Source organism: Acidimicrobiales bacterium (assembly GCA_035533095.1).
Taxonomy (GTDB): domain Bacteria; phylum Actinomycetota; class Acidimicrobiia; order Acidimicrobiales; family Palsa-688; genus DATLUM01.
Genome location: DATLUM010000141.1, coordinates 1 through 46,200, shown reverse-complemented (window position 1 = coordinate 46,200; position 46,200 = coordinate 1). Strand labels below are relative to the sequence as shown.

Here is a 46,200-nt window from a genome sequence, read left to right as displayed (position 1 = left end):
AGCCGACGTCGATATGAACCCCCCGCGCCGTGACATCCACCTTGTCGAGCGTGAGCAGCCCGACGGGTACCCGCGTGAGGTGCACCGATATCCGATTCGCCTTGCCCTCCACCAGGAGGTGGTACAGGAACGGGAACGAATGGATGCCGGCGCTCGCGCTCTGGGCGCCGGTGGAGGACTTGGCCCGATCGGCTATCTGATGTTCCGAGTAGACGCGGACACCAATGTCGCCGCCTATCACGATGGCCGCGACGATGAGAACAAACGTAAGCACTACCACCGTGAAAAGGCGCCTGATCACGCCGGGCGACTGTAGGCGCGACCGTTGCCGCGTTCCGGCCACCGGTACCGCCGGCAGTCGGCACGTGTCCCGCCGTCGTAGAGTCCGCCGGCGTGAGCACCAAGCAGTTCGACGGTCAGGTCGCCATGATCACAGGTGGGGCGCGGGGGATGGGCCGCAGCCACGCGCTCGCCTTCGCCCGGCAGGGAGCGGACGTGGCGATCGTCGACATGTGCGAGAACCTGACGAGCATCGACTACCCGCTAGCGACCGCATCCGATCTGGAGGAGACGGTGGCTCTGGTGGAAAAAGAGGGAGGTCGTTGTGTGCCGATCACCGCGGATGTACGGGACGCGGCGCAGATGGAGAGCGCAGCGCATTCGGTCAACAGCGAGCTAGGCCGGATCGACATCCTCGTGGCCAACGCCGGCATCAGCGGAGGCGATCCAATCCAGGCCTCCGACCCCGGGCGCTGGCAGGACGTCCTCGCCGTGAATCTGACCGGCGTCTTCAACTCGATGCGCGCCGTGGCCCCGATCATGATCGGCCGGAAGTACGGGAGGATCGTGACCGTCTCGTCGATGATGGGGCGCGGCGCGACCGGCGGAGTCGGTGCCTACGTGGCTTCGAAGTGGGGGGTCATCGGTCTCACGAAGTCAGCGGCGCAGGACCTCGCTCCGTTCGGTATAACCGTCAACGCGATCGCTCCCGGCAACGTCGACACCCCCATGGTCAACAACGACGCCCTCATCCGCAAGGTGCGCCCCGACCTCGCCGAGCCCACCATCGAGGACGCGAAGGTCTTCCTCGGAATGCTCCACGTTCAGCCCCAGGCATTGCTCGATCCCGCCGAGCTGTCGGCGGTCGTGGTGTTCCTCTCCGGACCCTCCGCAGCGCACATAACGGGTGCGGTGATAGACGTGAGCGCGGGTGCTTCGGCCCGGGTGACGGCATGAGAGCCAAGCCTGAAGTTATTTGACCTGAGTCAAACAATCTCGCTACTCTGGACCTAAGGAGGGTTACCGCATGGGCGCGACCTGGGACACGATCGACCGCTACGTCGTCATCTCCGCCGACACTCACGCCGGCGCCGAGTTGCACGAGTACAAGCAGTACCTGCCCTCCCGGCTGCACGACGAGTTCGAGCGCTGGGCCGCCACATACGTCAGCCCGTTCGACGACCTGATGATCGCGACCGCGAAGCGGAACTGGGACAGCGAGTTCCGTATGTCCGAGGTGGATGCGGACGGCGTATCGGCGGAGATCCTGTTCCCCAACACGGTGCCACCTTTCTTCCCGACCGTGCCGAACATCACCATCAGCCTCCCCCGGACCAAAGAAGATCTCGCGCTGCGCTGGGAGGGGATCAAGGCCCACAACCGGTGGCAGGTCCAGTTCTGCTCACTCGCGCCGAAGCGCCGGCGCGGGCTCATCCAGATCTTCCCTCACGACATCGACCTCGCCCTCGAGGAGATCCAGTGGGGAGTTGAGCAGGGCTGCTTCGGCGGGGTCCTGATCCCCGCGGTGTCCCCGGGCGACCCCGTTGTCGAACCGCTCTTCCACACCCGCTACGAACCCATCTGGGCGCTCTGCCACGACCTGGACATCAGCGTCGTCCAGCACAGTGGAGCGGGTAGCCCCGAGATGCCGATGGACCAGCCAGCGTCGAACGCTGTCCTGATCACGGAGATGGCTTCATGGGCGCAGAGGACGGTACCGCATCTCATTCTCGCCGGCGTGTTCGAGCGCTACCCGCGTTTCCGTTTCGTCCCGACGGAGCAGGGGACGCTGTTCATACGGATGCCGCTGGCGACGCTCGACGCGATGGTCCCGACCCTGAAGTCCTCGGCGGGTAACCGCACCTACGGCATGTTCGGGGGTTCCTCCGTCGACGAGTTGACGCTCGCACCGAGCGATTACGTGAAGCGCAACTGCTACTTCGGCGCCAGCGCGTTCTCGCCATACGAGTCATCGATGATCGACTTCCTCGGCGAAGACCACCTCATGTGGGGGAGCGACTATCCGCACGAAGAAGGGACCACCCCACACTCGCGCGAAGCCATCCGCTGGGCTCTCCATGATCAGCCCGAATCCCGCTGCCGCAAGATCCTCGCCGGCAACGCGGCGAAGGTCTACGGGTTCGACCTCGAGGCACTGACCCCGATCGCGCAGAAGATCGGGCCGTCGGTCGCCGAGACGCACACGCCTCTGGGTGACACCGGTTACAGGGCACCGCTGGCGTTTGCCGGACGCCCGTTCGAGGGGGGCCTCGCCCTCGAGAGGCTGGCGCCCGCACGCAGTTAAAGAGGTTCTGGGAACCTCTTTGGAGGCGGGCAGCACCGTCTCGACATCTTCCCGCCCCTAGCATGACCGGCCGTGAACGGTTCAGAGCGATCACAGCCCGACGCGACCACCGGGTCCTTTGTCGCCGACAAGGCATGGCCCGCCGGCGGCAGCCCCTTCCCGCCGATCGCGGACTACGCGTTTCTGTCTGACTGTGAGAGCACCTGCCTGATCGCTCCCAGCGGCGCGGTGGAGTGGATGTGCGTTCCGCGCCCGGACTCGCCGGCGGTGTTCTCGGCGATGCTCGACCGCAGTGCCGGCTCGTTTCGTATCGGCCCCTACGACGAGATGGTCCCCGCCGCCCGTCGCTACCTGCCGGGAAGCCTGATGCTCGAAACGACCTGGCAGACGCGGACGGGCTGGATCATCGTCCGCGACGCGATGTGCATCGGACCGTGGCACAACCTGAGCGAGCGCTCGCACACCCACCGTCGCTCGCCCACCGACTACGACGCCGAGCACTGCCTCGTACGTACGGTGAAATGCGTCACCGGCACCGTGGACGTGTCGATGTCGTGCGACCCAGTGTTCAACTACGGCGAGTCGTTTCCACATTGGACCTACGAGGGCGAGGGTTACGGGCACCTCGTTGCGACAGGGGACGGCGCCGACCTCGTCCTACGCCTCACGACTGACCTGCGTCCGGGGATCGAGCAGCGAGGAGTCACGGCGAGGACGCGCATGGTCGAGGGCGACACCCATTTCGTGGCCCTTTCATGGTCGGCGCTGCCCGCGCCGATGACCTTCGATGAGGCTGCAGAGAGGATGTGGCGCACGTCCGAGCACTGGCGCGAATGGATCACCCAGGGCGACTTCCCCGACCACCGCTGGCGGAGCTACCTGCAGCGCAGCGCGCTGACCTTGAAAGGGCTGACCTACGCACCGAGCGGGGCGCTTCTCGCCGCTGCCACGACGAGCTTGCCCGAGACGCCGCATGGCGAGCGCAACTGGGACTACCGGTATGCATGGGTACGCGACTCGACGTTTGCACTGTGGGGTCTGTACACACTCGGTTTCGACCGCGAAGCCAACGACTTCTTCTACTTCATCGCCGACGCGTGCAAGGACGGCGACCAGCTCCAGGTCATGTACGGAGTGGGCGGCGAGCGGACACTGACCGAGTCGACCCTCGATCACCTCTCCGGTTACGAGGGCGCCAGGCCGGTGCGCGTCGGTAATGCGGCGTACAACCAGAAGCAGCACGACGTCTGGGGGGCGGTCCTCGACTCGGTCCTGCTGCACGCGCGGTCGAGGGCGCAGCTTCAGGAGTCGTTTTGGCCGATCCTCAAGCAGCAGGTCGAGTGCGCGGCCGCCCACTGGGAGGAACCGGATCGCGGTATCTGGGAGGTGCGAGGTGAACCCCAGCACTTCACCACCAGCAAGTTCATGTGCTGGGTCGCCATGGACCGCGGCGCAAGGCTGGCCCGCATGTTCGACGAGCCCGAGTATGCCGACAAGTGGCAGGTCCTCGCCGACCAGATACACACCGAGATCTGCGAGAAGGGTGTTGACCAGCGCGGGGTGTTCGTCCAGGCCTACGGGTCGAAGGCACTCGACGCGTCGTTGCTTCTCATGCCGCTGCTCCGCTTCCTTCCCCCCGACGACGCGCGGATCCGCAAGACCGTTCTGGCCATCGCGGACGAACTCACCTATGAGGGTCTCGTCCTGCGGTACAAGGTCCAGGAGACCGACGACGGCCTCCACGGCCAGGAAGGCACCTTCGCCATCTGCTCGTTCTGGTTGGTCTCGGCGCTAATCGAGATCGGCGAGGTCGAGCGTGGCGTACGACTGTGCGAGCGTCTCCTGGCCTATGCCAGCCCGCTGGAGCTCTACGCCGAGGAGCTCGACCCGCACACCGGGCGCCACCTCGGCAACTTCCCGCAGGCCTTCACCCACCTGGCTCTCATCAACGCGGTGATGCACGTGATCCGAGCCGAGGACGCCGCCAACTACCCGGTCACCGTGCACGGGTCCACGACGGCGAGCGGTCCGACCGGTCAGATCGCGGACACCCACGACGGACACTCGCCGGCGGACGAACCCATACGCGGCTCCTGAGCGCTCCGGCGGGTGCAGCCTGCCCGCCTATGCACCCACTCAGGCGCTGCCCGCCGGCGCCCACTCAGGCGCTGCTCGCCGGCGCCCACTCAGGCGCTGCTCGCCGGCGCCCACTCAGGCGCTGCCCGCCGGCGCCCACTCAGGCGCTGCCCGCCGGCGCCCACTCAGGCGCTGCCCGGCTTCTGGGTAGGTTAACTATCCCCTCGGCATACTTAACCTACCCAGTTGGGTGCCAACCAAAGCCCTGCCGGGCCAGTGCGGGCGGGGGCGCGGGGCGCTAGCCGGGGTGAGCGGACACCGCAGGACGAGCCGGCGCCGCGCGGGCCCGCGCGGGGCCTACAGCCAGCTGACCCTCGCGGCCGCCAGCGGCTCCGAACCCGACTCGGGCTCCTTGGCGAGTTCTCCGGCGCGCACACGGGCCAGGAGGTCCTCGACGGTCTTGGCGATCTCAGGGGCGACCCCGGCGAGCTCCGCGGCGTCGTTGGGACCGGCCTCCGACGGGTCGATTGCGGCGCCCTCCATCAGCCCCGGCAGGTCTTGGAGGCGTGCCGTCAACCAACCGATCGGGTCCTCGGTCATTGCCGGGTCGAACTGGCGCCTTCCCGGCTCCCACCCCCGGAACTTGGGGTGGTGGTGGGTGCGGTCGTGGCTTCCGGGAGGGCCGGCGACGGTCTCGAGCAGGTCTGCTCGCCAAACCGGCCGGTCGATGACGATCGGCTGCGCCGCGTATATCGACCCGGTGAGCGCCGGCCGCTCGAGAAGCCGCACCTCCAGGCGCACGCCGCGTTCTGCGCCTTCCTGGCCTGGAGCGGGATCTGGGTCGATGAAGTACAGGTCGCCGGCTACGACGCCGACGCGTTCGAATCCCCACGCGTAGAGCACCGCTCCAGCCTACGGGACACCCCGCACCCCGGCACGTGGTAACACAAACCTGTGCGAATCCTGGTCACCAACGACGACGGCATCGACTCCGACGGTCTCCGCCAACTCGCTTGGGCGATGCGAGGGCTCGGGGACGTCACCGTGGTGGCGCCTGACACCGAATACTCGGGATCGAGCGCCGCCCTCGGGTCTCTCAATCGCATGCAGCCCGAGGTGCATCGGGTGTCGATGGACGGTCTGGACGATGTCTGGTCGGTGAGCGGGCCGCCGGCGCTGTGCGTCATGTTCGCCCGCCTCGGAGCGTTCGGTCCTCCCTTCGACTTCGTCGTGTCGGGCATCAACCCCGGTGTGAACGTCGGCCGGTCCGTCTACCACTCGGGCACGGTGGGCGCGGCCTTAACCGCACGCGTGGGGGGCATGACGGGCGTCGCGGTGAGCCAGGCGGTGCACGGTTTCGGGGTCGAGGGGCAAGGGTGGGATGAGATGCTGAGCGACCAGTGCTGGGAGGGCGCAGCAGACGTCGCTGCTGCTGTCGTCGGTGCGCTTGTCACCGAACCTCCTTCAGGCTCGGTGGCCGTAAACGTGAACGTGCCCGACATGACCGTCGAAGCCATGGCGGGCTGGCAGCGCACGACGGTCGGTCGGGTACCTCCGAGAGTGATCTCCGAGGTCGAGCTCGAACCCAAGCTGGGTCACCCGAACAGCTACAGCGTGGTGATGAAGTGGGGTGATGCCGTGTCCCTGCCGGAGGGGACCGACGGGGGAGCGATCGAGCGGGACCTCGTATCGGTCACGCTGCTCGGCAGCCTCACTGAGCGGCTGCGTCGCAAAGCGTCGGATCCCGATCCCGACGAGCACGCGGCTGCGGTCATCGGCCGCGGGCTCGACCAGTTGTTCGAAGGGGTCAGGGCGAGTTGATTCCCATCGCCTTGTTGAACGCCGCGGCCGCGCGGTCGCCGGCTACCAGATCGCGTTGCGCCTGCAGCAGGAGCGACTGATCGTGGGTCTGGACCGCCTGGATGATCTCAGAGGAGCCGTTGAAGTAGTCGTTGATCATTTCCCGCCACGGCGCTGTCGCCGAGCCGCCCGGGTTGGGAAGCCCGGCCGCCGCTGCAGCGTCTTGGTGGAGCGCCTGCCAGTCGGCGATCCACTGCGCGGCGTTGCCGCCTTGGGCGGGGTTGTCGGCTGCCAGGTTCTGCTGGTCCCTGTTCAGGGTGTTGATCGTCCCCTCGTGGTCGGCTAGCCACGCCGCATGCGAGATCGAGGTCGAGCTGCTGAAGATGACGATGACCACGACGTAGACCACGACGAGGACGAGTCCGCCGATGATCGGCCAGCGGATCATCCGCGGTGGCGTGTACGGTCCGACCGCGATCAGCTCCGGCCACGGTGGGCCGGCCACGGCGGCAGGGTCCGGCGGTGCGAACCCCGGGCCGGCCGATCCGCCTCCCCAAGGGCCCGACGGCGCCGAGCTCCAGCCGCCCGCCGGCGCCCCGGAACCCGGACCGGCTTCGGACGCGCCGGCGCCCCAGCTACCCCACGACTCGCCCGAACCACCCCACGACTCGGCCGAACCCCGGCCGCCCGCCGGCGCCCCAGGCTCGGGACCCCCCTCGGCTTCTTCGGGATTTCCTGCCGGCGGAAGGGGCGTCTCGCTCATCGGTACCCCCTCATTGCTCGAGGCTGAACGGCGGGTACTCGTCGCAGACCAGCAACACGTACGCGGTCAGGCGTATCTGCCATCGCACGAAGCCGATCGCGAAGTCCCGCATCCCTTGCGGCCACCGTCCGGTTATCAGTACCGCGAACCATGCGATCAACAGCACCACGCTGGCGGCTATGCCTACGAAGTACACGGCGATGAACTGCGGTATCGCCATGATCGCCCTAAAGAAGACTGTCACCCTGTTCCGCTCGACCGGTCTCGCGCAATAGAGCACTGCCGGGTAGTCGCCGGGATCGACATGTCCTGCTACCGGGTTGAAGCTCGGGTACACGTTGGTCCACGCGTAGAGGTAGCAGGTGACCCGCCACTGGTATCTCAGCACGCCTACCAGGTAGTCGCTCCACGTTTCCGGCATCCTCCCCGTGAACACGATGACGAACCAGCTGATGATCGAAACGAACCAGGCACCGAGCGTCAGCAGCCCGAGCCAGATGTGATGGGGGATGATCAGCACCCAGTTGACCAGCGGCCGCCACCTCTCCACGTTAGGCAGGTCTGCGACGTCTGCCCCGAGCGGGTATCTCGGTCCCATCAACTTCCACCACCTCCGGAAGCGGCTACGTGTTCGGCTGGAGATACGTACGCGGCTGTGCTAGTCGGCTTCGGCGCCACCGAGAAGCGGCGTACGCGGCAGGCTAGCGGGCGTCCTGGCGCGGGCCGCGTCATTCGGGTCTCCCCCCAGACCCGACGAGGGGATCATCGCGCCCGCAGCGCCGGTGATCACCGCCAGGAGCCCGACGACCGCCCCAGTGTGGCTCACCCCGATCGCTCCCACGACGAGCCCGGCTACCGGGATCGCGACCAGGTTCCCTGCGCCGTTCGCAGTAGCGGCCAGCGACATCACACGACCGTGCGCGTCGATAGGTGTTGCTCGCTGCAAGACCGTCTGCATCGGAGGCATGAAGAAGGCCACATCGACACCCCAGACGAACACACCCGCCATCGCGACCGGAAGCGATCGTGTGCCTACATAGACGGCCGCCGCGACCCCCGAGAAGCCCACGGCGATTGCAAGCGCCTTGACCGACACGACCCTCTCCCCGATGCGCGGAAGCAGCATCGTGGTCCCAATGAGGCCGATCCCGAACACGGTCTGCAACCAACCCAGCGTCGCCGGCGACCTGTGCAGCACGTCGCGCACATACAGCGGCTCGATCACCATGAAGGCTCCCCAAGAGCAGAAGACGGCGAACGCCAAACCCAAGGTGCGACGGACGTCCGGTATGCGGCGGGCGAGCTTCCACCCGGCCGCAAGCTCTCGGCCACTGAAACCGCTCCCGCTCGACCGAGCACCTGTACGGGGACGCAACGGCAGCACGCTCAGCGCGCCAACTGCGAATGTTGCCGCGTCGAAGATGAAGGCGGCTCGGATGCCCCACGCGTTGATAGCGAGCGAGCCCGCGAGTGGGCCGAACACGATCGCCGACTGCTCCGCCACACCCATCAACGAGTTGCCCGCGAGAAGCTCTCTCTCGTCGACGAGGCGGGGGATCAGGCTCATCGACGCGGGCCTCCCAAACGACTGGACTGCCCCGGCAGCCACTGCCATCCCCACGAGGGCGCCGTAGCTGCTTGAAGCCGCCATGCCGAGCGCGGTGACCAACCCCAGCACGTCCGAAGCGATCATCACGGCGCGCGGGCCGAACCTGTCGATAGGTGCGCCGGCGAGGGGGCCGAGCGCGGCTCCGGGGACGTTCCAGGCGAGTCCGATCATCGCGATGCCGGCGGCCCCGGTATGGAACCGGTACGCGGCGAAGCCCCACAGGGCAATCAGGGTTGCCCAGCTTCCGATGGCGTTCAGCGCGCCACCCGCGAAGAGAAGGGCCAGCCGAGGCCGGCGCAACAAATGCACCCGTCGACGGTACCGGCGTCGCGCCGCGGCCGCCCCGGATTTTCCTCGGGCGGCTACGAGAAGTGTGCTACCGCCACCACCTTGCCGTCGGTGCCGACGAGTTGGGCCTGCGTGACGTTCGCCATGCCCTCGGGGTCGGGGGTGCTCCAGGTGCCGCTGCCGCCCACCAGGTCAAAAGACCCCATCGTCGTGATGCTCCCGTCCTCGTGGACCACCTCGCACGTCACCGGTCCTGAGATCCCCGTGCCGCGCACCGTCACGGTCAACCACAAGGGCGTGCCGTGTGCCTCGATCCTGCCCACGTCGCGCCCCTGCTGGACGAAGTCGGCCGCAACCTGCGACTGGTTCTGATGATGGCTGGAAGAGCCTGCACCCACCAGCCAACCGGAGATGCCGAAGACGATTGCAGCAGCCGCGGCGACTGCCATGATCACCCCGCGCCGGCGTGTCAACGGCCCGGTGCCGCGCTCGACATGCTCCACCCTGGATAGGACCCGCCGGTCGAACCCGAGAGGCGGTTCCGTGCCGGGGATCAACTCGAGTAGCTGGGAGGCCACGGGAACCATGGCGGTCACCTCGTGCCTGCACTCCTTGCAGTGCTCGACGTGAGCGCTGACCCGGCGGAGTTCTTCGCCCCTCAATGTTCCAAGGGCAAGCTCGGCCAGGGACTCACGCGCAACGTCGCAGTCGGTGTCAGCCATGGTCCACCTCCGACGGGTCGAGCGCAGCGCGAAGCTTGGTCATCGCCGAGCGGATCCTCGTCTTGGCCGTCCCCAACGGGATCCCCTCCGACTCGGCCACCTCGTGAGCGGTGAGCCCATAGACGCCGGCCATCACGATCGCCCGTCCCTGTTCAGCGGGCAGGTCGCGGATGGCTCTTCGCAGTCCGCCCGCGGATTCCTCTCTGAGAGCCCACGCCTCCGGCTCGTCCGCCCCGGCTCCTATCAGGCGCACGAGATCGGACGGATCGAGCGGGGTCGCCTTGCGGCCTCTCGTCGCGTCGATCGCGAGGTTGTGCGCGATGGTGGTCAACCAGGTGCGCACCGAGCCCCGCCGGGGATCGAACGCGGGAGCTGCCTTCCAAGCCCGGATGAATGCCTGCTGCGCCACGTCCTCGGCGAGCGTCGGGTCGCCCACGACTGCAAGAGCCACTCCGTACACCTGTCTCTGGAACCGCCGGACGAAAGCCAACCCGACATCCGGTCCACCAGCGGACAAACCGGCCAGGAGGGCCTCGTCGGCCATCCGATCAGCGGGAAGTCCGACGCGGGCCACGACCAATGATACGAATGGGCCTTGTTGCTGGATCTTCATGCAGGCCTCTTTTCCGGCGAATTGAACGTCCCCGGTAGCCCTGGGAACGTATAAGTGGTGGCATGACAGTCATAGAGCCGGATGGCAGTCCCACGAGCGACGCCAGGTCGCGGAGCGTGTCCACGTCGCCCGCGCTGTGGGCAGGACGGGTTGTGGGTGCCGGCCTCTTGGTGTGGATGGGCTGGATCCACCTCCACCTGTGGAGCGAGGGTTACAAGCACATCGCGACGGTGGGACCTCTCTTCATGGCCAACTTCGTCGCCGCCATCACCGCAACCCTCGTGCTGCTTGCAGTCCCGACGCGCCGGCTCGTCGCGGCAGCCGCGCTCGCCGGCGCGTGTTTGGCGGTGGGGACGGCGCTCGGGCTTGTACTCAGTATCAACGTCGGCCTGTTCGGATTCACCGACTCGTGGAACGCCCCCTTCGCGCACTTGAGCCTCGCGGTCGAGATCACTGCCGGTGCTGTTCTTCTCGTCACCGCCGCCGGCGCTCTGCTCCGCCAAAGGCGTGAACCTCTTTAGGCCGCTACCCCAGGGGCGCTAGGGCTACGCCGAAGCGCAAGGGCTGGTGCCGGCGACCTTTCGAAACAACTCGCCGACGACGGGACTGTACGGCCTCGGTGACGTCGCCTCCGCGTACGAACCGATGGCCACCAACGCGGGGTCGGTGGCAAGAAGGTGGTCGACGGCTTGCACTTGGCCGGTGACCGCCTTGGACCAAGCCGACCCCCTCGCCCCAAGCTTGTGGACAGGGTTGACCTCGAGCACGTGTGCACCGACGGGCAGGTTCCTGATCACAGGGTCGACGGCCGTGCACGGGTTGGCGTGCTGCAACCGATGCACGATGTTGCGCCAGTCGACCAACGACGGGTCCCGGACCGGCCCGGTCGGAGTGACGTAGACCATGCCTTTGGGCAGGTAGTGGTAGAGCACGGCGAGCTGCTCCGTCTGGGTGACGACCACGACGTCACCAGCGGCGAGCTGCGGGTATGCGGCGCGCGCCACGGCTGCCACATTGCTCTTCGCGTACGGCGCGCTGGGGTTGGGCAGGAGAGAACCGATGAAGCTCCAGCCGGCCAGTAGAGCGCACGCTGCGGTCAGAACCCTGCGACCCGACACCGACGGTGCCATCGCTCCCGCGGAAGCGACCAGCAGCGGCGCGACGATCACGGCGAGGTAGCGCACCGTCCAGGACGGTTCGAGTTCGGCACCGAGGAAACCGATCACGCCGGTGAGCAGCCCGACCGCGGACAACGTCCCCGCCATGCGGCCTTCTGCCTTCGACCTCGCCGACCGCGTGTACCAGGCCCCGAACGCCAGCAACGGGGCGATGGCGAAGTTCAAGGTTCCGCCGAGAGCCGCCGCCTGGTCGGCGAAGAAATTCCCGATGTTCGGTCTGACAGCCCACGGCGCCGCCGTGAGCCGAGCCTGGTCGACGAAGTAGGGGAACCAGGGGAGCCACAACGCTCCCACCGCGCACCCGCAGAGCACGACCTGGCCGGCGAGCTTCCTGTCGCCTTGCTTCACCGCCCTGCCAGCGATCACAGCGGCTGTCGCCACCGTGGCATAGATACCCCAGTTGTGCGTGTAGAGGAGCGCCGCGTAGGTGAGCACTGCAGCTATCGCGTCGCGCTTGCTGCGATCGCGCGCAGCCCGGACGGCGAACGTCAGGCCCAGAGTCACGAGGACGATCAGGAGCGTGTACATCCGCGTCTCTGTCGAGTACCAGCCGAGGAAGGGATTGGTGGCCATCAGCGCCGCGGCCCACCGCCCGGCGCGCCGTGAGAAGAGCGTGGACCCGGACCAGTACGCGAGCGGGATCGTGGCGAGCGATACGAGAAGTGGCAGGAAGTGTGTTGCGATCTCGGAGCTGCCGAAGAGCGCCATCCAGTAATGGAGGAGGAAGTAGAAGAGCGGCGGGGACCCGTCCCTGGTCAGAAGCGACGGGATCTGCCCGACGTGATGTGACGCGATGCCGACGCTGATTCCCTCGTCGATCCAGTACGCACGGCCGATGTTCGGCGCGCGCAGGGCGAACGCGAGCGCGACCAACCCCGCGACGAGGACCCTGTCCGGCGAGACGATCCGCCACCTGAGTGGCTGGCGCGCGGCGTCGGGCCGGGTTGTGCCGTCGGCGTGGGTTCCTTCGAAGTCCAGGCCCCTCGGGGCCCCTGGCTCGGTGGCCGTCACCCCGCCGGCCGTCACCCCGCCGGCCGTGACCTCAGGGGCCGTCACGCTGCCGTCCCGCCGGCGCAGTTCGGAGGCACCGTCAAAGGCTAGTGGCTACGTGCAGGCGTGACGACGCAGATCGTCCAGGTCGACCCATTCCAGGGCCCTGATGTGCGTCGCTTCGAGCACCACCTCGGGCGCAGCATCGGCGTCCAGCGCATCCTTCCAGCGGGGAGCGCAGAGGCACCAGTGGTCGCCGGGTTGGAGGCCCGAGAAACCGGGTTGTGGGGTGGACAGGTCGTTGCCGGCGTTCTTGCTGAACTCCAGGAACTCGGCGGTCACTCGCGCGCACACCACGTGTACCCCCAGGTCGTCCGCTCCCGTGTTGCAGCACCCGTCGCGGTAGAAGCCGGTCAGGGGATCGAAGCTGCACGGCGCCAGCTCCCCGCCGAGGACGTTCTTGGCCACGCCCCATTTGAGCACAGGATCCCCGCCGAGCTGCGGGCGGGCACCCCAGGACGGCCGGCGAGGGCAGACTATGGGTGTGAGGATCCTCATCGTCGAGGACGAGCTTTCGATGGCCAACTCCCTCGCGCGCGGCCTGGAGGCGGAGGGCTATTCGGTCGACGTGGCCCTCGACGGGGAGGAGGGCCTCGCACGAGCCCGTCAGCGACACTACGACGCGATCGTCTTGGACTTGATGCTGCCGAAACTCAACGGCTTCGCCGTGACGACCGCCCTGCGCGCCGCCGGCGACCGGGTCCCGGTGCTCATGCTCACGGCGAAGCAGGGCGAGTTCGACCAGACGGAGGCACTCGACACGGGTGCCGACGACTTCCTCTCAAAACCGTTCTCGTACCCGGTTCTGCTCGCGCGTCTGAGGGCTCTCATCCGCCGCGGCGGGGCGCCGCAGGGCGCAGTCCTCGTGCACGGAGACCTTCGACTCGACACCCGGGACCACCGGTGCTGGCGCGACGCCGAAGAGATAACCCTGACCCCGCGCGAGTTCGCCGTGCTCAGCTACCTGATGCACCGCCCCGAGGAGACGGTTTCCAAGACGGATCTGCTTGAACATGTCTGGGACAACGCCACCGAGCGGGACGCGAACGTCGTGGAGGTGTATGTCGGATATCTCCGGCGCAAGCTCGATCGTCCGGGCCGTGGATCGCACATCGATACGGTGCGCAGCTACGGCTACCGCCTGTCTGCAACTTCGGGCACCTCGGGCGGGTCCCCGGGTCCTGCAGCCGAAGTTGCTGCCCCCAACAGGACCGCGCGATGAATGCCAGATTGGTCAAGCGTTTGGTCTCTAGGGCGCGCGGCCTGTTCGGGACCGTACGTGTGCGCGTGACGTTCACCGCGGTGCTCGCGGTGGGCTGTGCCCTTGCGGTGTCCGCCGGCATCATCGAGGTCAGCCTCACGCGGGAACGCCAGCACGTCCTTCTCGCGACCGCAGAGGAGCAGGCGCGGGTCGTCGTCGCCATGAACCCCGAGCTGGCTCCGCCCTTCCAACTTCCAGCGTCGCAGACCCTCGAGTCAGGCTTGGTGCAGGTGCTCCATTTCGGGAGGGTGGTTGCCGCCAGCCGCCCCCTGCGGAGCAAGCCGCCGCTGTGGCTCCCCGGCGACCCCCAGGTCCAGACCAACGACTACATTCTCGCCGGCCAGGCCCGCGACGTGCACGTCGTGTCGATTCCGGTGAGCTCCGGAAAAGTCCGGGGTTACGTGGTCGTCGTCACGTCGCTCGACCAGTACGACAAGAGCCTGGTCTACATCCAGCGGCTCATGGAGATCGGCATGCCGGCGCTGCTAGTCGTGGTCGGCCTCATCTGCTGGCTCATCGTCGGCCGCGCGCTGCGCCCGATCGAGGCGCTTCGTGCGGAGGTGGCGGAGGTGGCCGCTGTGTCGGGTGCCCACCGCGTTCCCGAGCCCGCCACCGACGACGAGGTCGGTCGGCTGGCGCGGACCCTCAACTCGATGCTCGAACGCCTCGAATCCTCGGCGAAACGAGAGCGCCGCTTCGTCTCCGACGCTTCCCACGAGTTGCGTTCGCCGATAGCGAACATCCGCACCGAGATCGAGGTCGCTCTGCACCATCCCGACCGCGCCGAATGGAGCAAGGTCGCCTCGGAAGTCCTGGCCCAGGACGAGAGGATGGCCCACCTGGTCGAATCACTGCTCATCCTCGCCCGTTCCGACGAGGGAGGAATCGCCGCAGAGGCAGCCTCCACCGCAACCGATCTTTCGGCGGTGGCAGAGGCCGTCGTGTCGGCCGCGTCGGCCGAATCAGCGCGCGCCGGTGGGCCGCGCATCACTTTGCATTCCGTGCCGGTGAACGTACGAATGCCCGCCGTCTACCTCGAGCGCCTGGTCGGGAATCTCGTCTATAACGCCTGCCGTTACGCGCAAACCAGCGTCGACGTGAAGGTGGCCGTCGACGGCTCTTTCGCGGTTCTCGAAGTGCGCGACGACGGCCCCGGGGTGCCCGCGAACGAGCGGGGACGGATCTTCGAACGCTTTGTCCGCCTCGACGAGGCCCGCGACCGCGTGCAAGGCGGTTTCGGCTTGGGGCTGGCCATCGTCGCCGACTTGTGCAAGGCGTTCGAGGGAAGCGTGAACGTGGGCGACGCCGGCCCCGGTCGCTCGGGCGCTGTCTTCACCGTGCGGATCCCGGTGTCTCGCGTTCCCGCCCCGGAAGCGCAGCTGGGTTTCGTCAGCGCGCTGTGACCCCGGAGGCGACCTCCAAACAACCGTGCGCTAAGGCGTGGCGCACGTGGTCGCCGGGTTGCCGCGCAGCGAAGCGGACAGCGCCAGCGGGCCGGCCAGGGAGGCTTGAACACTCGTCCAACCGCCGGGCGCGGGCCCCACGCACCCGGCTCCGGTGGTGATCGACCAGAACGCGGTGTAACGCACGCGGACCGTCAACGGTCCGGGCTTCTGGACCTCGAGCACGAGGTGGTCGGGTTCGAGAGTCGTGAGAACCGCTGATCCTGTGACGAGACCCGGGCTGCCGTTGACGCGCCAGAGCTGCCAGTGTGCGGTCCCCCAGACCGGCACCAACGATCCGATCTGTCCCGACTCCAGCAACCTCCCCTCGGCTTGCGCTGCGTAGTCGAGCTGTGCGTTCGGGAGGGCGACGTAGCTGACACCCTCGTTGTCGAGCCACGCTTCGTAGGACGCTGGGGTAAGGGCGCCCTGCGTGTAGAAGAGCGGGTTGTCAGCGATGTCCAGCTGGCGTTCCCAGCCGCGCGCGAGGGAGATGTACGGCGCAACGTATGCGGATTCCCAGTGCTCCAGCGTCGGCGGGATCTCGACGCGCACGGGTCCCGGGGTGAGCGTGTGGATCTCGCTGATGAGCGGTTGGTAGAAGGATTCGCTCACGGAGGGCGACGCTGCTGGGGAAGTGACGATCTTCTGGCCGGGTGCCCACTGCCACACGGCGAAAGGCAGGACGATCGCGACCGCGAGGAGGCGTAGGCGGGGGCCGAACTCCACTCGCCGGCCGCGGAGGATCCTCTCCGTGAGCTTGGACGGGCTGAAGCGCGCTACAGCGGGCCCGTTGGCCGTCAAGAAGCAGGCGAGCAGGGGGACGCCGATGGCTCCGGCTAGCCGGGGGGCGTTGCCGCCCAGAGGGTTCGGGACGACGAAGGAGAAAAAGGAGGCCGCCGCGTAGATGAGCGCGCCGAGACGCACGGCGGGTGTGGTGCGGACGAAGGGGGTCAGCGCGGTGAAGCAGAGCAGCTCGGTCACGACAAGTCCCTGCCACGGGAACGGGAACGGCCCGTCTCCGGGGAACAGAGCACCCAACGCGAAGATCACGCCGAGGCTCACAGCGGCGGTCGCGATGATCCATCCGCGCCGCGAGCTGCCGCGCGCCGCCCATGCCAGGCAGGCCATCGCGAGGAACGCGGCGGCCAGCGGGGAGAAGAGCGCAGCGACCACGCCGAGAGCGACAGCGGTCCGCCGTTGCCCTTTTTGGAGAGCGATCAGAGCGACCAGGCCGGCGGCCTCGCCGGCGAGGAACGGGAGCTGGCCGATCATCACCGGCAGGACCGTCGACACCGCGAAGTACCAGGTACCGAGGGGTCTCGAACCGAAATGCGCCCGGATGACCCGGTCGAATGCGAGGGTGGCGATGGCGGCCGACGCCACGGCCACGACCTGGATTCCGAGCAACGACGCCAGCGGCGGGAACAGCACGCTGTAGCCGAGCGGGAAGTTGCCCCCGTACCACCCCGCGTCCCAGATCATCAGCCCGTGCGTACGGAACATGGTCACCCGGTAAAGCTGTGCGGCCTGGTCGACGCCACGCCAGCCGAGCAGCCATACGGAGGTGGCCAGCAGGAGTGTCAGCACCGCCGGCGCGAGCGCCAGGGCTTGCTCCTGCCACCAGATCCGGCTTCTCGGTCCGGGACTCGCCGGCGCGTGAGTTGGGTAGGTGAGGGCCATGATTGATCGGGGTGCCGGGAATTCTACCCGCCGGGGCGGGCCGCGGCCCGGGCGCGTACGTCCGTTGATACCGTCGGTTGCCCCCCGTTGCGCCACGCATGCTCACTGACCCTCGCGCTCCCGCTCGTCCAGCTTCCGACGCGCCCGGGGCCGGATCGCCGTCGCGGCGCCCTTGGTACCGGCGAAAGAGGTGGATCGCGCTCACCGTGGTCGTCGCGCTGCTCAGCCCGGTGGCCTATTCCTACACCCGGGCCCTGACCGGGCCGGGTACGGACGCCCTCAGCATCAGGTCGGTCGAGTGGCTGCGAGGCCACCATTTCCGCTGGCTCGTCAACGACGTCGAGAACTACTGGTACAGCCACCACCAACCCAAGAAGGGGGGAACCCCGAGCCGGGTGCTGCGAGCCCAGGTGAGCGCAGGTCGCCAATCTCGTGGCGATTTCGCCGCCCCACCCAGGGTGGTGTTCCTACCACCGCCTTCGCCGGTGAGGCCCTACGTGGCGGACGCCTTGCCTGGCGAGGGCCTATGGCGGCCGCTCGGCACTCCGGTCAAGGGGATCCCGGCGATGTACGCCACCTACCTCAGGCCGGACGGCGTGCACACCAGTCTCGTGGCCGCGCTGGCGTGGATCGACCCGAAGCTGGTCAACGCGGTCGGCTACGCCGGAGCTGCTGAGCCAGGCGGATCCGGCTGGACGAACCAGCTTCCGATCCCCGACGCGGTACGGCCGGACCTGCTCGCAGCATTCAACTCAGGCTTCAAGATGCAGGACTCTCGAGGCGGCTACTACGACCACGGTCGGTACGTGCGCCCGCTGCGCGCCGGCGCCGCGACGATGTGGATCGACAGCAACGGGAATCTCGATGTCGGCGAGTGGGGCCGCGACGTCACCATGAGCCCGGACATCGTGTTCGCCCGCCAGAACCTCGACCTGATCGTCGACGGAGGGCAGCCGGTGCCAGGCGTACAGGACAACAACCCCGTCCAGTGGGGCTTCACGGTCTCGAACAAGGTGATGGTCTGGAGATCAGGGATAGGCGTTACACCCGGCGGAGCGCTGGTGTACGCGGCCGGTCCCGGTCTCAGCGTCGCCACCCTTGCGGATCTCTTGTCACGAGCGGGCGCGGTGCGCGCCATGGAGCTGGACATCAACACTGCGTGGGTCGACTTTTTCACGTACTCGTCCGCCCCGCCGGGGATGCCTGCGGCGGATCTCACCGTGACGAAGCTCCTCGTCAACATGGAGCCGTCGCCCTATCACTACCTCACCGCGAGCAGCCGCGACTGCATCGCCCTGTTCGGTCGCTGAGCCTGGCAGCATCACCGGGCATGTGCGGCCGCTACACGTCGACCTCGACGATGAAGGATCTCGCCGCGATCTTCGATGCTGAAGAGGTGAGAGCCGAACCGCTACCAGCCCGCTACAACGTCGCGCCCACGCTCGATGTGTACGCGGTTGCCGTACGCGAGGGCCACCGGGCGCTGGGTACGTTCCGTTGGGGCCTCGTGCCGTCTTGGGCAAAGGACCCCGCCATCGGAAACCGGATGATCAATGCGCGAGCCGAGGGGATCGACACCAAGCCGGCTTACAGGGCCGCACTGGCGAGGCGACGCTGCATCATCCCCGCCGACTATTTCTACGAATGGCAGCGGCGGGCGAACGCGGACGGCAAGCCTGCAGGGAAGCTCCCTTATGCGGTCCACCGCCTGGACGGTGAGCCGATGGCGCTCGCAGGTCTCTGGGAGGTGTGGCGCGACCGTTCGGATCCGGACTCGCCACCGCTGAAGACCTGCGTCATCATCACTACCGAGGCCAACGACCTCATGTCGCCGGTCCACGATCGCATGCCGGTGGTGCTCGGGCGCGAGTCCTGGCAGCGCTGGCTCGACCCGTCGACAGAAGCGGATGAGGCCAAGGCGTTGCTGGTCCCGGCGCCGTCCGATTGGTTTGAGCTGTTCCCCGTGAGCAGCAGGGTCAACAACGTGCGCAACGACGGCCCGGACCTCCTAGAACCGCTCGATCCGCCCCCCGGTGTCAGATCCTGACTTTCCCCCAGGCCGCCAGGATTTCCTCGGATCCGAACACCTCGAACGAGTCCTCGGAGATCTTCTGGCGGTTCCATAGCCAGAGGAAGAGACCGGACGCAGGTCCGCGCAGCGCAGTCTCGGCCTTCTTGTGCTCGCGGATTGCCGCCACCGGCTCCGCGTCGAAGTCGACCCACCATTCGCCGTCTTCGTCTGTGGCGTGCAGGTGCAGGGTCCCATGCAGCGCGTCGGCTGCGCCGCGTTGACGGAGCGCCGGGAGCATGTCGCACAGCATCTCGTCGACGCCTTCCACGGCCAGAGCGGGATCGACGGGCCGGGCCGGGATACCGGCGGCTGCTTCGATGTCGTGGCGGTGGACCGCGGCTTCCAGCGCCTGGCGGCGGTACCACCAGCCGGCGGTCTGAGGTGAACCGGGCCGGAAGTTCCAGCAGGGCGCGTCAGGGCCCTTGTCCCTGAACGCCTTCAGCATCGCCTCGAAACCCTCCCGCCCCCACACCCTCACGTCAGTGCCGGCTGGAGCCTGCGGCGGCGACATCCCGCTGTCCGGCTCGCCGGCCTCAACCACCGCCGCGACCCAACGTTGGATACCGCCGAGGTGGCGTACGAGGTCCTCTACCGTCCACTCGGGACAGGCGGGCACCTTGCGGTCCGTATCCACCGTGTCCGCCACGTCGAAGAACCGCGAACCCTCGGACTCGACTGCCCTTAGGAGCGCCTCGTGATCCACCGGTCGTCGCCCTAGGAGTCGTGGCGGGGGAGGGCCTTGGCGATGTCCGCCGCGATGCCCGCGCCATCCAGGCCGAGCTGGGCGAGGATCCGGTCCGGCTCGCCGTGCGGGATGTACGCGACCGGTATGCCCAGCACGAGCACCGGCGGTGTCGCTCTCGTCTCGAAGAGGTCGCCCATGGCGTCGGTGATGTACGAGCCGGCGCCCCCGGTCCTGACGCCGTCCTCGACGGTCACGACGAGCCGGTGGCGTCCCGCGTCGGCGAGCATCGCCGGGTCCAGCGGCCTGAGGACACGCACGTCCCAGACAGTGGCGTCGACACCGTCGACTACGAGGAGCTCGGCTGCCTCCTCGGCGGCCTCGAGCATCTTGCCGACCGCGAGTATGCAGACCGAATCGGGTGCCTCGGCGTCCCCGCGGCGGACCAGTCGCGCCTGGAGCCCGGAGCCCACCTGGTCGGCAGCGACGTGGCGGGCGGCCGTGCGCGGCCACCGGATGGATGCCGGGCCCGACAGCTGCAGCGCGGTTTCGAGCATCACCGGGACCTCTTGCGCGGAGGAAGGCGCGAACAGCGTCATGCCCGGCACCTTCAGGCACAGGGCAATGTCGAGAACCCCGTGGTGGCTGGGCCCGTCCGGCCCTGTTATGCCGGCGCGGTCGAGCGCGAACACCACCGGGAGCCCGTGCAGGCCTACATCCAGGTTCACTTGATCGAACGCCCGGCTTAAGAAGGTCGAGTAGACGGCCACGACCGGGCGCAGGCCTGCCATCGCCATGCCCGCGGCGGACGTTACGGCTGTCTGCTCGGCGATCCCGACGTCGAAGAAGCGGTCGGGCCACCTTCCGGCGAACGGGAGAAGCCCGGTCGGCCCGGGCATCGCCGCGGTGATGGCCACCACGTTCGGGTAGCGCTCTCCTATCGACAGCATCGCCTCGTTGAACGCCTGCGTGTAGCCGCGCGGCGCGGACCAGCCCTGTGGCGGACCGACGACGGGGTCGAAGACGGGCGCGTCGTGTAGGCACTTCTCGTCGTCGTTTTCCGCGGGCGGGTAGCCCCGGCCCTTGTTGGTGAGGACATGCACGACGATGGGGCCGTCGAACGAAGCGGCCTGCGCGAGGGCCAGTTCCATCCCGGCTATGTCATGGCCGTCGATCGGCCCGACGTAGCGGACCCCGAGCGCTTCGAAGAACGCCGGCGGCTCGATGATCTCCCTGACTGCCGAGTAGAGACCTTGCAGGCTGGAGTATGCGAGATTCCCCACCCTCGGTAGGTCCCGAAGCCCCTCCTCGATCCTGGACCGCACCGAGCGGATGCCAGGGTGCAGCCTCAGCTTGGTGAGGCTCTCCGACAGGCGGGAGATGGTCGGCGCGTAGGAGCGCCCGTTGTCATTGAGGACGACCACGACCCGGCTGCCGCTGTGACCGAGGTTGTTGAGACCCTCGAAGGCCATCCCGCCGGTCATCGAGCCGTCGCCGATGACGGCGACGACCCGCCTGTCGGGGCTGGAGCTGCGAGCGACGCCGGCGGCCATCCCGTGGGCGTAGCTGAGGATCGTGGAGGCGTGGCTGTTCTCGACCCAATCGTGGACGGATTCCGCCCTCGACGGGTAGCCGGACAGCCCTCCCCCCTGGCGGAGGCTGGCGAACATGTCCCGCCTGCCGGTGAGGATCTTGTGCACGTACGCCTGGTGGCCGGTGTCCCACAGGAGGTTGTCCCGCGGGGACGAGAACACCCGGTGAAGGGCGATGGTGAGCTCCACGGCCCCCAGGTTGGAGCCGAGATGTCCCCCTGTGACCGAAACGGCCTTGACGATGAACGCCCGGATCTCGGCGGCGAGAGCGCTCAGCTCCTCGTAGTCGAGTTTGCCGAGGTCCGTCGGGGAGTTGATCGACTCCAGCAGCACCTGCCGAGGGTACCCCCTCCCGGGAGTGGTCTGGACTGCGCCTGTCATTGGTCGCGCCCCGCCACGAACTCGGCGAGCTCTCCCAGCGAGGCCAGAGCCTCGCCCTCGAACGGCAGTTGAGACAGCGCCGACGAGGCCTCGCGGGCCAGGCGGGCCACTTCGCCTTCGACGGCGGCACGGGCTCCCGAGGAGTCGATGACGTCCTGGAGCTGGCGGATCTCTCCCGGTGCCAGATCGGGCGCGCCGAACCGTGATGCGAAAAGCTCTGCATCCTGCCCCGCCGCTCGTGCCGCCGCGAGGCTGGCGAGCATGGTCGGCTTGCCTTCCCTGAGGTCCTCGCCTACGGGCTTTCCGGTGCGGGCCGGGTCGCCGAAGACTCCCAGCAGGTCGTCACGCAGCTGGAACGCCTCCCCCAAGGGCAATCCGAACCGCGACAGTGGCCCCTTCAGCTCCGCGAAAGCTGAGGGAGCCGCCATGGCTGCTCCGAGATGGAGGGGTCGCTCGACGGTGTACTTCGCGGTCTTGTACCGGATTATCCGGCGGGCCCGTTCGATCCCCTTCTCTCCCGCCAGGCCCGACTTGTCGGCAGCACCGAGAACGTCGAGGTACTGGCCGAAGTTGACCTCGAGCCGCATCTCGTCGTACACGTCAGCGGCCTCGCGCGGGGCGCCGGACAGCAGCCGGTCGCCGTACACGAGGGCGAGGTCTCCGGTCAGGATGGCGACGCCGGCGCCGAACCTCGCGGCGTCACCGCTCCAACCCATGCGCCTATGCCTTTGCGCGTGCTCCACGTGAACGGTGGGTACCCCGCGGCGCCGGTCCGATCCGTCGATCACGTCGTCGTGCAGCAGAGCCGCGCTGTGAAGCATTTCGAGGGCCGCGCCGGCGTCGACCACCCTCGGGTCCTCCGCGTCGCCGCCCGCACCGACGAAAGCCCAGTAGCAGAACGCGGCGCGGAGTCTTTTCCCCCCTGACAGTACGGACGAGGCGAGGTCCGACAGAGGGACCGCCAGCTCCTCGTCCACCTGCGCCCACCGCTTCGTCTCGCGGCGAAGCAAATCCTCGAGCCGCTTCTCTACCAGCGGCGCCACCTTTCGCGAAGCCGGCGGTCCCGCCGGGTCGCTCACGGCAGCCGGGCCCGGTCCGGCGGGGGAGCAGCGAGCTCGTGCCCCAACTCGACCTCTCTTTGGTTGTGCCGCCGGTCCAGCGCGAGCGTCAGCCGGTTGGCCAGGAAATAGGAAACCCCCAGCACGACGATCCCTGCCGCCTCATCGGCGAAGTAGTGGTTCGCCGTGACGACTATGCAGAAGATCGTGGCCAGCGGATAGATGAGCAGGAGCAGCTTCGTCCACCACGCACGCAGTACGGGGAAGAGCGCGACGGCGCACCAGAGTGCCCAAGCGGTGTGGAGGCTCGGCATCGCCGCGTACTGATTGGACACGTGATTGATGGCCCCGGAGGAAAAGTTCCAGAACCCACCGAACTTCTGGAGGGTGTCGACGAAGTGGTAGCTCGGAGGAAGAAGCCGCGGCGGCATGAGCGGGAAGACCGTGAAGCCGATGAGCGCGATCAGGTTGGTGATCGCCAGAGTGTTGCGCCACAGTCGGTAGTGCGCGGGGAACCAGAAGAACATCATCACCAGCACCGCTATGACGACCACGAAGTGCGCGGTCCCGTAGTAGTCGTTCCAGAATCGGATGAACGACCGGTCGTGCAGGAACCAGTGCTGGATCTGCTGCTCGTGGAACACGCCGAGCATCGTCTCGAGACGGATGATCCGCTTCGCGTTGGTGAAGGCCTGCAGGTAGGAGACCGGCTTGGTGCTGCGGATGTCCCGCACGAGCGTGTAGAGGCCGTAAAACACCGCGATTATGAGAATCTCGCGCCACCAGTGCGAGGGCAGCACGGGGCGCGCGCGGTTGGTCGCCGGTTCGTGCTGTGGTTCGGAGGTCTCGGACATGCGCAAGGGGAGGCCGCGGGAGCGCGCTCAGCCTACTGGCGCGCTCGTGGCACCATGGAGGTCATGGACCGCGCATGGGGACGCCGGGTCGTGTTGGCCGCCGTCGCCGCGTTGGGCATAGCGGGCGTGACCGCTTCGGCGATCATGGCGCCCGGCCTGTCGCCCGAAGGCGGTTTCGGACATGCCGTTGCTGCTGCGCAGCCCTCGCCACCGCACCCTGAGAGGTGGGCGGGTGCCAAAAGAGCGGTGGCGTCGTTGGCGGACACGCCGGCGCCGACCCTGATCGCAACGCTGTCCGCCGCCACGCCATACAGCGCTTCTCCCGGCGGCCAGCCCACGGGGACGCTGCCCGCCACCAACCCGTTCGGCGCCCCGGAGGTGTTCGCGGTCGTCGGCCAGCCGGACCCGTCGGGCTGGCTGCAGGTTGAGCTCCCGATCCGGCCCAATGGCAGCCTCGGCTGGATCCCTGCCGCTGGCGTCACGCTCACGCAGACGACCTACAGGGTCGTGGTGAACCGCGCGGCCGACACCCTCACCGTCTTCAACGGGACGGACCAGGTGACGCAGTTTCCCGCCGCCGTCGGCAAACCGTCGTCTCCCACGCCTGCGGGCAACACGTACCTGTGGGAGCTGATCCGGCCCGACAACCCCAACGGCGCCTACGGCCCCTACATCTTCGGCCTCGCGTGGTTCTCCGACACCTACGCAACCTTCAACGGTGGCAACGCCCAGATCGGCATCCACGGACAGGACGAGCCGTGGTCCGTCGGGCACCCCGTTTCGCACGGCTGCGTCCGCCTCGACAACTCGGCGATCACTCAGCTGGCCGGTCTCCTGCCGCTCGGCACCCCCGTCACTATCAGCTAGGACCGGGCAGCTAGGACCGGGCAGCTAGGACCGGGCTCTGGATCAGCCCCTCAGCGGGCTTTGTCGAGGAAGGCCGCCCGATCGACGAGCACCCGGGTCACCTTGCCGGCGGCGACGAGGCCACAGCGGTCGCTGACGCTGACGTTGAAGACGAGGCGCTTCCCCTCGGTCCTCTCGAGCGTCGCCACGGCGACGACGTGGCTACCGACCGCTATGGGTGCGAGGTGGGTGACCTCCACCCTGAACCCCACCGAGGTTCTTCCATCCTCCACCCCGCCTTCGAGCGCCCTGACGGTCGCCTGCTCGCAGAGCTCCACGATCCGCGGCGTCGACAGGACGCGGACGTCTCCGGTGCCAAGGTGGAGCGCGGTGTCCTCCTCGGTGACATCCAGTTCGATCGCGGCGGTGATGCCCGTGTTGACGGCCACGGTTGCCAACGGTACGCGGGTACCCTCCCACTGTTCCAATGCGGTCTGACCGGGCGTCGGACCGCCGGGCCCAACCAGGTGCACTTGATAGGAGAAAAGCTTTGATCGACGAGGCCGTGGTCGAGGGAGTCCTGGCTGCCGCTTTGAGGACCGGCGGTGAGTTCGCGGAGGTCTTCGCCGAGGACCGGCGCGGCACGTCGGCCCGGCTCGACGACGGCCGGGTGGAGGAGCTCACCTCCGGGAGGGAGCGCGGCGCCGGCATCCGAGTGGTGGTAGGCGAGACGACCGGTTTCGCCCACACGAGCGATCTCTCGGAGGCGGGGTTGCGGGCCGCGGCAGAAGCGGCTGCGGCGGCTGCACGCGGCGGGGGAGGTGGCGTACGCACCGTCGCGATGCAGCGAGTTCAGGCTCCGGCGCCCAACTCGGTGTCCGTGCTGCCCGAATCGGTCGCCAAGGCGGACAAGGTGGCATTGCTTCGGCGTGCGGACGAAGCGGCCCGATCCACCGGCGGGTCGATCAAGCAGGTGAGCGCCGTGTACGGGGACAGCCGCCGGCAGATACTCGTCGCCAACAGCGAGGGTGTCCTCGCGTCCGACGACCAGGTCAAGACCCGTTTCGCGGTGAGTTGCGTCGCGAGCGGCGACACCGGTATGCAGACGGGGCGGGAGAGCGTCGGGGCCACTGTGGGGTTCGAGCTGTTCACAGACGTGGACGTCGACGAGATGGCCCGCAGCGCAGGTCAGCGCGCGCTGACGAAGCTCTCCGCACGGCCGGCGCCGTCGGGCAGCCTGCCGGTCGTGATCAAGCGGGGGAGCGGCGGGGTGCTGTTCCACGAGGCGTGCGGTCACGGCCTCGAAGCGGACCACATCGCCAAGGACGTGTCCGTGTTCGCGGGGAAGGTCGGCCAGCTGGTCGCGAGCCCGCTGGTCACCCTGGTCGACGACGGCACGATGGGCCCCGAATGGGGGGCCCTGGCAGTCGACGACGAGGGCCACCCGGCCGGACGGAACGTGTTGATCCAAGACGGCGTGCTCACCGATTACATGTGGGACTGGCTGCGGGCGCGAAAGGAAGGTCGCGCGAGCTCCGGCAACGGGCGGCGAGAGAGCTACCAGCACCTCCCGATGGTCCGCATGACGAACACTTACGTGCTCGCGGGCGACGAGGACCCCGACGAGATCATCCGGCAGACGCCGCACGGGGTCTACGTGGCACAGCTCGGAGGCGGTCAGGTCAACACCGCAACCGGTGACTTCGTGTTCGGCATGACCGAGGCCTACCTGATCGAGGACGGCCACATCACCGAACCGCTGCGCGATGCCAACCTCATCGGCAACGGCCCGGAGGTGCTGCGCAACATCGATGTTGTCGGCAACGACTTCGCCATGGGTCCGCCGGGCACATGTGGCAAGCAAGGTCAAGGCGTCCCGGTTGGCGACGGCCAGCCGACTCTCAGGGTCAGCGCCATGACCGTGGGTGGTACCGCGAGATGAACCAACCGGACACGGAGCTGCTCGCTCTGGCGACACGCGTCGCCGGGTGGGCCCGCGAGGGAGAGCAGGTCGAGGCGTTCGTCGCGCGCGGCCGCGAGACCGAGGTGCAGGTGTTCAGCGGGGAGGTGGAGTCGCTCTCTTCGGCGGAGTCGGCCGGGATCGGCATACGCGTCGTCAAGGGGCCTCGCCAAGGGTTCGCCTACGCGGGATCGCTCGACCCCGCAGTGGTCGAGGAGACTCTGGAAGAGGCGCGCGACAACGCCGGTTTCGCCACCGACGACGAGTTCGTCGGTCTGGCCGAACCCGACGGGGTGGCGCCGGCGCAGCTGGATCTCTGGCGCGACGACCTGGCATCTTTTCCAACCGACCAGAAGGTGTCGCTGGCGATCGAGCTCGAACGTGCGGTCAGGGCGGGCGATTCTCGGATCCGGCAGGTTCAGGCGTCGGAGTGGGGCGATGCCGCCGTCGAGTCCGCGGTCGCGACGAGTACCGGTATACGCGCATCGTCTCGAAGGACCGCCTGCTACCTGTCCGCGTACGCGGTCGCCGGCGAAGGATCGGACACTCAGACGGGCGGCGGGTACAGCGTCGGCCGCAGCCCGGCTGACCTCGACCTCGGCAAGGCGGCCGCCGACGCAGTCGAGCGGGCGACCCGACTCCTCGGCGCGGTCAAGCCGAAGTCGGAGCACCTGACCGTGGTGTTCGAACCGAGGATCACCGCGACGCTCCTCGCCATCCTCGCCGGGACCCTCGACGGTGAATCGGTCCTGAAGGGCAGGTCCCTCTTCGCGAACCGCCTGGGAGAGAGTGTCTCGGTGCCGGCGCTCACACTCGTGGACGACCCCACGGACGCCGACGCGTACGGGGCGACCCCCTACGACGCCGAGGGGCTGGCGACCCGTCGCAACGTGCTGATCGAAGACGGCATGCTGCGCCGCTTCCTGTACAACACCTACTCGGCCCGCCGAGCCGGTACTTCGTCGACGGCCTCCGCCGTCAGGGCAGGATTCAAGAGCGCGCCCGGCACGGGCGCGAGGGCGCTGACCCTCGTGCCGGGCACCTTGTCCCCGGAGCAGGTGCTCGCCGAGGTCGGCGACGGTCTGATGGTCCAGTCGGTGTCGGGTGTGCACTCGGGAGTCAACCCGGTCAGCGGCGACTTCTCCGTCGGGGCGGAGGGTGTTCTCATCCGCGGCGGGGCTCTTGCCGGGCCGGTACGGGAGATCACCATCGCGTCGACCTTGCAGCGGATGCTGGCCGGCGTCGTTGCGATCGGCAACGACCTGGAGCGCCTGCCTTCTTCGGCGTCGGGCGTTACCCTCGCGGTCTCGGACATCGCCATGAGCGGGGCGTAGAGGCAGCCAGACCGGCCGTGCACGTGCATAGGGGCCGGGTCGCCGTAGCCTGGGGACGATGATGTTCTCCCGTCAAAAGCTGCATATGGTCGATCCAGCGGACGCTCTTCCAGGCCGCGCGGAGCCGATGCCCGTCCACGGCGTCCATTTCATCAGCGGCCACCCGCTGAAGGCGCCCTTCCCGGAGGGATTCGGCATAGCCGTGTTCGGGCTGGGGTGCTTCTGGGGTGCGGAGCGCAAGTTCTGGCAGGCCCCCGGCGTGTACGTCACCGCGGCCGGCTACGCCGGCGGCTACACGCCGAACCCGACATACGAGGAGGTCTGCAGCGGCCGCACCGGGCACGCGGAGGTGGTGCTCGTAGTGTGGGACCCGGCCGTCACCTCCTACGACGACCTGCTGAAGATCTTCTGGGAGTCGCATGACCCGACCCAGGGCATGCGGCAGGGCAACGACCAGGGCACCCAGTACCGTTCCGCCGTCTACGCCCTGCACCCGGCCGAGCTCGCAGCAGCCGACGCCTCGCGTGACGCGTACCAAGAGACGCTCGCCGAGGCGGGTTACGGGTCGATCACCACCGAGATCCGCCCGCTGCCCGAAGGCGGGTTCTACTACGCCGAGGACTACCACCAGCAGTACCTGGCCAAGAACCCCGACGGCTACTGCGGCCTGGGCGGCACCGGTGTGGCCTGTCCAATTGGCCTGAACGTTCCCACGACATCGAGCGAGGCCAACCAAGGTCGCTGACAGTCGACAGCCTCCCTACGGAGCGACGCGCCTCGCCTGACATCGCTTGTCGCCGAGCCGAGCGCTTTGGACGACGGCCGACCCGCGGGAATGACGAATCGTTACGAATCTGCCACCTACCCGTGCCCTGACCGCCAGGCCGGCTCGGCAGAATCAACAGCATGGAGGCGGAATGCCCCAGGTGAGCCTGGAGGCGACCATCGACGGTCGAGGCTGGATCGTCCGCTGCGACCGCTGCGGGGTCGTGGAGGCCTACCCGCGCGTCCGCTCCGAAGCTGTCACACGCGTCGTCGAGCACCGACTAGAACACGGCCCGTCCTCCAGCCGTCGCCGAACCCGCCCAGCGACAACTACCAGCAGGCCGGCTAACCTCTGAGAACCAACTGCACCTGGCGCCTCCTGGCTGCCATCTCCGCCTAACCCGGCACGGATGACCGCTGAGTCGTGTGTGACGTTCGCCTCTGCCAGCGACGTTTCGCCGAGGGCTTGGATGGCATGCGAAGACGATGTCGTTCACGGATTCTGTCGATACTGTTCTCGCTGGGCTCGATAGTTCTCGGCGGGGGCTGAGTTCTGCGGAGGCGCGCCGGCGGTTGGATGTTGGTGGAGCGAATGTGTTGCCCCAGCCAGCGGCGCCCGGAGTGGCGACGGTGTTCTTGCGCCAGTTCGCCAGCCCGTTCATTTATATCCTGCTTGTGGCGGCCGGGTTGGCGGTCGTCCTCGGGGAGTGGTCTGACGCGGTGTTCATCGGAGTGGTGGTCACGCTCAACGCGGTCATCGGGACCCTCCAGGAGGCGCGGGCGGAACGGAGCGCGCTGGCGCTCCGCCAGATGATGACCACATCGGCTCGGGTGGTACGAGACGGGGATGTCGTCGAAGTCGACGCCTCGGCGATTGTGCCCGGTGATGTCGTCCTGTTGGCGTCGGGTGACAAGGTTCCCGCCGACGTCCGGCTGCTCGACAGCCAGGATCTGCGTGTGGACGAGTCTCTGCTGACCGGTGAAGCAGCGGCAGTGGCCAAGAATGCGGCTGAGACTCTCTCCGATGAGGTTGGGCTCGCAGACCGGGTGAACATGGCCTTCGCGGGGACCCTCGTCACCCGTGGGCGCGGTGACGGGGCGGTGGTCTCCACTGGACTGGCGACCGAGATAGGTGCGCTCGCTTCCGAGCTCGCGACGCTTCAAGCTGCCGAACCCCCGCTGCTGATGCGCATGCGGCGGTTCACGCACTGGGTGGCGGCGGTCATGGTCGTAGTAGCGGCCGTCTTCGCGGTCATCGAGACAGCAAGGGGCAGTTCGCTGAACGAGGTGGCGCTGGTGGCCATCGCCCTCGCCGTCTCGGCCATACCCGAGGGGCTTCCGGTCGCGCTGACGGTCGCGCTGGCTCTTGCGATGCGCAAGATGGCCGGTCGTCATGTGATCGTGCGGCGCATGGCCGCGGTCGAGTCGCTGGGTTCTTGTACGACGATCGCCTCGGACAAGACCGGGACTTTGACAGTCAACGAGCTAACCGTCACCGACGTCGTCCTCCCGGGCGGTTCCCGCTGGGCCGTGAGCGGTGCCGGCACCGTCCCATTCGGCGACGTCACCCCTGTCGAGGCTCCCGACGTCTCTCGACGCGACCAAGTGGCCAATCTGGCGAGAGCCGGTGCCCTGTGCAACGAGGCAGTCCTCGCTCGCGAGGACTCGGGATGGACCCATCACGGTGACGCGGTCGACGTCGGCCTTTTGGTATTCGCCCACAAGCTCGGTATAACTCGCCCCGAAGCCATCGCCCGGTTCCCTCTGCTCGACGGGATCCCCTTCGAGCCTGAAAGGCGATTCGCGGCCAGCCTCCACCAAACCTCCGACTCCGACACTGCGGACCTGTACGTGAAGGGGGCGGTAGAGACCGTGCTGGCCATGTGCACCCGTCAGCTCGGACCGCACGGACGTCAGCCATTGGCCCATGACGAGGTGCTCGACGTCGCGGAGCAGCTGGCCGCCGATGGTCGCAAAGTCATCGCCGTGGCCTCACGATCCACCCCGGGCGGCGCCGGCCGCCACCTCGAGGACCGGCCACCCCGGGATCTGGTGCTGCTCGGCCTGGTCGCCATGCTCGACCCGCCCCGCCCCGGCGCTCGGGAGGCGGTGGAGGCATGCGCGGCGGCCGGGCTGCGGGTGCTCATGGTCACCGGCGACCACCCCTCCACCGCCTTGGCGATCGCCCGTCAGGTCGGCATCGCGGCCGGGCCGGGCGAGGTAGTCACCGGCCACGACCTGCGCGTCGCCGTACAATCCGGCTCGCCCGCCGAACCGTTTCGCAACTTGGACGCACTGGTTTCGGGGGCGACCGTATTCGCCCGTGTCGAACCGGCCCAGAAGCTAGCGATCGTCGACTCCCTCATCCGGCGGGGGGAGCTCGTGGCGGTGACCGGTGACGGCGCAAACGACGCACCGGCATTACGCCAAGCCCATGTCGGCGTGGCGATGGGGCGCGGCGGCACCGACGTCGCCCGCGAAGCCGCCGATCTCATCGTCACGGACGACAATTTCGTGTCCATCGTGGCCGGTATCGAAGAGGGACGGATCGCCTACGGAAATGTCCGAAAGGTGATCAGCCTGCTGGTATCCACAGGTGCCGGCGAGCTGGTTCTGTTCCTCCTCGCCCTCAGCGCCGGTATGCCGCCACCGCTAACCGCGGTGCAGCTGTTGTGGCTGAACCTGGTGACCAACGGCATCCAGGACGTCGCCTTGGCGTTCGAGCCAGCCGAAGGGCACGAGATGCGCCGCCCCCCCCGACCGCCCAGCGAAGGGGTGTTCAACCGGCTCATGCTCGAACGGATAGCTGTGACCGCGTCGATCGTGGGCGGCGCGGCTTTCGGCATGTACCGCGTCCTTCTCGACGCCGGCTGGACCACGAGCGCCTCGCGTAACGCGGTCATGGTCTTGATGGTCCTGTTCGAGAACGTGATGGTCCTCAACAGCCGTTCTGAGACCCAGTCATTCCTCCGCACCGGTTTCAAGGGGAACCGGCTACTCATCGCCGGCACCCTGGCCGCGCTCGGAATCCACCTCACCGCGATGCACTGGGCCCCGACCCAGCATCTCCTGCAGATCGCGCCGTTGCCCGCCAATACCTGGGGTTGGACCGTACTCACCGCCACAGCCCTCTTCCTGGCTGTCGAAGCCCACAAGGCGATCCGCCGCTTGCGCCGCCGGCAGCGGACCCCAACCCAGCGAGGTGGCTGATTTCGGAGAGAGGCGAACGTCTCTCCCCGAGATGGCTGGGCCGGAAGGTGACCTTTGACCCTTCCGACCGTCACCGATCGGGTTCGAGGCTGGTGGGGATGGAACGGCTACGGGACTGGCTGTGCCCCGCACGGGTCGAGATCCATATGAGGGGTGAGTATGAATCAACGGGTTCGCGTGACGGCAACCCCCGCAGGCTGTGGGCCTGGTGGAGAAGGTTCGTGCCGTGATGACGGGAAGCTCAGGTGCAAGGAGCCGCAACAGTAGGCGGGTGGGGCGATCAGAACCTGGAGGCTCAACGGCTGAGCTTGCCGAACTGCTCGACGATAGGTCGCCGAAGGGGAGCGACCGGTGGGTGCTCTCTTTTCGTGATTTCGATCCGGCCCGGGAGGGGACCCGGGAAGCGCTGCTGACGGTCGGCAACGGGTACATGGCGGCTCGGGGAGCGATGACCCACGTCGGGCCGGATGACATCCATTACCCGGCCGCTTACGTGGCGGGTGTCTACAACCGGCTCACCTCGGAGGTGGAAGGGCGACGGCGCGAGGACGAGTCGATGGTCAACATCCCGAACTGGCTGTCGCTTACCTACCGGTTCGCCGGCGGCGAGTGGTTCGCCAACGGTGAGGGTCGCCTCGAGGATCATGATGTGAGTCTGGATCTGCGCCACGCGGTCCTAACCCGGAAGGCGGTTCTCGTCGACAGCGCAGGCAGGCGCAGCCGGGTCCGCGAGCGGCGCCTGGTTTCGATGGCGGCCCCGCATCTCGCCGCGATCGAGGTTCGGCTCTGGCCGCTCAACTGGTCCGGTCGGCTGGACGTGCGCTCGGTGGTGGATGGCAGGGTCACCAACAGAAACGTCCCCGCCTACCGTCTCCTGGCCGCCCGGCACCTGGAAGTGACCGAGCTCATACACGACGGTGCGGTCGCGGCTGTGGTGGCCGAGACGGTCCAGTCCCGGGTGCGTGTGGCGGTAGCCGCCCGCACCGAAGCGTGGGCTGGGACGGCAGGAGGCCGGCCCGCCGGCCGGGAGATCGAGGAGACCGGACTGGCCGGTCATCAGCTGGAAATCGATGTCGGCTGTGGGGACGAGATCGTCATAGAGAAGGCGGTAGGCGTGGTGACCTCCCGCGACGCCGCTATATCCGAGCCGTCGCAGGCGGCGATCGAAACGGCACGCGACGCCCCTCGTTTCCCGGATGTCCTCGCATCTCATGCCAAGGCGTGGGGCGATTTGTGGCAGCGGTTCGGTATCGACTTCGACGGTGACGGCGGCGCCGGCCTGGCTGTCAGGGTGCACCTGGTGCACCTCCTGCAGTCTCTCTCTCCACACGCCACGATCTTGGACGCGGGGGTTCCCGCTCGCGGCTTGCACGGCGAGGCCTACCGGGGGCACGTCTTCTGGGACGAGCTGTTCGTGTTCCCCCTTCTGAACCTGCGTCTCCCGGAGTTGACCCGGTCTCTGCTCCTTTACCGTTGGCGGCGCCTGCCCCAGGCGCGCCGGCGGGCCCGGCAGCTAGGCTGCAAAGGCGCGTTGTTCCCGTGGCAGAGCGGCTCTGACGGGCGTGAGGAGACACCGGCCGAGTTGTTCAATCCGCGCTCGGGCCGGTGGCTGACTGATTATTCACGACGGCAATACCACATCAATGCGGCTGTGGCGTACAACGTTTGGCAGCACTGGCAGGTGACCGGCGACCTCGGGTTCTTGGTCCGCCACGGCGCCGAACTGCTGGTCGAGTCGGCCCGGTTCTTCGCCTGCCTCGCCGCTCATGACCCGGCCACCGGCCGCTACGACCTGCGCGGGGTCATGGGCCCCGACGAGTTCCACGACGGCTACCCCGACCGGCCGGGCGAGGGCGTGGACAATAGCGCCTATCTGAACGTGATGGCATCGTGGGCGCTGGCCCGGGCCGGCGACGTCTATGAGCTGATCGGTCCGAGCCTCGGCCACGAGCTGTGGGACTCGCTCGGGCTCGCCAAGGACGAGCTGGATCTGTGGGAGCGGGTGGGCCGCGGGCTGCGAGTGCCGTTCCTGCGCAACGGTCTGCTGGCCCAGTTCGAAGGCTACGACGACCTGCTCGAGCTGGACTGGCCCCGCTATCGCGAGCGCTACGGCGACATCGGCCGTCTCGATCTGATCCTCGAAGCAGAAGCAGATTCGACCAACCGCTACAAGGTGTCCAAGCAGGCGGATGCCCTCATGCTCTTCTACCTCTTGTCAGCCGAGGAGCTCACCACCGTGCTGGGTCGAATGGGCTACGACTTCGACACCGAGTCGATCCCGGCCACCGTGGACTACTACCTGGCCAGGACCAGCCACGGATCGACTCTCAGCCGCGTCGCTCATGCTTGGGTCCTGGCCCGGACCGACCGAACCCGATCCTACCGACTCCTCCAACAGGCGCTCACCGCCGATCTGTCCGACGACGGCGGCACCACTAGCCGCGGCATCCACCTCGGGGCCATGGCTGGAACCATCGATCTGCTCGAACGCTGCTACACCGGTCTTGACACCCACGGCGACGTGCTGCGCTTCAGTCCTCTACTGCCCGACGAGATACCCCATCTGAACCTCGTCCTGCGTTACCGCAACCACATCCTCACCATCAACGTGGACCACCGCGAGCTGAGCATCACCTCTGCCACCGGTCCCGCAGCCCCCATAACCATTGGCGTGCGGGAAGACCACGTTCAGCTTCAGGCTGGCGAGTCGGCAACGTTCCGCCTGGTCCCCTCGCGCCGCCGCGCCCGCCGCAGACGTCAGCCGAGTGTCCCCCCACTCTGGGTCGGGGGGCACCTCTGAAGTCTTTGGCTGCGACGAGTCTCCCGTTTGCCGCGGGCAGACTCCTGTAAGGGCGATCGATGTCGCCCTCCGACCTCGGACGCACGCTCGCCTCGCGCTTCATGACTAGTCCGGACGAGGTGGTCCTGGCCTAGCCAGAGGGCGGCCGAAATCACCTCTACGGGCCATCAACTCCTACACAACAGCCGCCGAAAGCCAAGTGCTGGGTTCATTCGACATGTAGCTGTCTAGGGAGGGGTAGCAGTGAGGCTCACCACCAAGAAGTTCGCCGCACTCGGCGCCGGCGCGGCGATGCTCACGCTGCTCGCCGGGCCTGCGTTCGGCTCGTCCGGCGTCGACGTGCTCTACAGCAGTACCGGTGGAACCCGGACGCTGTCTCTGTTCCAGCCGGACGGCACCACACCGCTGACGTCCACGGACCTGTCCTCTGGAACCAGCAACTTCATTGCCAAGGTTCAGGACAGCTCCTATACCAACAATGGGTTCAAGGTGCAGGCGACCATGTCCAACCTGTACGGCTTCGCCAACAACACGTATAACTGCAGCTCGGAGGTTCCGTCGAGCGCGGTGACCCTGTCGTCGCCGACGGGCCTGCTGACCGTCGGCGGCGTGAGCGCCAACCTGACACCCGTCTTCACCGTCGTAGGTACCTTGACCGGTACCAACATCAGCGATCCTCTGCTGCTGACGCCGGTCACCGTGAACAACACGGTCGACGGCCTTCTGCCCGCCTCGCAGAACCCGCTGAGCCAGTCGCAACTGACCGGCAGCACCGCCACCAACCTCATCGGGTCGACTCTTGCCAGTCTCGCGGGCACGCTCCCGGTCAACTTGCCCACCACGGGGCTCGGGGGGAACTTCGCCACCCCCGACGTGCACCCGACCTGCGACACCACCGCGACGGGGGCGACCCCGGTGCAGATCATGGACGGCACCGCTGACCCAACCGGCCTGCTGTCCGACGTGCAGAGCCTGATGACCAGCACCCTCGGTACGAGCAACCCGACCCTCACCCAGTTGATCAACGGCGGCTACCTCACGTCGTCGGACGTTTCGACGATGCTCCAGGGCATCACCGCCCTGGTGGACCAGCTCGGCCTGACAGGTCTCACCAGCGACCTCACCAGCATCGAGAACGTCCTGACAGCGAGCATCACCAGCGTGACGAGCCTGACCGGATCGATAGCCCAGACCGGCTCGTACTCCTCGAGCCCTGATCTTGCGATCAACACCACCAGCATCCCGGCGGGAAGCTACAAGGGCGTCATGACCGTCACCCTGATCGACCAACCCTGATCGACCAGTAAGCCGTGATCACGAGGTTCCGCCTCCTCATCGCCGCAGTCCTCGCTTCGGCCGGCGTGCTCCTTGCGAGCGCGCCGGCTCGAGCGGTGCAGACAACCACGTGGGGTCTCGTCGCCGCCCCCGCGGGCCAGCACCAGAGGACGTCACTGTCACATCCGGCCGACGGGTCCACGGTCCACGACGCGGTGATCGTCTACAACCGCACCGCCCGCCCGGTCACCGTCCACCTCTACGTGCTCGGGACGAACTACGTCAACGGGGGCTACCAGTTCAGCCGTCCGGACACCGGCCTGGCTGCCGGGACGAGCCTCGGCACTCACACCGTGAACCTCGGCCCGTACCAGAAGGTTCGGGTGCCGGTCACGATTCACATGCCCCACGGCATCAAGTCCGCGGCCCTGGCGGGCATCGGGGCTGAGGCTTCGGCAGTCAACGACGGAGATCTCAGCATCGTGCAGCAGCTGGTCGTCCTTGTTAAGGCCAATCCGAGCAGTCACGTGGTGGCGCCACTGGCAAAGGACCTCTTCCCCTGGGCGTTGATCGCCATCGGCATCCTGGTCGTGGTGGCTGTGCTGGTGGAGCGCGAGCGCCGGCGCGCGAGGCGATTCAAGGGCCCCTTAGCGGCGCCGGTGGTGGCGTAGGAAGATGAGTCAGTCAGGGGCAACCGGCATCAGCGGATCGCCGGGACAGGTAAGCGTCACGTTGACGATCGGCCATCCCACGGTGGACCCGCCCACGGTGACGCATCCGAGCGTGGCCGGGCCCCCGCCTCAGCTGCCGATGACCGGTGTCCCGCTGGCCGCCGAGATCGACGTGGCGTTGCTCGCGGTCGTGAGCGGCGCATTGATCGTGCGCCTCACCGCAGGTGGAACGCGCGAACTCCTTGGTCTTCTTCGGCGGGCTCACGCCGGCCCAACCAGCTGAAGGGCCACTCGACGCGGGCCAGCACCAACGTTGCGATGATCGCCCACGGAACGCCGACGGCGAGTCCGAACACGATGTCGCTGAACCAGTGCACCCCGAGGACGAGCCGGGAGCCCGCTACTGCGAGCGCGGCGAGCACGCCGATCACCCACGGCCACCACATCCGCCAGGTCACCGCGGCGAGCCCACCGAGGCACACGAGCACCGCGGCGGCCCCCGAAGCGTGGCCCGACGGAAACGACCAACTCGTCTCGTGCACCCCCGCAATCGCGTGCGGAGCGGGATAGTTGGCGGTCGACGGGCGCGGTCGGTGCATGTACAGCCGCGTCACGTACACGAACGCCTCACCGCCGATGTACCCCGCGAGAGGGATCAGCGCCCGGATCTGCAGGCGGGCGAGCAGCAGGATGACTGTTATGACGGCAACGATGCCGCCGAGCGGCCCGGCGTCGAGAACCTTGGCGATGATCTTCGACGCCGTCACCATGTGGGCGCGGTGATCCCAGAACCAGCGCTCGACCGTGTTGTCCCACCCCTGGATCGGCCCGCCGCCGTGGCGGTGCACCACCGCGAGCCCGAGGACGGCCAGCACTCCGGCGAGGACGACGAAGACTGCTAGCAGCACGCCGCCGGCGCGTACTACCTGCTCCCAGGCGGAGCGAGCCGGTCGGTGGAGAGGTTGGTGGGTCGCTGTTGACACGACCCCAGACGCTAGACCAGGGCGCCGGCCGTGATCAGGACGCAGCGGCGCCCGACGACGAGCCCGAAGAGGACGGTGCCTCAGAAGACGAGGATCCCGTCGACGAGCCAGAAGACGGCGAGGCCGACGACGGGGAGCCTGACGACGACTCCGACGAGGACGACGAGGTCGAAGCCGTTTCGGTCTTGGAGGCGGTCTTCGTGGCTGAGGTGCGGCTGTCTGTCTTGTAGAAGCCGGTTCCCTTGAACGCTATGCCGATGCTCCCGAAGACCTTGCGAAGGCTGCCGCCACAAGCTGGGCAGGTGGTCAGCGCCTCGTCCTTGAACGACTGCACGACTTCCAGATGCTCACCGCACGACTTGCAGGCGTATTCGTAGGTAGGCATGGAGTATCCGGTTCTCCTGAGGGCGTTAGCACTCGAGCTTTACGAGTGCCAAGTGTATCCCAATCCGGGCTTCCGGTAGTTGGAGAGCTACGGCTCTGGGGCAGGTCGGGGTGGTAGAACTGCCTGGCATGTCGAGCCCCGTCAAGAAAGCAGTCATCCCAGCCGCCGGCCTCGGCACCCGCTTCCTCCCGGCGTCCAAGGCGCAGCCCAAGGAGATGCTGGCGCTGGTCGACAAACCCGCCATCCAGTACGTCGTAGAGGAGGCGGTCGCCGCGGGGATCACGGACATTCTGATCATCACCGGGCGCGGGAAGAGGAGCCTGGAGGATCACTTCGACCGGTCGTTCGAGCTCGAGTACTACCTCGAGCGGGCCGGCAAGGAGGAGGACCTCGCCCAGATGCGTTCGATAGCGGACATGGCCGATATCCACTACGTCCGCCAGGGCGAGCCCCGAGGCCTCGGCCACGCGGTGTCCGTCGCGCGCGAGCACGTTGGCGGCCAACCGTTCGTGGTGATGCTCGGCGACGACATCATGCACGAGAAGTCCGGGATCCTGGCCGGCATGCTCTCGGCGCACGAGCGGACGGGGGCCAGCGTCCTCGCGTTGAAGCGGGTGGCTCGCGAGGAGATCTCGCTCTACGGAAGCGCCGAGACGGAACCCGCCGGAGAGAACCTTGTCCGCGTCCACGACATCGTCGAGAAGCCGGCCCCGGAGGATGCCCCGTCGGACCTTGGCGTGATGGGCCGCTATGTCCTCACTCCCGCGATCTTCGACGCGATCGAGGAGACCCCCGCGGGAAGGGGCGGCGAGATCCAGCTCACTGACGCGATCAAGCGGCTCCTCGCCACCGAGCACGTCTACGGATACACCTTCGAGCACGGGCGCTACGACGTCGGCAACAAGCTCGACTTCCTCAGGGCGACGGTTGAGTTCGCCCTGGAGCGCGAGGACCTCGGCCCCCAGTTCCGCGCGTACCTTCGCCGTCTCTTGGACACGGAGAGCGACGCTTGATCGCTCTGGACGACGCGGTCGCCGAGGTCTTGGAGGCGTGCAGGCGGCTGCCGGCGAAGTCGTTGTCGGTCGGCGAGGTGCTCGGCCACGTGCTCGCCGAGGATGTGCGCGCTGCCGACCCGGTGCCACCGTTTGCCAACAGCGCCATGGACGGATACGCGGTGCACGCCGCTGACATCGCGTCCGCCACACCGGAGCGCCCTGCACGTTTGAAGGTGATCGGAACACTCGCGGCCGGCCACGTTCCCGACACCGCGGTCGGTGGGGGAGAAGCGCTTCGGATCATGACGGGCGCTCTTTTCCCACAAGGAGCCGACACCGTGGCGATCGTCGAGAACACCAGAGCCGACGGAGACCACGTCCTCGTGTTCGCGTCGTCCGCTCCCGGCGATCACGTGCGCGGGGCCGGCGAGGACATCGCCGCCGGGGCGGAGGTCTTCTCGCCGGGAACGGTCCTGGGTCCCGGTCACGTCGGCGTGTTGTGCAGCGTCGGCCGGGAAAAGACACAGGTCATCCCGCTGCCCACCGTCGGTGTGCTCTCGACCGGTGACGAGCTGGTCGAGGCAGGCGGAACGCTGCAACCGGGTCAGATCCGGGACTCCAACCGCCGGACGCTCACGTCGCTTCTTTCTCGTGACGGCTTCCGTGCCGTCGATCTCGGGATCGCGCCCGACGATGAAGCCGAGATCCAGCGCCGATTGATCAGTGCGGCATCAACTTGCGACGCGATCCTGACCAGCGGCGGTGTCAGCATGGGCGACTTCGACTATGTGAAGGCCGTGCTCGACAGGATCGCCTCGATGCGTTGGATGCAGATTGCGATCCGGCCCGCCAAGCCGTTCGCGTTCGGCTTGCTCGGCGATGTCCCCGTCTTCGGGCTCCCGGGAAACCCCGTGTCGTCCATGGTCAGCTACGAGCTTCTCGCGCGCCCCGGCCTGCGCAAGCTCGCGGGATTCGCCGATGGCAGCTTGCGCCGTGAGGTCGTGCCGGGAGTGGCCGACGACGCTTGGACGGGTGCAACCGACGGCAGGACGAGCTTCGTGCGCGTGGTGGCGTCGTTCGGTGACGAAGGCCGGCTTCACGCGAAGGGGGCAGGTGGGCAGGGGTCTCATCAGCTGCACGCGATGTCGTTGTCGAACGCTCTCGCGGTGATCGAGCCCGAAACCGCTGTCCGGCCGGGAGATCCCGTCCGCTTGATGCTGCTGGGCGCTTAGGCTGCTATCGGTGGCCGTCCCGCTCATCGACCCGTACGACCGCACGGTCCGCGATCTGCGGATCTCCGTCACGGACCGCTGCAACTTTCGCTGTACGTACTGCATGCCGAAAGAAGGCATGCAGTGGCTGCCCCGCGAGGAGGTGCTCTCCTACGAGGAGATCACCCGCGTCGCGCGTGTCTGTGTGGATCGGTTCGGTTTCGAGAGCATCAGGATCACCGGCGGTGAGCCGACCGTGCGCGCGCACCTGCCGGTCCTGGTCGAGCGGCTGGCCTCGCTCGGTGTCGACATCGCCATGACCACCAACGGAGCCACCCTCGCGCACCAGGCGGCGGACCTGGCCCGCGCCGGTCTCAAACGGATCAACATCTCGTGCGATTCGCTGAGGCCGGATCGTTTCGCGGAGATCACCAGCCGCGACGCTCTCGACTCGGTGCTCGCCGGCATAGACGCGGCTCTCTCCGTCGGGCTTCACCCGGTCAAGGTCAATTGTGTCCTCGTCCGGGGGGTCAACGACGACGAGATCCTCGACTTCGCCTCCTTCGGCCGGGACCGTGGAGTGGAGATCAGGTTCATCGAGTGGATGCCTCTGGACGCGGGCGGGACCTGGACCGGAGATCGGGTCGTCCCCGCGTCCGAGATCATCGCCGCCATCGACGCGCGCTGGTCTCTTGTCGCACCCGACGGGTCCGCGGCGCGCGACGCCGCGCCGGCCGAGACCTACCGGTATGCGGACGGTTTGGGGGCCGTTGGCGTTATCGCCAGCGTCACCCGTCCGTTCTGCGACTCGTGCGACCGTGTACGCCTCACGGCCGAGGGCCAGCTGCGCAACTGCCTGTTCGCGGTGCGGGAGACGGATCTCCGTGCCGTTCTACGGGGTGGGGGCAGCGACGACGACCTCGCTGCGGCGATCGAGGCCGAGGTCGGCCGCAAATGGGCAGGGCACTCCATCGGGCAGGTCCAGTTCATCCGGCCCGCCCGGAGCATGAGCCAGATCGGGGGCTGAGACCCGGCTTCCCGTCCGTCGTCTTCAGCACCAACAGGAGCGGCGCACGTCACATGTCTGTAAACTTCAGCGCATGTCCGACCGTGGCCTGACCCACCTCGATCCGCTTGGGCGGGCACGGATGGTAGATGTGACCCCCAAGGATGCAACCCACCGTAGGGCGATCTCCCGCTGCCGGGTCTACATGAAGCCGGAGACGACGGCGAAAGTGGCGAGCAACGCGATCACCAAGGGCGACGTGCTCGGCGCGGCCCGGATCGCCGGCATCCAGGCGGCGAAGCGCACCGCGGACCTGATCCCGCTCTGCCACCCGCTTCTGGTTGGTGCCGTCACGATCAACTTCACCATCGGCGACGACCACGTCGAGGTCGAGACGCAGGTCGAGACCGTCGACCGCACAGGTGTCGAGATGGAGGCGATGACCGCGTGCTCCGTCGCGGCGCTCACCATCTACGACATGTGCAAGTCCGCCGACCGCTCGATGGTCATCGGCGACCTTGCTCTGTGGGAGAAGACCGGCGGTCGCAGTGGTCACTGGCGCCGCCCTGTCACCGACGCGGACGACCCGCTCAGCAACCCGCTCGTCAACACCTCCGCCAACCCGGTCCTGGACCTCAACTCCCCGCTCGGCGGATCGGTGACCCGTGCCGGCAGCGAAGCGGATCCGTTCGTCTGAGAACCCTGGCGGGACCCGGGGCGATTCGTACGGCTTGTCCGGCACTCCGTCCCTGGTCAGAGGGCAAGTTTGGCCATCCGTCTGGCGGGCGGCACCTATCCACGGGTAACGTTTCCTAAACGTTGGCTGAGAAAGAAAGCCAGATCGTTCCCGTACCGGCCGGACCCCGGGTCAGGTGCACTGGAGTTGGCATCCACCACTCTCGGCGCGCCGAGTCCTACGGTCCCCTATAGCGAAAGTAGGCCGAGGAGTCTTGACTACTGTGGTTCTGCTGGTTCTGGCCATTATCTGGGGCGTCCTCCTGGTCTCGTGGCTGCGTTCACGGACCGAGGGCACCTTCTCCGACTCGGTAGGGACCTTCCGCCGGCACCTGACCGTGCTCGAACGAGCGACGCCTCCCGTCGTCGCCCCCGCGAATCGCCTCCGCAGCGGTCCGGTGGCCGGCCGCGCGACCATCCCCCCGTACCGCCCGCCGGCCCGCATTCCGGGCCAGAACCTCGCGCAGCCGCGTCCTGGCGCCGCCCCGGCGGCCCGGCCCGCGCAGTCCCGCCCCCAGTCGTCGGCCGCCCGCCGGCGGTCGCAGAAGCGCCGGCGCGACGTGTTCTTCGCGCTGCTCGCCGGAGTTCTCGGCTCCTTGCTGTTGAGCGTCGTGTCGAGCGTGTCGGCGATGTGGACCGTGCAAGTCGTGTTCGACCTGCTGTTCACCGCGTACGTCGCGCTTCTAATCCGCTTGCGAAACCTGGCCGCCGAGCGGGAGCTGAAACTCACCTTCATGCCTCAGACTGCGCGCCCCGCCCGCCCGCGCCCCGCCTACGACATGGGCGCATCCGGCTACGGCGACCTGGACCTGCGCCGCGCTGCCAACTGACCCAAAGACTTCAGTGAGTCAGGGCTCGCCGCCCGATCTTCCAAGCCGGATCGACCAGGCACGCGAGCGGCTGGACGCGGTCAACGCCGCCCGCGAGTCCGGGCTCGGGGCGTGCCGGCGGACGATCCGTCTGGCGAGCAGTGCCATCCGGGCGGTGCACAGGCGGGATCCCGAAAGGGCGGCCTCTTTGACCGCCGACTGCGAATCGGCGCTGAGGGAGGCCCAAAACGCGCTCGCTCCCTTCCCGATGGTCGCCTACGCCGGCTTTCTTCACGACGCCGAGAAGGAATACGCAGAGGCGGTCCTCACCGCCCGTCTCGTGAGCGCTGGCGACCTGCCCGGCTGGGACGAGCTTCAGGTCGGTCTGCCCGCATGGCTGAACGGCCTGGCGGAGGCCGCGTCCGAACTGCGCCGGCACCTGCTCGACAGGCTGCGCGCCGGCGAGACCGACATGGCCGAGAGGCTCCTCGCCCAGATGGAGGATGTCTACGAGGCCCTCGTCGTAGTGGACTACCCCGACGCCGTGACGGGTGGGCTGCGGCGGACCGCCGACGCGCTGCGAGCGGTCCTCGAGCGCACCCGCAGCGACGTCACCACGACCCTGCTGCAAGTGCGTCTCCAAGAAGCCCTCGAGCAGCGGGCCAAGGAGGAACGGGCGTAAAGAGCATCGCAGAATTGCCTCCTATGGCGCGATGCTCTTTGACGCTGCGCGCTAGCCTGAAGCTTCCCGTACGGGGGTGTAGCTCAGCCCGGAAGAGCGCTACGTTCGCATCGTAGAAGTCGCCGGTTCAAATCCGGTCACCTCCACAAAAGTCCTGGTGGAAGCGATATTTGGGATCGCCAAAAGATCGTTTGACTTCTACGTTGGAGGTTGAGATTCGCATCCTTGCAGCCTGCTGGGGTAGTGGACTTGGTGTGTTCTCGGGCGTATTGATGTAGCCCGACAAGGGAAGACGGGCTTATCGTCCCGGCCGGCTCAGTCAAATGAGACACGGTAAGACACGCCGGATGGCGTCCCGCGGGCATGGTGGTCGACGCGAGCGACGATTCGATGCCGTCGGTCGCCGCTGTTCCTCAGCTTCGAATCGGTAGTGCGGCAGTGAATTCGGCGATGGCACCGACAGCGCGACGCTCGAGTTGGGGTTCCTCTCGGGCGTCGGTTGCCAAGAATCGTGCGTAGCTGCGGGCACCGACGCGGTCACCTGCCGCGAAGGCGTCGCGGATCGCTTCAAGGGCGGCAACTACTTCAGAGCGCTGGAAGACGGGGCGTTGTGAGAAGGATTGGGCCGCGGCGGTTGGGCCGCCTGGCCAGCTTTCGATGAGCCAAACGATGTCATAGGCGTCCTTCGGTTTGTCGCGGCCGCGCAACGCATCGATCTTGGCCGTCAAGAACGCCAGTGGCCCAGTAACGCGAAGGTCCATGTCGAGCATCCCCTTGTTCTCCGGCAGGACTACCGAAGGGTGGACGACCTCGATGTCGGTGGTCAGCAGTTCGCCGGCGTCGAGTGCGAGAGCCGAGAGCCGACCGCCGAAGTTGTGCTTGCCTGTCGGGTTGTCTGAGCGGGCTGGCCGGAACACGCGGCCTGCCGGGCGCTGTTCGCCAGCCGGACAGAAGAACTCGACGGTGAGCCCAATATCCGCGTGACGCTGCCAGCGAAACGAGGCGTCGCCTTCGCGGAACCCGAGGCTCCTGAGGACCGTCTCGATCCGCTCGTACGCTTCCGTGTCGCCCTCCACAAGGGCGACACTCAGGCACAGGTCAATATCCGCGGTGCCGACATGCGGTTCGATCCCGGGGTCGAGGACCGGCACCAACAGTCCAGGGACGAGGCCACCGATGAGAACAACGTGGCGTGCCATAAACCCGAGAGCACGTACGAGGTCGGCGGCTACGCCGACTAGCGCCCCGGCGACATCCGAGTCGTAGCCTGCGACGTGCTGTCCGTCAGGCTCGTTCAAGGACTTGCTCCCTGAAGAGTTGGGCGGCATCAACGTTGCGCCCGCCGTGTCGTTGGAGATCCAACCACACCCGTATTGGCGGAGCGACACGGACCCCATCAACCTCCGACGCGCTGAACGTTCCGACCTCGCCGATGTCTCTCCACACGTCTACGTTCATGCCCCGGCCAGCATCGTCTGCCTCGAGGTGTTCAAGGCCCAGGCGCGCCAGTGCCTCGATGGGTTGAAGACCGCCGACACGGATCTGTGTGACGACAATACGGCTTAGCACCGGTATGCCGAGCAGGCTGCTCGCCGCAGCGCCGGTCACGGCGTACGCAACTCCGGTGGCGGCGGCTCGTTCAGCGAAGCGCCGGGCGACTTCAGCCTGGGTGCGGCCGTAAAGATAGGTAGCAGAAGCGGGGGGGCGGCGACGGGCGCCGTCTACGACCGCGAGCCAATCCAGGGCGGCTCGGCGATCATCGACCACCCGGCGTTGCTTGGGCCCCTTCCCGACAGCGTGAACCAGCCGCTTCTGTTCCATGGCGCGAAAGACGTTGTGAGCTTGGCCGACTGAGATCGCGGCTCGTTCGGCCAGCCGATTGACAGTCCACTCATCTTCCGCGCTGGCGAGCAGGACCTGGACAGCGCGAATGCCGGCAGGGCCAAGATGAGGGTCGTCCGGTCCGGTGCTCCTACTGGCCGCAAGCCGGCGGCCTCCGTGATCGACGTGCACGAGCATCCCGGGCCAGCGCAGGTGCAGCGCCCCGCGGCCGTCGCACCACGACAGTCCTGCAACTTCGATCGCGTCTCGCTCGTTGTAAGGGATCGACCGCGCAGCGACCAAGCCGACCGCCCCTCTGGGCAGCGTTTCAGCGAGGCGTCGGGCGGCGCTGCCCGGATCGGAACCCGACGACGGTCGCGGCAGTACCATGAGCGGACGGTGCTGGCCGTTGATCATCACCTCGGCCTTGGCGTCCGGGATCACGTTGACTTCGGGAACGGCAGAGAAGATGCGCCCGTACCGATCGAGTTCAGCCCGCTCGAGTTTCACCGTGACCTTCACTATTTCGTATCCTTCACTACGCACTGAAAACTGTCAATGAGTGAAGGGTAGCATCTAGGCGTCAGGGTGCTATCCCTAGCTTTAGAGGTCTTTAGAGTCTTTAGAGCTTTTAGAGTTAACGGGACCCCGAGCGAAATGCGTCCCGCTCGGCGCCGCCGAGTGCACGGCAGAGGTGACCCGTCGACCGATCCGCCCTGATCCCACACGGCGATCTTCGCCAAGGTCGTCAGGGTGGAACATATGTTCGTCAGTGTCCGATTTCCGCTAGTGTTCGTGTCTCAACGTGTCTCAATGGGTGCCTTTCCGGGCCCATCGATGCCCGGCAGTGCCCTCGCACACCCCCCCTGACCTGCAACTTCGTGCTTTTGCGCTAGGGGGAAGGGGTCCAAAAAGAACGTTCGCATCGTAGAAGTCGCCGGTTCAAATCCGGTCACCTCCACCAGAGCAGACTTCGTGCAAACAGACGCCCCCATTTGGTGCGTC

The 46,200-nt window shown here is 67.5% G+C and carries 41 protein-coding genes, 1 tRNA gene and 2 pseudogenes; 25 read left to right on the top strand and 19 right to left on the bottom strand.

The genetic code is table 11. The features are described 5' to 3' along the window. A partial coding sequence (locus tag VNF71_16745; protein HVA76203.1) for an LmeA family phospholipid-binding protein occupies positions 1-301 on the bottom strand: 301 nt, incomplete at its 3' end. A 92-nt stretch (positions 302-393) separates the two neighbouring features. On the opposite strand from VNF71_16745, the gene VNF71_16740 reads away from it, so the two are divergent. The 3 genes from VNF71_16740 (at position 394) to VNF71_16730 (ending at position 4,681) form a co-directional block, all read left to right on the top strand. Then, a complete protein-coding gene (locus VNF71_16740; protein ID HVA76202.1) occupies positions 394-1,236 on the top strand; it encodes a mycofactocin-coupled SDR family oxidoreductase in 843 nt (280 codons plus the stop codon). Between the two features lie 70 nt (positions 1,237-1,306). Beyond that, the gene (locus VNF71_16735; protein ID HVA76201.1) at positions 1,307-2,584 is read left to right on the top strand and encodes an amidohydrolase family protein; all 1,278 of its coding nucleotides are present in this window, start codon (positions 1,307-1,309) and stop codon (positions 2,582-2,584) included. A 72-nt stretch (positions 2,585-2,656) separates the two neighbouring features. Further along, a complete protein-coding gene (locus VNF71_16730) occupies positions 2,657-4,681 on the top strand; it encodes a glycoside hydrolase family 15 protein (protein ID HVA76200.1) in 2,025 nt (674 codons plus the stop codon). 336 nt (positions 4,682-5,017) lie between these two features. Here the strand turns inward: VNF71_16730 and VNF71_16725 are convergent, their stop codons facing one another. Next, positions 5,018-5,563 carry a hypothetical protein gene (locus VNF71_16725; protein HVA76199.1) on the bottom strand — a complete coding sequence of 182 codons (546 nt, stop codon included), beginning with the start codon at positions 5,561-5,563 and terminating at the stop codon, positions 5,018-5,020. A 51-nt stretch (positions 5,564-5,614) separates the two neighbouring features. Between VNF71_16725 and VNF71_16720 the strand changes: the two genes are divergently transcribed. Then, positions 5,615-6,481 (top strand): 5'/3'-nucleotidase SurE, encoded by an 867-nt coding sequence (locus tag VNF71_16720; GenBank protein ID HVA76198.1) that lies wholly within the window; start codon positions 5,615-5,617, stop codon positions 6,479-6,481. Here the strand turns inward: VNF71_16720 and VNF71_16715 are convergent. Genes VNF71_16715 through VNF71_16695 form a run of 5 tightly spaced genes read right to left on the bottom strand, consistent with a single transcriptional unit; the run spans position 6,468 to position 10,416 of the window. Beyond that, complete coding sequence (locus VNF71_16715) at positions 6,468-7,223, bottom strand: hypothetical protein (protein HVA76197.1); 756 nt, start codon at positions 7,221-7,223, stop codon at positions 6,468-6,470. The genes VNF71_16720 and VNF71_16715 overlap by 14 nt on opposite strands. A gap of 10 nt (positions 7,224-7,233) precedes the next feature. Beyond that, positions 7,234-7,821 (bottom strand): DUF4389 domain-containing protein, encoded by a 588-nt coding sequence (locus tag VNF71_16710; GenBank protein ID HVA76196.1) that lies wholly within the window; start codon positions 7,819-7,821, stop codon positions 7,234-7,236. Between the two features lie 60 nt (positions 7,822-7,881). Further along, positions 7,882-9,141: an MFS transporter gene (locus tag VNF71_16705; GenBank protein HVA76195.1), complete on the bottom strand. Its 1,260-nt coding sequence runs from the start codon at positions 9,139-9,141 to the stop codon at positions 7,882-7,884. 53 nt (positions 9,142-9,194) lie between these two features. Continuing rightward, a complete protein-coding gene (locus VNF71_16700; GenBank protein HVA76194.1) occupies positions 9,195-9,842 on the bottom strand; it encodes a zf-HC2 domain-containing protein in 648 nt (215 codons plus the stop codon). After that, positions 9,835-10,416 carry a sigma-70 family RNA polymerase sigma factor gene (locus VNF71_16695; GenBank protein HVA76193.1) on the bottom strand — a complete coding sequence of 194 codons (582 nt, stop codon included), beginning with the start codon at positions 10,414-10,416 and terminating at the stop codon, positions 9,835-9,837. The genes VNF71_16700 and VNF71_16695 overlap by 8 nt, the downstream gene beginning before the upstream one ends. 101 nt (positions 10,417-10,517) lie before the next feature. Between VNF71_16695 and VNF71_16690 the strand changes: the two genes are divergently transcribed. Further along, complete coding sequence (locus tag VNF71_16690) at positions 10,518-10,976, top strand: hypothetical protein (GenBank protein ID HVA76192.1); 459 nt, start codon at positions 10,518-10,520, stop codon at positions 10,974-10,976. A gap of 24 nt (positions 10,977-11,000) precedes the next feature. Here the strand turns inward: VNF71_16690 and VNF71_16685 are convergent, their stop codons facing one another. Together VNF71_16685 and VNF71_16680 are read right to left on the bottom strand one after the other, a co-directional pair. Beyond that, a complete protein-coding gene (locus tag VNF71_16685) occupies positions 11,001-12,689 on the bottom strand; it encodes a glycosyltransferase family 39 protein (protein HVA76191.1) in 1,689 nt (562 codons plus the stop codon). Between the two features lie 48 nt (positions 12,690-12,737). Then, entirely contained in the window at positions 12,738-13,181 is a 444-nt protein-coding gene (locus VNF71_16680) for a DUF2237 domain-containing protein (protein HVA76190.1), read from the bottom strand. On the opposite strand from VNF71_16680, the gene VNF71_16675 reads away from it, so the two are divergent. Continuing rightward, the gene (locus VNF71_16675; protein ID HVA76189.1) at positions 13,168-13,905 is read left to right on the top strand and encodes a response regulator transcription factor; all 738 of its coding nucleotides are present in this window, start codon (positions 13,168-13,170) and stop codon (positions 13,903-13,905) included. The two genes, VNF71_16680 and VNF71_16675, sit on opposite strands and share 14 nt — an antisense overlap. Positions 13,906-13,970: 65 nt before the next feature. Beyond that, positions 13,971-15,347 (top strand): HAMP domain-containing sensor histidine kinase, encoded by a 1,377-nt coding sequence (locus VNF71_16670; GenBank protein ID HVA76188.1) that lies wholly within the window; start codon positions 13,971-13,973, stop codon positions 15,345-15,347. A gap of 30 nt (positions 15,348-15,377) precedes the next feature. Here the strand turns inward: VNF71_16670 and VNF71_16665 are convergent, their stop codons facing one another. Continuing rightward, positions 15,378-17,069, bottom strand: a complete 1,692-nt coding sequence (locus VNF71_16665) for a hypothetical protein (protein ID HVA76187.1) — start codon at positions 17,067-17,069, stop codon at positions 15,378-15,380. A 206-nt stretch (positions 17,070-17,275) separates the two neighbouring features. Here VNF71_16665 and VNF71_16660 point away from each other — a divergent pair, with 206 nt between their 5' ends. After that, a complete protein-coding gene (locus VNF71_16660; GenBank protein HVA76186.1) occupies positions 17,276-18,379 on the top strand; it encodes a phosphodiester glycosidase family protein in 1,104 nt (367 codons plus the stop codon). A 20-nt stretch (positions 18,380-18,399) separates the two neighbouring features. Beyond that, positions 18,400-19,116, top strand: a complete 717-nt coding sequence (locus tag VNF71_16655) for an SOS response-associated peptidase (protein HVA76185.1) — start codon at positions 18,400-18,402, stop codon at positions 19,114-19,116. Here VNF71_16655 and VNF71_16650 read toward each other — a convergent pair. Genes VNF71_16650 through VNF71_16635 form a run of 4 tightly spaced genes read right to left on the bottom strand, consistent with a single transcriptional unit; the run spans position 19,106 to position 23,707 of the window. Continuing rightward, positions 19,106-19,843 (bottom strand): maleylpyruvate isomerase family mycothiol-dependent enzyme, encoded by a 738-nt coding sequence (locus VNF71_16650; GenBank protein HVA76184.1) that lies wholly within the window; start codon positions 19,841-19,843, stop codon positions 19,106-19,108. The two genes, VNF71_16655 and VNF71_16650, sit on opposite strands and share 11 nt — an antisense overlap. 11 nt (positions 19,844-19,854) lie before the next feature. Next, on the bottom strand, positions 19,855-21,747 hold the full coding sequence (dxs, locus tag VNF71_16645) for a 1-deoxy-D-xylulose-5-phosphate synthase (GenBank protein ID HVA76183.1): 1,893 nt from the start codon (positions 21,745-21,747) through the stop codon (positions 19,855-19,857). Positions 21,748-21,791: 44 nt separating this feature from the next. Further along, complete coding sequence (locus VNF71_16640) at positions 21,792-22,838, bottom strand: polyprenyl synthetase family protein (GenBank protein HVA76182.1); 1,047 nt, start codon at positions 22,836-22,838, stop codon at positions 21,792-21,794. A 32-nt stretch (positions 22,839-22,870) separates the two neighbouring features. Continuing rightward, positions 22,871-23,707, bottom strand: a complete 837-nt coding sequence (locus VNF71_16635; GenBank protein HVA76181.1) for a phosphatase PAP2 family protein — start codon at positions 23,705-23,707, stop codon at positions 22,871-22,873. A gap of 63 nt (positions 23,708-23,770) precedes the next feature. Here VNF71_16635 and VNF71_16630 point away from each other — a divergent pair, with 63 nt between their 5' ends. Further along, positions 23,771-24,574 (top strand): L,D-transpeptidase family protein, encoded by an 804-nt coding sequence (locus VNF71_16630; GenBank protein HVA76180.1) that lies wholly within the window; start codon positions 23,771-23,773, stop codon positions 24,572-24,574. Positions 24,575-24,624: 50 nt separating this feature from the next. Here VNF71_16630 and VNF71_16625 read toward each other — a convergent pair whose 3' ends face one another. Beyond that, positions 24,625-25,002 (bottom strand): hotdog domain-containing protein, encoded by a 378-nt coding sequence (locus VNF71_16625; GenBank protein ID HVA76179.1) that lies wholly within the window; start codon positions 25,000-25,002, stop codon positions 24,625-24,627. A 101-nt stretch (positions 25,003-25,103) separates the two neighbouring features. Here VNF71_16625 and VNF71_16620 point away from each other — a divergent pair, with 101 nt between their 5' ends. The 7 genes from VNF71_16620 to VNF71_16590 all read left to right on the top strand — a co-directional run bounded on the left by VNF71_16620 (position 25,104) and on the right by VNF71_16590 (position 36,568). Beyond that, on the top strand, positions 25,104-26,495 hold the full coding sequence (locus VNF71_16620) for a TldD/PmbA family protein (GenBank protein ID HVA76178.1): 1,392 nt from the start codon (positions 25,104-25,106) through the stop codon (positions 26,493-26,495). Beyond that, a complete protein-coding gene (locus tag VNF71_16615) occupies positions 26,492-27,847 on the top strand; it encodes a TldD/PmbA family protein (GenBank protein HVA76177.1) in 1,356 nt (451 codons plus the stop codon). The genes VNF71_16620 and VNF71_16615 overlap by 4 nt, the downstream gene beginning before the upstream one ends. Before the next feature lie 58 nt (positions 27,848-27,905). After that, positions 27,906-28,592: a peptide-methionine (S)-S-oxide reductase MsrA gene (gene msrA / locus VNF71_16610; protein ID HVA76176.1), complete on the top strand. Its 687-nt coding sequence runs from the start codon at positions 27,906-27,908 to the stop codon at positions 28,590-28,592. A 506-nt stretch (positions 28,593-29,098) separates the two neighbouring features. Continuing rightward, positions 29,099-31,822, top strand: a complete 2,724-nt coding sequence (locus VNF71_16605; protein ID HVA76175.1) for an HAD-IC family P-type ATPase — start codon at positions 29,099-29,101, stop codon at positions 31,820-31,822. A gap of 355 nt (positions 31,823-32,177) precedes the next feature. Continuing rightward, complete coding sequence (locus tag VNF71_16600) at positions 32,178-34,622, top strand: glycosyl hydrolase family 65 protein (protein ID HVA76174.1); 2,445 nt, start codon at positions 32,178-32,180, stop codon at positions 34,620-34,622. A 243-nt stretch (positions 34,623-34,865) separates the two neighbouring features. Then, the gene (locus VNF71_16595) at positions 34,866-35,918 is read left to right on the top strand and encodes a hypothetical protein (GenBank protein ID HVA76173.1); all 1,053 of its coding nucleotides are present in this window, start codon (positions 34,866-34,868) and stop codon (positions 35,916-35,918) included. A gap of 14 nt (positions 35,919-35,932) precedes the next feature. Then, positions 35,933-36,568, top strand: a complete 636-nt coding sequence (locus tag VNF71_16590) for a hypothetical protein (protein HVA76172.1) — start codon at positions 35,933-35,935, stop codon at positions 36,566-36,568. Between the two features lie 215 nt (positions 36,569-36,783). Here the strand turns inward: VNF71_16590 and VNF71_16585 are convergent, their stop codons facing one another. Next, entirely contained in the window at positions 36,784-37,551 is a 768-nt protein-coding gene (locus VNF71_16585; GenBank protein ID HVA76171.1) for a phosphatase PAP2 family protein, read from the bottom strand. Between VNF71_16585 and VNF71_16580 the strand changes: the two genes are divergently transcribed. Beyond that, complete coding sequence (locus VNF71_16580) at positions 37,545-37,781, top strand: hypothetical protein (protein ID HVA76170.1); 237 nt, start codon at positions 37,545-37,547, stop codon at positions 37,779-37,781. The genes VNF71_16585 and VNF71_16580 overlap by 7 nt on opposite strands. Before the next feature lie 14 nt (positions 37,782-37,795). Here the strand turns inward: VNF71_16580 and VNF71_16575 are convergent. Next, a pseudogene (locus VNF71_16575) lies at positions 37,796-37,936 on the bottom strand (FmdB family zinc ribbon protein). Between the two features lie 128 nt (positions 37,937-38,064). Between VNF71_16575 and galU the strand changes: the two are divergent. The 7 genes and pseudogenes from galU to VNF71_16540 all read left to right on the top strand — a co-directional run bounded on the left by galU (position 38,065) and on the right by VNF71_16540 (position 43,520). Further along, complete coding sequence (gene galU, locus VNF71_16570) at positions 38,065-38,949, top strand: UTP--glucose-1-phosphate uridylyltransferase GalU (protein ID HVA76169.1); 885 nt, start codon at positions 38,065-38,067, stop codon at positions 38,947-38,949. Next, positions 38,946-40,163, top strand: a complete 1,218-nt coding sequence (gene glp / locus VNF71_16565; protein HVA76168.1) for a gephyrin-like molybdotransferase Glp — start codon at positions 38,946-38,948, stop codon at positions 40,161-40,163. The genes galU and glp overlap by 4 nt, the downstream gene beginning before the upstream one ends. Before the next feature lie 10 nt (positions 40,164-40,173). Beyond that, entirely contained in the window at positions 40,174-41,169 is a 996-nt protein-coding gene (gene moaA, locus VNF71_16560; GenBank protein ID HVA76167.1) for a GTP 3',8-cyclase MoaA, read from the top strand. 73 nt (positions 41,170-41,242) lie between these two features. Beyond that, a pseudogene (moaC, locus tag VNF71_16555) lies at positions 41,243-41,734 on the top strand (cyclic pyranopterin monophosphate synthase MoaC). 364 nt (positions 41,735-42,098) lie between these two features. Further along, positions 42,099-42,713, top strand: coding sequence for a hypothetical protein (locus VNF71_16550; protein HVA76166.1), 615 nt, complete (start codon positions 42,099-42,101; stop codon positions 42,711-42,713). A gap of 13 nt (positions 42,714-42,726) precedes the next feature. Continuing rightward, a complete protein-coding gene (locus VNF71_16545; protein HVA76165.1) occupies positions 42,727-43,374 on the top strand; it encodes a hypothetical protein in 648 nt (215 codons plus the stop codon). 72 nt (positions 43,375-43,446) lie between these two features. Beyond that, positions 43,447-43,520: transfer RNA gene (locus tag VNF71_16540), tRNA-Ala, on the top strand. A 267-nt stretch (positions 43,521-43,787) separates the two neighbouring features. Here VNF71_16540 and VNF71_16535 read toward each other — a convergent pair. Together VNF71_16535 and VNF71_16530 are read right to left on the bottom strand one after the other, a co-directional pair. Beyond that, the gene (locus VNF71_16535; GenBank protein ID HVA76164.1) at positions 43,788-44,672 is read right to left on the bottom strand and encodes a hypothetical protein; all 885 of its coding nucleotides are present in this window, start codon (positions 44,670-44,672) and stop codon (positions 43,788-43,790) included. Next, entirely contained in the window at positions 44,659-45,717 is a 1,059-nt protein-coding gene (locus VNF71_16530) for a hypothetical protein (protein ID HVA76163.1), read from the bottom strand. The genes VNF71_16535 and VNF71_16530 overlap by 14 nt, the downstream gene beginning before the upstream one ends. Between the last annotated feature and the right edge of the window lie 483 nt (positions 45,718-46,200).

Bases quoted from the DNA above. Each gene is read 5' to 3' on its own strand.
- VNF71_16630 (HVA76180.1), top strand. From the start codon at position 23,771: ATGGACCGCGCATGGGGACGCCGGGTCGTGTTGGCCGCCGTCGCCGCG.
- VNF71_16665 (HVA76187.1), bottom strand. From the start codon at position 17,069: ATGGCCCTCACCTACCCAACTCACGCGCCGGCGAGTCCCGGACCGAGA.
- VNF71_16615 (HVA76177.1), top strand. From the start codon at position 26,492: ATGAACCAACCGGACACGGAGCTGCTCGCTCTGGCGACACGCGTCGCC.
- VNF71_16605 (HVA76175.1), top strand. From the start codon at position 29,099: ATGTCGTTCACGGATTCTGTCGATACTGTTCTCGCTGGGCTCGATAGT.
- VNF71_16710 (HVA76196.1), bottom strand. From the start codon at position 7,821: ATGGGACCGAGATACCCGCTCGGGGCAGACGTCGCAGACCTGCCTAAC.
- VNF71_16715 (HVA76197.1), bottom strand. From the start codon at position 7,223: ATGAGCGAGACGCCCCTTCCGCCGGCAGGAAATCCCGAAGAAGCCGAG.
- VNF71_16655 (HVA76185.1), top strand. From the start codon at position 18,400: ATGTGCGGCCGCTACACGTCGACCTCGACGATGAAGGATCTCGCCGCG.
- VNF71_16680 (HVA76190.1), bottom strand. From the start codon at position 13,181: ATGAGGATCCTCACACCCATAGTCTGCCCTCGCCGGCCGTCCTGGGGT.
- galU (HVA76169.1), top strand. From the start codon at position 38,065: ATGTCGAGCCCCGTCAAGAAAGCAGTCATCCCAGCCGCCGGCCTCGGC.
- VNF71_16735 (HVA76201.1), top strand. From the start codon at position 1,307: ATGGGCGCGACCTGGGACACGATCGACCGCTACGTCGTCATCTCCGCC.
- VNF71_16690 (HVA76192.1), top strand. From the start codon at position 10,518: ATGACAGTCATAGAGCCGGATGGCAGTCCCACGAGCGACGCCAGGTCG.
- VNF71_16700 (HVA76194.1), bottom strand. From the start codon at position 9,842: ATGGCTGACACCGACTGCGACGTTGCGCGTGAGTCCCTGGCCGAGCTT.
- msrA (HVA76176.1), top strand. From the start codon at position 27,906: ATGATGTTCTCCCGTCAAAAGCTGCATATGGTCGATCCAGCGGACGCT.
- VNF71_16635 (HVA76181.1), bottom strand. From the start codon at position 23,707: ATGTCCGAGACCTCCGAACCACAGCACGAACCGGCGACCAACCGCGCG.